The organism is Desulfonatronovibrio magnus (assembly GCF_000934755.1).
Taxonomy (GTDB): domain Bacteria; phylum Desulfobacterota; class Desulfovibrionia; order Desulfovibrionales; family Desulfonatronovibrionaceae; genus Desulfonatronovibrio; species Desulfonatronovibrio magnus.
Window position 1 is genome coordinate 1 of sequence record NZ_KN882176.1, and the last position, 57671, is coordinate 57671.

Below are 57671 nucleotides of genomic sequence, written 5' to 3' on the forward strand. Positions count from 1 at the left end.
TGCAGCGCATCATCAATTCCGGTGGCCGGATAGACCGGGAAATGGCCACAGGTCGTGGTCGCATTGATGTGTGCATCCATTATGAAAATCAGCGTTACCCCTTAGAAATCAAAATCCGAAAAGACGCCAAGACCCTGAAAGAAGGCCAAAAACAACTAACCCGCTACATGGAAACCCTGGGCTGCCACGAGGGCTGGCTAGTTATCTTTGACCGGCGCGTAAAGCCCTCCTGGAAAAGCAGACTGTTCTGGAAAACCATCAAGGCTGATCAGCACACGATTCACGCCGTGGGGTGCTGAAGTTTTGTAACTGCTCAGCTTACCGGAGCATGCCTGTGGCTGAGATTTCGATAATAATTAAATAATTAATCAGCCACCCGCTGCGCTCGACGTATAGGCATTTAAGGCAGATTGAATATTTTCCTCCTGGCGGCTTGTCAGGAGGAAAGAATGCTAATGTCTGAGGGCGAGATAGAGTGCTGATCTGCAGGTGCAGGCATCTTTTCTATGGGCCGGTCGCTTGCGGAAAATAATCGAGTGTCTGTCTTTTAAGTAACTTCTTCTTCTAAGTAACTAAAACCAAATTAGTAATAAATTCAAAGCATTATGCTTTTACCATAAAGATTGCTTCGGTCGCTTAGGTTCCCTCGTGGGTGACAGGTTTTCAGCAACTACATCCCTGACAGCTCAGGTGTCATTGCGAGCGAGTCTTCGAGCGCAGCAATCTCAAACGTGTTGAGGCTAATTTTTTAGTTACTCACAAGTTCGGTCCCGGTCCCCCCGGGTGAGGAGCTTACAAGTTAGAGGCACTTGCAGGAGTCTGGCCTGAACATGGAACGTGGCATTATGATCTGCCTTCCGATGACTGGCAGTGGTTGACTGCAGCAGCAGATCAGATAGCCATTGGTGATATTGATGGCAACAGCCAGGGTGATTTGATTGGTGTCTGGGAAAGCGGTACATGGATTAAATCATCAGCAATCGGCCAGTGGTCGCTCCTGACCCGTTACTCTCCAGCGAGCAGTTTGGCTGCAGGTGATCTGCATGGCAACAGCCGCGATGATATTCTGGGCAGTTGGTCCAGCGGTGTGTGGTCCTGGAGCAGTTTTGTAGAAGACTGGAACCTGGTGACTTCTTATCCAGCACAATTGCTGACAACGAGCAGGTATAATCATGGTACAGGTGATGCGCTGGCAGGAGTCTGGGATTCAGGCCTGTGGCTGTGGGAGGGAGATGAATGGAACCTTCTGACGGAAATCCGGCCCTCTGCAATAGCCCTTGGAGATCTGACAGGTGATGGTCGGGCTGAAGTGATTGGCAGCTGGTCCAGTGGCGTGTGGTACTGGAACAGTTCAGATGAACAATGGACTCGGATAACTCATCATCCATCCAGCCTTTTAACTGCGGGTGATCTGACAGGCAATGGCCGCGATGAGGTGGCAGGGGTATGGGACAGCGGAATCTGGTTTTATCGTCTTCCCGAGGTTTTGTGGGAGCATGTCACAGAAGCTGTTCCTACGGCTGTAACTTCCGGACGAATAAGTTCTGATTTAGCTGACCAGGGCCAGGCCTACGAGGCTCTTTTTATCTCTGATGAAATAATTAGTGCACCATAAAATAACTGAAAAGACTGTAGATTAGTTTTACAGAAATCAGCGTAACAAAATAACAGCCGGGCCGGAATTAAATTTCCGGCCCGGCTTTTTTGTGACTTTCAACAGTGTGTAATGCATAAGCTCGCAGACTCAATCAATGCAAAGCTTGCAAACTCACAGGATTCAGTCCCCGGGTGCCCGGGTGAGGAGCTAAGAGGACCCATGTTTCCGATGTCCAATGTCCAATGTCCAATGTCCAGTGTCCAGGATTTTCAGCCTTGAACCTTGTACCTTCAGCCTTCAGCCTTCAGCCTTCAACCTTCAGCCTTGAGATTTTGTGGGAGGTTTAAGCAAAAGGGACAGTCCTGCTGCAAAAATGCAGGCTATTCCAGCTATAGTAAAGGATGTTGACCAGGTAGATATATCCCCGGCTCCTGCAGCGTCTCTGAAGTATCCGGCAATCTGCGGTCCGGCCACCCCGGCCAGTCCAAAAGACAAAAATATCCATCCATAATTGGTGCCCAGATTTTTGCTGCCGAAATAGTCTGCTGTGGCAGCAGGAAACAGGGCAAAATTGCCTCCAAAATTGAAACCAATAATCGCCGCAGCCAGAATAAAGCTGCTTACAGCAGTGCCCATTTCAAAAAATACCAGCATGATGAATGCTTGAAAGCAGCACATCATAAGTAAAGACCATTTCCTGCCGAGACGATCAGAAATTCCACCCCAGATAACTCTACCGAGACCATTGAATATGGCGTACCAGGCCATGGCTGTACCTGCTATGGCTGCAGCCTGGGCCGGACCATCAACAGCTTGTGCCGCCTGCAGCGCGTCAATACCGAAAAGACTTATGCTGTAAATAACCATCAGACCTGCCAGGGCAGTGCTGAAAAACATTATCCACAACATATAAAACTGTGGCTTGCCCAGCATTTCTCTTGTAGTGAACTCTAAATTGCTTGACTCAGCAAAGGGTTGCTCTTTGGACTGGGTTGGATGGGAAATACTCTGGGGAGCATAGCCCTCAGGGGGATTTAACATTACCATGCTGCCCAATGCCACGAAAATCAAAAATATCAGGCCATAGATTAAAAAGACAGACTGAACGCCCGGCAATGAAAACAGGCTGGTAGTATAAAGCAAACCTCCAAACCAGCTTCCGGCAAGCTTCACCCATAATGTGGCCCCAAAACCAAAGCCTGCCACAGCAATGCCTGAAATAAGACCTTTTTTATCAGGGAACCATTTAATGCCAACAGCAATGGGAACAACATAAGCCATGCCAATGCCTGCGCCGCCAATCACTCCAATGAAAAAGAGTTGCCCCAGGAAAGTGCTGCCCAGGAGGCCTCCGAGAATATAACCAGTTCCAAGAACCGTTCCTCCGGCCAGAGCAATAATTCTTGGGCCAAATTTGACCTGAAGCCTTCCAGCAATGATCATACTCACAGCAAAGCACAGCAAACCAACAGAAAAGATCCAGGCAGCCTGCTGGGCAGTGAAACCGTATTCTCCTCCCTGGGATACCGACAGGGTTAATAACCCGGTAAAAGCGCTCCAGGCATAAATTGTTCCAAGACAGAACTGTATGATGATGGCTCCGGCAACAACGAACCACCGTCTGTTGCCTTGAGCAAGAAAGTCTGATAATCTGTGCATAATGTCCTTATTAATAATTGTTGTTGCAGAGTTGATGCTCGTGCTGGCGAATCAGTTGAGCTATCAGTTTTGAGGTCACATATCAAGTTGTGGTTCTCAGTGTTTGGAATAAACTTTTAAGCCCTTTAGAGGCGATCCACCCGGGGGCAGGGAGCGAAGCTGTGAGTAACTGTCTGTAAAGTGGAGCCTGCATCCTGCAGGCTATTTAATTCCAGGCGGCTGGAAGCCGCCTCCACCTTGAAGAACAGTCCCATATACCACTCGTTCCCAGGCTCCAGCCTGGGGGCGTTTAGTTCTTGCGGCTCCAGCCGCTTCTTCAAAATTGGCTGGAGCCTGGGAACAAGAAAATCAGCCTTAGCACGAGATTGCTTCGCTTCGCTCGCAACAAGGATTGCCGCGCTCGCCCCAGTTGAATGGCTGCGCCTACACTGGGTGTATTCAACGAGGTAAAAAGACTCGCTCGCAATGACACCTGAGCTGTCAGGGATGTGGTTGCTCAAAATCTGTCACCAACGAGGGAGCCCAAGCGACCGAAGCAATGTGTATGGTAAAACTGTAATGCTTTGATTTTATTATAAAAATGGTTTTAGTTTCGTGTAAATGATAAACAAACAGAAAACTCTAACTGTCTGAATTTGTTTCAAAATTTAGATTATTTTATGACATGAAAAAAAGAGGTAGTATATGATACCAAAAAATACCATTAGTGTGGTAGATTTTATTGATTACTCAAAAAGTTTAGAGGTATGTCTTGATCAAATAGAAACAGGCAGTGTATTCAGGCGGCGCAAACTCATTATTATCAAGCCAAACTTAGTGAACGCGTCTCCCTTCCCCATAACAACTCCAACCGCTATTGTTGCATCTTTAATTGATTATATAAGAAAGAATTCCAAAGCACGGGTAGTAATTGCAGAAGGCTGTGGAGATGCCTGTCTGGATACTGGGGAGATATTTTCACGGCTGGGTTACACTCGCTTGTCCAAGGAAATGAATGTCGAGCTCATTGACTTGAACAAATCAAGCCTTGTCCGGCTTCATAATCCTGAGTGCAGTGTTCTGCCTGAAATATATCTTCCCAGGCAGACCATGAAAGGTTTTTTGATATCAGTGCCTGTGCTCAAGCGCCATTCACTGGCCCAGGTTACTTTATCCATGAAAAATATGCTGGGTCTTGCTCCGCCAAGTCATTATCAGCAGGGTGGAAGCTGGAAAAAATCATTTTTTCATGGTCAGATGCATCGTTCAATTTTTGACCTTAACCTTTACCGCAAACCTGATCTGTCCATTATTGACGCAACAGTCGGTATGGCTGAGTATCATTTGGGGGGCAGAACATGTGAACCTCCGATAAATAAACTTGTTGCAGGCTTTGATCCAGTTGCTGTAGATTCCACGGGTGCACATCTGTTGGGCCTTCACTGGAAAGAAATCCCGCATATCTGCATGGCGCATGGTGTACTTGGTCATGCACTGGAACCAGGCAGTACTGATGTGCTGATTTAAAAGATGCTGAAATGAGTAAGTTTTTTGTAGCAGTTTAGCCATTTGCATGTGGCACGGCTTCCTGCCCGGAGGCATACAGCCCGGAGGGGGACTGGCTCTCCCAGCCCTTGTTTTATTAAGTCTGTGTTTTACATCAACAAAAAACAAGGGCTGGTCTTGCCTGTCCCCTGCTTTCCTTAGAAGCTCCTCACTCGGGCGGCCCGGGACCGAAACTGTGAGTAACTAAAAAATCAGCCTTAGCACGTTTGAGATTGCCGCGCTCGAAGACTCGCTCGCAATGACACCTGAGCTGACAGGGATGTGGTAGCTGAAAACCTGTCATTGCGAGGGAGCCTAAGCGACCGAAGCAATCTGTATCGTAAAACCGTAATGCTCTGAATTTATTGCATATACGTTTGTAGTTACTTAGAAGGGCTAAACTATTACAGTTTTTTGCTGCTGTTAGATCCTTGTTTAAATTTGGTTGTGGGCACAGTCTGCATTAGCTTGATGCTGGTGTGTAAATTTTCAATTTATTGCTTTAGATGCCAGCACATAAGTTTCGCTGCAGTGCTATTGTAACAGGAGGAAGATGTATGATAAATAAGTTTTTAGTCTTAATGTTTATGACTGTTGTATTTTCAGGTATTTCAGGGTGTTGTCCCTGGAAAGACAGCTCAGTTGTGCTGCCAAAGATTGATGATGAAGGTACAGTAATGCCTTCAAAACTTGCGGGGCCTTTTCGCTGGGAGCTTTATTTTATTAAAAGCGAGCAGGTGGATAAACAGCCTGACGGGCAAAGAGTGCCATATATCAGGTTTGATGAGGAAAAAAACCGGGCCTTTGGGTTTTCAGGGTGTAACCGATTTACCGGAGGATTTACAGCAGGTAAGGATAGCAGCCTGACCTTTTCACACATAGCATCCACCAAAATGGCCTGTAAAGATATGCATATTGAGCAGAAATTTCTTCAGGTTCTAAGTAACACCCGAAGCTATAAATTTATTATTCAGGGTCGACTTCAGCTTATCGGACATGATTCCGATGTACTGGCTGAGTTTGCAGCAATTATTTCTGAACAGTGATCCTGAATATCTGTTGACATCTCAGCAGATCGTCTGGTGAGAAGCCAACAACAAGGAACCAAGAACCAAGAAACAAGAACTATCAACACTCAAGTTGTCCTGTTTATGTTCTGAAAAAGAGTATACATTTTTTTCCATTAGAAAGAAATCAGTTTTTTGATAGGGATCATGTAGATATACAGATATGCCCTGAGCCAATATCATGGAGCCGACACAGCAGGCCCTGATGCAGAAAAGGGGTGAGAACATGTCCGGGGTATTGTGTGATGGCTTAGCAGGGTGTTGAATAAGTTATTATCAGGCAGGTGATTTAATTGTGCAGGGCAAGATACAGATTTATTTAAAAAGTTCCGCTCAGGTCCAGGTATAGAACCTCAATTTTACCCTTGTAATACACTTTAAAGAAATATACTTAACAGTTAGCAGCTTAGCCCTTTGTGTGTGTGGAGGGGGACTGGCTCTTTCTTAAACAACTGGGAGCATTTTAAACAGGAAATCTTACATAAATTGGCACCTTGTCAAAACCGGGGTGTGGACTGCCCCGGGGAATGGTTTTTACTGAAAGAGGAGATGGGTCTTTGAAGGGAGATCTGCATCAGGAAATTCTTCTGGAAATGGCTCTGTCCATCAGCGGCGAGTTTGAACTGGAAGTGCTGCTCAAAAATTCTCTTCCAATTTTTCTGCGCAAACTTAATTGCAGCCTGGCCGGAGTGGTTCAGCAAGATGTTCATGTCCTGCATACAAGCCTGGTATTACCAAGGGTCATGCATGACCAGCCTTTATGGGAAGATTTGGTCAATGCTCTTATTCAAAAGGCGGCCAGCCAGGATCAAGATAATTTTGTGGAGGTACTGAAGCGAGAACAGGGGCTTTATTATGGCTTCAGTCTTTCCGGCTTTGGAATGCTCATCCTGGGTCGTAAAACTGTATTTGACCCTGCATTTCTCAATGAATTGAAACATATTATAAAAATGCTGTCCAGAGCATGCAGAGCCTGTATGGAGGCTTTGCAGCGCAGACAGGCAGAGCAGACTTTACAGATGGTTCAAGCTCAGCAGAAAGCTTTGCTGGATAATCTGCCTTTTTCAGCCTGGCTCAAAGACACTCAGGGAAATTATCTCGCGGTTAACGAGTTCTTTTGCCGCGAAAGTGGTCTGTCCCGGAAGGATATCCTGGGTAAAAATGCCCTGCAGGTCTGGCCGGAATCCACTGGACGGCGCTATGTGCAGCAGGACACCAGAATAATGCAGAGCGGTGATAAAATGAACTGGGAAGATTTGATCCAGGAACAAGGCAGCAAAAAATGGGTGGAATTCTACAAGACTCCGATATTTGATTCAGATGGCAATATAGTTGGGCTTTGCGGATTCAAGCGGGACATTACCGAAAGAAAGCGCATGGAAGAGTCTCTGCGCAAGAGCCAGGAGCTTTACAGAGGAATAGTGGAATCCCAGACGGACATGGTGGTTCGAGTTGATGAAAAGGGACGTTTTACCTATGTCAATGATGCCTATTGTCAGGCCTTTGGAAAGACCAGGGAAGAACTTATCGGCAGTACCTTTATGCCTTTGATACACAAAGATGACCTGGAACCGACCATGGAAGCAATGAAGCTGCTTGAGGTTCCTCCATACCGTGCATACATGGAACAGCGTGCTAAAACTGTGCATGGCTGGCGCTGGCTGGCCTGGGAGGATTATGCCATCAGGGATAAAGAAGGCAGGATATCCGAAATCCAGGGGGTTGGAAGGGATATTACGGCTCAAAAGGAAGCTGAAAAAGATCTTAAAACCAAGGCTGACTTAGAAGCGGTCATAGCCAGGATATCCTCAAGATTTGTAAACCTTGGTGCTGAAAACATCGATGAAGCGATACTTTCCAGTCTTCGTGAAATGGGCGAGTTTCTAAGCATGGACAGAGTTTATGTGTTTGAGTTTGAAACCAGCCGCACCATGTTGAATAGTACTTACGAGTGGTGCTCTCCAGGTATTGCTTCCCAGTCGCAATATCTCCAGAATGTGCCGGCAGGCGTGGTTTCTTCCTGGATGGAAAAAATGTTTTTTTTTGATGATGCCCTTATTGAAGATGTCTCTAAGGTGACCATGCTGGATACTGCAAATGATTTAAGTCTGCCGGAGGAGGAATGTGCACCCTCCATTGTTGTGCCTCTGATCTGGGAAAGTTCCCTTGAGGGATTTATCTGTTTTGATTCAAAGGACCAAAAACAGGATTGGAACGATAAGGGAGCCGTGCCTTTTTATATGCTGGCAGGCATTCTTGTGAACTCCCTGAAGCGCAAAGAGACTGAAGAGCAGCTTCGCCAGAGCCGCAATGAACTGCGCCATCTGAACGCCACTCTGGAACAGAAAGTGGAAGAGCGCAGCCGTCAGCTGGGAGAAGTCCAGCAGAGGCTGATTCTTGGAGAAAGGATGGCGGCTATTGGTCAGCTCGCTGCGGGAATAGCCCATGAGCTCAACAATCCTGTTGGATTTGTTTCCATGAATTTTGAGACTCTGCAGGAAGAGATTCAGATTATCGTTGAGGTTGTACAAAGCTACAAAAAGGCATTGGGGGCAGTACCCGGCTCCCGGGAACAGGAAAGACTTCTGTCCCAGGCATTTGAGCTTGAAAAAAAATATTCTCTGGATTTTGTTTTGAGCGATCTGGATAAGCTTTTTGAGCAGTCCAGGGATGGATTCCAACGCATTTCAAAGATTGTTAACAGCATGCGCAATTTTTCCAGGAGTGACTCTGGAGAAGAATTTATATTGTTTGATCTTAACAGAGGACTTAGAGATACTCTGGTCCTGGCTCATAACAATTATAAGAATCATGCCGAAATTCAGACCGAACTTAATGCTATACCCGAGATAGAATGCGTACCCGGGGAAATTAACCAGGTATTTTTAAATATTGTAGTTAACGCGGCCCAGGCCTTAGAAGATGCCCATATGCCCCGGCCAGGGACTATTAAAGTTCGCACATGGGCTGATGATAACCATGTATACTGTGATATTTTTAACGATGGCCCTACAATTGAAGAGGAAGTCCGCAAGCGTATATTTGACGCTTTTTTTACCACCAAACCTACCGGCAGGGGGACAGGACTGGGGCTGAGCATTTCTTATGATATTATTGTCCGCAAGCATAATGGAATTTTAAGTGTGGACAGCAATGAACAGGATGGCACTACGTTTCACATTGTTCTGCCGGTCAGGCAAAAGAGAGGTTAGTCGTTATCTATAGCAGTCTTCGTCCGCAAACTGGTCATGGGATTCTGATCTACTTCAGTAACTTCAAAAAAAACTGGACCCCGGATCAAGTCCGGGGTGACGGTTATTGCAGGTTTTTAATCTTTAGAGTCATTCCGGCGAAAGCCGAAATCCAGGTTTTGATGGGTATAAGTTACTCCCAGGTTCGGTCCCAGATCACCCGGGTGAGGAGCTTACAAATTATTTACACAGGGTTATATTAAAAACACAGAGTCAGAATATGCGAGAATCTATAGAAGCACGGAAAATTGATGGTCTTGAAAGCATCAACCTCTTATTTGTGGATGATGAGATAGCAATACTGGATTCATTGAAGCGCCTTCTCATGAGAGAGCCCTATGGGAAATTTTTTGCAAATTCTGCAGCCGAGGGTCTGGATATAATCGAAGCTGAAGATGTGCATGTAGTAGTTTCTGATGTAAAAATGCCTGTAATGGATGGCATGACCTTTTTGAAGGAGGTACGCAGGCGCAAGCCGCAGATAGTGCGCATGGTTTTAAGCGGTGCAGCTGACCTGGATCAGATCGTGGACTCCATAAACAATGGAGAGGTGTATCGTTACATCCTCAAGCCAATTCAGATAGTGAAGGAATTCAGGGCTACCCTTCTGCAGGCAGTGGAGCTTTACAATATCAAGCAGCAACGCTTTCAGCTTTTTGAAGAATTGCAGGCCAGCAATACAAAATTGCGGGAATGGCAGCAGAAAATGCAAAAAGAGCTTGGACTGGCCGGTGCTTTGCAGCGCAAGGTTTTATCAGTTGCCCCTTACATCGACTCACAGATGGAGATTTTCAGTGCCTATGAGCCCCATATTTCGGTTGGTGGGGACCTTTTTGATGTGTTCAGCCTGTCCGGAGGCAAAGTCTGTGTTATCATAGGGGACGTGGCCGGTCATGGCGTGGCCCCGGCCATGCTGTCCATGCTGTTGCGGGTTCTGGCCGGTGAAACAGCCCAGGCCATGCATGATAAGGGACCAGCAGCTGTGTGCAATGTCATACACCAGCGTTTTCTGCAATATGTTCAGGATCCGGAGTTTTATGCAACCCTGTTCATGGGCTTTTTTGAGCCGGACATATCTGCCTGGCGCTGCATAAGCTGCGGTCACCCCCAGGCTTTTGTTTATCCTCAAAACCCGGATATTGACTTGAACAAGGGAGTGTATCCTGTCGGCCTGGCCATAGGACCATCAGAAATAGCTGACAGTTCTGATGAAATCATTCTTCCAGTTCATGCGGGAATGAATATCGTACTTTATACAGACGGTCTTGTGGAGTCTCACAAGACATCACCCAATGAAAGTTGCCCAGCAATCGATCTGTCCAAGGTCATCAGCACAACTCTGGAATCAAGAGCTCTTAATCCCGCCAGACGGATTATGGAAAAGGTGCAGGACCATGGATGCGAGCTCAACAATGATGACTGCAGCGTTTTGACTATAAATCATGTGGACATGAAAGATATATTGTGGTCCGGACGAGTGGAGTTGAGCCTGGTATATGCGGAAAAGATCGCCAGGGATATTCATGACCTTTTTTTGGAGCAGGGATGGGCGGATAGTTTTGCCTGGTCTGTTCGAATGGTTGTCCACGAATTTGCTGTGAACATAATTGATCATTCAGGATTGTCTCAAGGACAGGATTTTTACCTGAGTGTGCGTCTGAAGGAAGGCCTGTGCCGGATAGTTTTTCTTGATAAAGGCAAGGAATGGGACTATCTTTCAACCAAATCCTTAATGCACAAAAACCCCCTGTATTCAGAACGCGGCAGGGGGCTTGAAATTCTCAGCCAACTTTGCCGGGATGTTTTGATTTTTCGTCGCTCCGGGGTCAATCATTCACTATTTACGGTCATCAATGATGATGCAGCCTCTATTGTAAAATCATAAAAAAATTTCGGAGACAGCCTCTATGCTACATATTTTTTGGGTCCATTATCAGGGGTAACAAATGAACGAAGAGATATTCAGGGCTCGCAAAGCCCTTTTCAAGGAATTGCAATTGCCTGTTTCCAGGGCAGACATGCACCTTCTTAAGTCCAGGCACCGCATGAAGGTTCTCATGTGGGAACTGAGCCTGGGTGGTCTTTTTTTTGTCAAGCGTATCATGGACGTGATAGGCGTGCTCTTAGGACTGATCATTCTTTCTCCATTTCTCATAATCGTCGCCCTGGCCATTGTCATTGAAGACGGGAGACCTTTTTTGTTTTCCCAGAAAAGAGTAGGATTGAATGGTCGAATTTTTTCATTTTACAAGTTTCGCTCCATGTACAAAGATGCTGAAAAAAGGAAGCAGGATCTCATGGACAGTAATGAATCCCGTGATGGAGTGATTTTCAAGGTTAAACATGATCCCCGTGTGACAAAAGTAGGGCGAATTATCCGGCGTCTGAGCATCGATGAATTGCCTCAACTTTTCAACGTTCTCAAGGGGGACCTGGCACTGGTTGGACCAAGACCACCACTGCCTGACGAGGTTGCTCAGTACAGCCTTGAAGAACGTAAAAGACTGCATGTAAAGCCCGGTCTGACCTGTTTCTGGCAGATCCAGGGACGTTCAGAAATTCCTTTCAAAGATCAGGTGCGCCTTGACCTGCAGTACATTCACAGCCAGAGCATCGCCATGGACCTGTGGATTATCATCAAAACCATTCCGGCTGTTCTTTCGGGCAAGGGGGCGTATTGATAATTGCAAGCCACTTACTTGTAACTTGTCCGCAATCCCATTTAATAAAAAGCATTGGCCCCCGGTCTGCAGCATGATTAACTCTGGGCAGCTTTTTATTTTTGGCCAGGCAGCCATTATGGATATTAAACATGAGACGGATGCTCATCCGTAAAGTCCTATTTTTCCAATCATGAAAACCAGGCAGGCATAGTAGTTATATATAATTTAAGCAGGAGGATACTGATGCAGACATCCAATCCCATTGAAGGCGTAGTCATTGCAAGTGTTCCGTCAAGCACCCTGACAGCTTCCAACGTTGATCCCTTCAGGGAAGATTTCAAAAGGGTCATGGAGGAAAATCAGGGTTTGAAGATTTTGATTTTGGATCTTTCAGAATTAACTTTCATGGACAGCTCGGGACTTGGAACCCTGATTGCTCTTCTTAAAAAGAGTTCCGAGTATGGACAGGAAATAAAACTGGTGGGGCTGAACAAGGAAGTGCGGGTGGTTTTTGAGATTACCCGTGCTTACAAGCTGTTCGATATCTTTGAGACCACGGAAGAAGCTCTTCGGGTGGTTGAGTGAAAGCCGTGATCCATACCGGGGTACCTGCACCCTGGGCTTCGCCGGTAAGCCAGGTTCCCTGGGCTTTGCTGCCATTGGGAAATCGCCCCCTGCTGGAGTACTGGCTTGAGTGGTGCTCGGATTTGAATATCCGGGATATCCGGCTGGTTCTGGATGATGGTGCAGAATTAATCGAAAAGTATGTGGGCTCTGGAGAACCCTGGGGGCTGCAGATCACATACAGTTTTTACCGCAACCAGAATGATCCGGTATCATTTCTTAAACGTTTTTCCATGGAGTCTCTGACAGAAGGACTGCTTCATGTAACTGGTCCGGCATTTCCGCGCAAAACCGGTAAAGAACCTCTGAGTCCCCTGCCCGGGAAAACCTATATTCATGTAAAAGAAGACGCGGCTGCATGTATTTTAAGCCATGATCCCCACCTGCTGCAGGACTGGTACAATCAGGCCAAAAACGGCAAGCTTGTAAACTGGGATGAATTTGAGTCCCTGGGCCGGGAAATTGTACCTCTGGAAAGTCTGAAAGACTTCTACAATATCAATATGAGCTTAGTGCAGGGCGAAGTTGAAAAGTATCTTCGGGCAGGATATTTCTTTCAAGACAACGTAAGTATAGGCTATAATGTAATCACTCCCCCAACAGCCACCTTGTCTCCGCCTCTAATTGTCGGCAATGACTGCCGTATAAGCCCCATGACCGTCATAGGACCCAATGCAGTGGTGGGAAGTCATGTTATGATTGACCGCAATAGTGAAATTTCCGATTCGGTTATACTAAACGGTACTTTTATAGGCCGCGGCATGGAGATACGCTCCAAAATAATTGCAGGCAATACAGTCATAGATCCTTACAGCGGGGCCGTAGTGAACATACCGGATCCCTGGATGGTCAGCAATGTGCAGTCCCTGCCCCGGTTCAGGGATATGCTGCACTCCCTTTTCAGCCGCATGGCAGCCGGAGTTATCGTTATGACTCAATTGCTGCCCTTTGCCCTGCTGTTTGGATGGAAGCTGGCCCAGGGCAGCCGTTTTACCCATCAAAAGGTACAGGGCAGAAAAGGTAAAACGCTTAAACTGCCCCGCTATATCCCGTCAAAATCTTCCGGAGGGATTTCAGAAAGGATATTTATGGCCCTTGGCCTGGACCTCTACCCTCATTTTCTGCTTGTCTTTTACGGACGTTTGTGGCTTTGCGGCCATCGGCCCAAGTCTTTGGAGCATGGTATATCGCCGGAAATGAAACCGGCAGACCGGGGAATTTTTCCTGCGGCCATTACCTATGCTGATCTCAGGGATCCTGATAATGATGCTGACTTAGAGCGAGTGGAAGATCTGTATTACCGCCACCACCGCTCCCTGTGGGAAGACATGCGTATTCTGGGACGTTTTATTATCAGACGCTGGGTGAAGTTTTTCAAAGGCAGGGAAAAATAAAGAGGATTTATATTATGATCTCTGTAGTCATTGTCAGCTATAATACCCGTGATATTTTGCGCCGGTGTCTTGAGGCTCTTTTTGAGAATACGGCCGGAGTGGAAATTCAAGTGCTGGTCGTGGACAACGATTCCAGGGACGGATCTGCACAGATGGTCAGGGAAGAATTTCCCGGGGTCAACCTGACTGCCAACCAGCAAAATACTGGTTTTGCTGCAGCCAACAATCAGGCTTTTGCCCTGGCCCGGGGGGAATATATTTTATTGTTGAATCCGGATGCTTTTGTAAAACCCGGAGCTATTTCCAGAGCAGCTGAATTCATGAGACAAAACCCGGGGTGTGGAGTATGCGGGGGGCGCATTGTTGATCCTGACGGCAGTCTGAATCCCTCTGCCAGACGATTCCCCACATGGTTCTCCAATTTTTGTACGCTTAGCGGGCTAAGCAGTCGCTTTGCAGGATCTTCCTTTTTCAACAGGCACGACTTTGGGGGATTTGCCCACGACAGGGTCAAGGAGGTGGACTGGGTGCCCGGAACTTTTATGTTTCTGCGCAAAAGCATGCTGGATGATATTGGTTTTTTCGACGAGCGTTTTTATATTTACTACGAGGAGACTGATTTGTGTATGCGGGCCAGGAAGGCCGGATGGAAAGTGTACTTCATTCCAGAGGCAGAGGTTGAGCATATCGGAGGGGCCAGCAGTAAAACCCGCAAAGACAAGGCTTACAACAGGGCTTCGGCCCAGGTCATGAATTTCAGGATACGTAGTGAATACCTTTATCTGTACAAATATGGGGGAATGTTTTCGGTTTTGTCTCACGCAGGTCTTGAGATGGGCTGGCATGCCCTGCGCATGGGTGTGAATATGCTGCGAGGCAAAGATGGCAGAGAAAAGCTTGTGGAGTCCGGCACAGTCATCCAGCTCATCCGGCAGGCCCTGCAGGATACCAGTTACGGCCGGCATTCTCCTCCGATTCCATGGTAGTATGACCTGAAAAGGACTGACAATGTTTTTAAGCAATGTACGTCAAGATCTCAAGACCTATAAAGGCGACTGGACCGCCCAGGGATTCTGGGCCATGCTGGTATATCGTCTGGGGCGCTGGCGCTATGGGATACGTTTCAGAATAATCCGGCTGCCTTTTTCCCTTCTTTACAAGGTACTTTTCAAGATGGTGCAGATTTTCTGCGGCATACAGATGCCCTGCGAAGCTCCTGTTGGGCGCAATTTCAGGATTGATCATTTTGGCAATATCATTATCAGCGGCTATGCTTCTTTTGGAGACAATTGTGTCGTGCGCAACGGTGTTACTGTTGGCATCAAAAATGTGGAAGAAAAGAAAGCCCCCAGTATAGGCAACAATGTTGATATAGGTGCCGGAGCTAAAATTCTGGGAAATATAACCATAGGCAACAATGTTTTTATCGGGGCTAATGCAGTGGTTATTACCGATGTTCCAGACGACTGTCTGGCTGTAGGAGTTCCGGCAAAAATCAAATACAGGCGAAATTGATGCACAGGGGAACTTGATGTCCATGACACCTGCAATCCAGTCCCTATGTTGTCAACAATTACCCATGTTACAGAAATCAGTTAACAAATAGCTGCCACTATGACTTTGGAACGTAATTCACAATCATTAGAAAAGCCGCACATCCTGATCGCTGCCAGGGATGCTTCGACGCAATCTCTGCTGTCATCGGCACTGCCGGAAAAGTATCATGTGACTGTGGTGGATTCGGCCGGGGAAGGAGAGCGCATCCTGGCCGCGGAGGGTGTGGGTGCGGTGCTGTGCTCTACTGTTCTTTCAGATATGGCTGGACTGGAATGGCTTGCACAGCTCAAGCGCCGCAATGCCTCGGCAATGCGTATTTTTGTCCCGGAACGTTCCACTGAAGCTCTTGCTGTGGCAGCCGTCAACAAGGCCAACGTGTTTAGATACGTACCCGACCCTACTGATCAGGACCGTCTGCTTGCAGCAGTGGATGAAGCCATTAAGGCTGCCGGACACAGGGCGGGTCCATCATGTATGCGTGAAGCTGTGGGCAAGGTCATCAAGGCTCATACTCTTTGCCGAGGCTCTGAAAAGGGTTGTCTGGTGCAGGCGGAGCAGGATCGGGCGGATGAGCAGCCCACACTCATCAGAAGTTTCAGCACTTATGCAGGCTGGACCAGCATGGGCATTTTGTCCATGGTCTTTTTTCTGCTTGCAGCTCTTTTTATGGGGGTGGGAGTGCTTACCATCCTGTATGTGGTCAAGTCGTTGCTGGGTATAGATCTCATAGATGGCTGGCATTTTACAGATTGGCTGCAACGATAAGGGGAATATGTTTGACAACAGAAAGCATAACATCAGAACAGCATCCGTCTCCAGGTCTGGTGGTTATAGGTCGCAATGAGGGGCATAGGCTGGAACAGTGTCTGAAGTCACTGACAGATCAGGGCAGTCCATTAGTTTACGTGGACTCGGGTTCTACTGATTCCAGCATTGAAATCGCGCGCAGCCTGGGAGCGGACGTGGTGGAACTCGACATGCAGAAGCCTTTTTCCATGGCCCGTGCGCGCAACGCTGGATTTGCAAGAGTTCTAAAGTTGCAGCCAGACACGGCCCTGGTGCACTTCTTTGACGGGGACTGTACAGTAGTCCAGGGATGGGTGCAAAAGGCCATGGACTTCATGCTCAGAGAGCCTGATGCTGCAGCTGTAAGCGGCAGGCGCAGGGAGATGGAGCCGGAAGGATCCATCTACAATGCCATGGCAGACATGGAATGGGACGCCCCTTCTGGTCCTGCAAAGGCCGTGGGTGGGGATGCTCTTTACAGAGTACAGGCCTTTTCTCAAGTCGGTGGATTCAACGAAGCACTTATTGCCGGAGAAGAACCAGAACTTTGCTTTCGTCTGCTGGCAGAAGGCTGGAAGATTTACAGAGTAGAAGGCGACATGACCATGCATGACGCCCAGATTCACAGTTTCAGACAATGGTGGAAAAGAATGATTCGAGGCGGATATGGGTCTTTGGATGTATACCGTCGTTGCAGGCCTGTTGCCGAAAGTCCGGATGATGTTCCTTTCAGTTCCATGGTGCTCAGCGCTCGCATCTGGAGTCTGGGCTGGCTTCTGGGGGCACTGTTTATTGTAATGCTTATGTCATGGGGCTGGGGAGGTACCGGAACAGCACTTGCTCTGTTCATGTCCATGGGGATATGGCTGGCTCAGGCCGGGCGTATTGCCATGAAAACTTATTCTGCTCACTTAGAAAAGCGGAACAGATTTATTTTTGCAATCCTGACCATGCTGGGCAAATGGGCTCAGGCAGCAGGGCATTTGCGTTATTATCTGGATCGTTTCAGGGGCAAAAGTGCGGTCCTTATAGAATACAAGGGATCCCAAAGGCAGTCATCGCCGTGGAAAGCGGACCGGGCCCGTTATCCCAAACGGGCCTTTTTGCGGGAACAATCTCTCTGGGCCATTGCAGTCTACCGATTTGGGAGATGGAATGACGCACGCAGTCCTGGAGTCAGCCGCTGGCTGCTGGACAGAGTTTACTGGTTAATGTTTCGCATAGTGGAGACTCTGACCAGCGTAAGCTTTACCAAGGATACAGTCATCGGTCCGGGGCTGCGGATTTACCATTTTGGAAACATATTTGTACACAACCGGGTTCAAATAGGTGCCGGCTGCACCCTGCGCCAGGGGGTGACCATTGGTAACCGTACCGATGGCGGACCTGTTCCGGTAATTGAAGACCATGTAGAATTCGGTGCCTATGCTCAGGTGCTGGGTGGTATCCGTATTGGAGAGGGGGCCAGGATTGGGGCCATGAGCGTGGTGCTTCAGGATGTTCCCCCCCGGTGCACAGCAGTAGGCATTCCAGCCAGGATTATTTACCCCGCGGAGTTGCCTGCGGGTTCCAGCCGGTCCGCTTCTGACATTGAAGACAAATTCTGAGCGTCATGAGAAAAGATATGCGAATAATTATGATGGCCCCCTGGCTGCCCAAGCTGTCCGAGACTTTTGTATACCGGGAGGTCTTTGGTTTGCGTAAGGCTGGAATAGATGTCCTGACCGCCTCTGTACATCATCCCGGCTCTTCCTGGAGGGATGTGCATCTCAAGGACCTGGCTGAACGAAGCATTCAGGTCTATGGTATGGGAACACTGGCCATGCTGCTGGATGCAGTAATGGAAGCTGCCAGGTATCCAGTTGTCTCTGCCGCGACCCTGAAGACTGTATTGCAGGACGCTATAAAGACTGATGACGTGTCCATGCTCAAGGGACGTCTCAAAATCCTCTGGCAGGGACTTGGCGGCCTGGCCCTGGCCAGGAGAAGCCGCAAGCACAGGCCGGAACATATACATGCGCATATGGCTCACGTGCCCACAACCATTGCCATGTATGCAGCCATGCAACTGGGCACAAGCTTCAGCTTTACCGGACATGCAGCAGATATCTTCCGGGACCGCTCTTTGCTGAAGCAAAAGCTGGAACGGGCAGGTTTTGTGCGCTGCATCAGCTACTGGCACCGGGAGTTTTATAAAGACATCGCAGACAGGCCTGATGAAGAATACCCGGTGGTGCGCTGTGGTGTTGATGTATCCGGGATTGAAAAAAGTAGTGATGTGCCCTCTGGTGATCCGGCATTAATCATGGGAGTGGGGAGGCTGGTGCCCAAAAAAGGATTTGACCTGTTAGTAAAGGCTGTACATGTTCTAAAATCAACCGGAAAGTCTTGCATCTGCCGAATCATAGGCGATGGTCCTGAGCGTGAAAGCTTAGAGTCTTTAACCCGCAGTCTGGGGCTTCAGGATATGGTCATATTTCAGGGATCCATGGACAACAAAGATATACTGGAGATGTTGCCGCAAGCAGATATATTTGTTCTGCCGTGCCGAACCGACGCATCCGGAGACAAAGACGGTATTCCGGTGGTGCTTATGGAGGCCATGGCTGCCGGAGTCTGTTGTGTGAGCGGAGATTTGCCGACCATCAGGGAACTGATATCTTCCGAAAAAAACGGTTGTCTTGTACCCCCTGAAGACTCAGCTGCTCTGGCTGAAACGCTGGAACATCTTCTGCAGGATCCCCGGCACAGGAAAAGCATTGCGGCGGAAGGACACAGACGAATACTGGAAGAATTTTCCCTGGAAATGAATGTCCAGAGATTGAAAACAGCTCTGTTGTCGCAGAAGTAACCAATAATTGATAACAATGTCTTGTTATTTATGACAGGGTTTCAAAAGTAGGTTACGAATAAAAATATATGATTAAAAAAATGTAACTGTTCACCATATTTTCACTTTTGCGTAAAGCCTGCATCCTGATTGGTTTTCGCCATTGCTGCTTGTTTGACCAGCCCTGAGCCCGTTAGTCAAAATCAAGGATATGAAGACGGACTCTCGGCTACGTGAATTAATTGCTGGTTTTGACTTACGGGCTCATGCTGGGAGTTTGCAGCAACAGAAAACCAATCAGGATGCAGGCTGTCCTCACAGCAATGTGAATAGATACAAAAAATTCTGACTATACAGGTGTTAAAATTAATTAAAAAAACGGAGACAAACCCATGCCTGGTTCAAATTATGTATTGATAACCCCCTGCAGGGACGAAGCCGACTATGCCCGTCAATGCCTGGATAGTGTTCTGCAGCAGACAGTGCACCCGGCCCTTTGGGTGATTGTTGACGACGGCTCAAGGGATGAGACTCCTCAGATTCTGCAGGAGTATGCAGACAGGGTGGACTGGATTAAAATTGTGCAGCGTAAGGACCGGGGTAAAAGGGCAGTGGGTCCTGGTGTCATTGATGCCTTTTATGCAGGTCTGGAAACCATTGATCTAAGCCAGTTCGATTACCTGTGTAAATTTGACCTGGACCTGGATATACCTGCGGGGTACTTTGAGACCCTCATTTCCTGGATGCAGCAGGATCCCTGTCTTGGGACCTGCAGCGGCAAGCCGTATTTTAAAAGCAACGGTGACGGACACCTGGTAAGCGAAAAAATCGGTGATGAAATGTCCGTGGGCATGACCAAGTTCTATCGCCGTGAATGCTTCCAGGAAATCGGCGGGTTTGTGCGTCAGGGCATGTGGGACGGCATTGATTGCCACCGTTGCCGCATGCTGGGCTGGATAGCCTGCAGCCGGGATACTGAGGAAACCCGGTTTATCCATCTGCGTCCTATGGGTTCCAGCCAGCAGAATGTATGGACGGGACGGATGCGCCACGGTTTCGGGCAATATTTTATGGGAACTGGGCTGGCCTACATGACCGCCAGTGCCTTGTACCGCATGACCCGTCCTCCGGTACTGGTGGGTGGCCTGGGCATGTGGTGGGGCTATGTGCGCAGCATGCTGGCCCGGGAAGACCGCTACCAGGACCCTGAGTTCCGACGTTTTTTGCGCAGTTATCAATGGTCATCCCTGTTTATGGGCAAGGCCAGGGCCACCAGGAGACTGGATGACAGGTCCAGGGCCATGAAAGGGAGATGCTGAATATGGCAGAAGCGCTTACAAGTCGTTCAAGGCTGCAATTTGTCCACAAAAAAAGATTAAATGAAGGGTTGGAGTGGTATTCATTCAGCTTCTGGTACAGAACAACAGCAAGAATATTGTTGTTTGTACTTGTTTTGTTTGTGTGCGCGGCCTGCTCCGGGCAAAGACCTGTGCCTGGAGTATACGGTCCTGACATAACTGCAGCAGATATGGACCCTGCTGAAGAAGTCGAATATGTGCGGCTTGACCAGGAAATTCCGCCAGATATGTTTGCACCCAAAGGACATGCTTCAATTTCAGAATTTGCTTCAGAAGATGATGTAGAGTCTTTTTCAGATCAAGTTTCTCCGGAGTACCGTCTTGGTCCAGGGGATCAGTTCTCCTTTATTGTCCGGGGCCGTGAAGATATAAGCGTTGAAAACGTTATTGTGTCTCCGGATGGCAGGGTTGCACTGCCTCGCATCGGGGTGATTAAAATCCAGGACATGACTCTGGACGAGGCTACCTTTAACTTGGAGAAAGCTCTGGAAAGATATTATGAATTTCCTGATGTCACTCTGGCCATGGAGAAGTACAACAATAACAAGGTTTATGTTCTGGGCCGCGTATCTAATCCCGGTGCAGTGCATTTCCATGGACAGGGCACAGTTCTGGAGGCCCTGGCTCTGGCCGGGGGATTGCCGGTGGATACCCAGAAGTCTTTCTTAAGCAGGTGTATGATCATTCGCGGCAATGAGATGGTCATGTGGATTGATCTCAGGGGGCTGCTGCAGGAAGGTAATATGGCCCTGAATGCCAGGTTACAGAATAATGATGTGCTTTTCATCCCCCAAAGCGAGGATTCAGTGGCTTATGTCATGGGCGAAGTCCTTAATCCCGGTGTTCTGATGCTGCGTTCTGAAATGACGGTCATGGATGCTTTGATGAATGCGGGAGGCATAACTAAGGATGCCAATCCCCGGGAGGTCTACCTGGTACGCTGGCAAAGGGACAGCAGCCTGGTGCAGGAGATTGATCTGACGGCTTTCGTGCAGCAAGGGGATTTGCGCAGGAATTATGTCCTGCGGGAGGGCGATATTCTTTACGTCAGTCAGCGGGGTATGTCCAGGTTTAATTACTTCATGACCCAGCTGCTGCCTTCTTTTCAGGTAATTGACTTCGGCCTGGAACAGGCTGAGCGCCTTGGGGCAATGCAGGAACTGCGCAGAAAGATATGGGGTCAGGAAGGGTTTGTGGGCAACTGATCCAGTTTCATCCGGGTTTTACTGAATTTTGCTAAGCTGAAAAAAGGAAATAGTTTAGGCCTTTTTCAGGAAATCATGTTGCAGGTACAGCTCGCAACAATCGTTAAATTGAGGCGATAACTAAACTTTTCAGGCTGAAGGCTGAAGAGTTGGAATTTGGAAGTTATTGCTCTTGTCATGATTAAAAAAAATCTGGTTTTTTTGCTACAGGATTGAGGAGGTAAGTTACTAAAAATGCTTGCCCCATTAAACTTTTGAGCTAAGTATATGCAGGACAGCGACATTCAAGCCCGCGACAGTTCTAACAACCCTGAACATGGTAAGAAGAACAAACCATTTCAGCTGATTGCCTTTTCTTTCAGACGGGCACCCCTGGTTTTGTTTGCAGGGGGGATAATCTGCTTTCTGCTTTTCCTTTTGCTCCTGCCCAGGGTCAGCCCCATATACGAAACCCAGTCCATGCTTCTTGTGGATCCAGCCAAGGAAACAACTCTGGCAGGACGGGAACGTGATCCCATTCCAGGTGATATTGGCAAATATACCCGCAACCTCATTGAGAGGATCCCCAGGTATGATGTGCTGGCCACTGCCATTTCCCGCTTAGATGAGGCAGACTATCCAGTTTTTCTCAATCCCGGCCGCCCGGAGGAGGCTAATGTGTACAGTCTCATGAGTCGAATCCGGGTGCGTGAAGTTCACCTGACCTATCTGATTTCCCTGACTATCTCAGCAGAAGAACCTCAAGGTCTTGCACCTGTGTTGAATGAGGTTATGAAGGCCTTTCTGGAAAAAATGGAGCATGAGCAGGAGGGGCAATATGTACGAAGGATAAATTATCTTTCAGTTGAAAAGGAAAGAATTTCAGCCCGTCTGGAAGATGCCCGCACAGACCTTCAGAGACTGGTGGACAGCATGGATTCCAAGAGTTTTCTGCAGGATAATTATACTTCACATATCTATAAGAAAGATATGCTTCAGAGGATGTACCTTGAGGCTGAAGAAGAGCTTTCCAGGAGAGAGTCGTTGCTTGACCAGGCTATTGCCAACAGGGAAGCAATACCTGTACTGGACCTGCAAGCGTTTGCAGACGAAAGGGTTGCGGATAATTTCGGCATTAACCGTATTGAGCAGTGGACCTATGAGCAGCTGCAGGCATTGAGAGCATCAATTGATGGTCTGACACCCGAAAATCCGGATCGGATTTACGTTGAGCAGCGTATGGAGGCCATGGAGGCCTTTCTGGAACAGTATAAACAAAGGGTCAATAAGGAAACCATACGTAATATAAGGGAGAGACAAAAATACGAGCTGAACCTGGACGTGATCCAGGCCCGCACCAGTTACGATGCCTCTGTTAAAAATACCCGGCGCCTGAAAGAGCTTCTGGAACAGGCCACGAGAGAGGCCTCGCAGGTTTCAGAGGCCATTTATCAGGCATCTGCCATCCAGTTTCGCATCGAGCAGCTGCGCGAAAGGCTGACAGCCTTAAACAATCGTATGGATGATGCTGAAATGGTGGCCAAGTCCCCCATACCTGTGGATATAGATAAACTGGCTGTGACCCCTGGGGTGCCGGCGAGAACTAATATTAAGGTTATTTCCATGATGATTCTGGCCCTGGGTTTTGGAAGTGTATTCAGCTTTGTGCTTGTTTTTGACTTTATGGACAACAGGCTCAGGGATCCAGGAGAGGTGGAACAGGCCCTGGGAGGGTCCGGTCCAGCACCCATCCCCTATATGAGCGGCCGTGATCTTCCGCCGGGAAGTTTTTTTGATGCTTCATTAGAGTTGCCGGAACACTCTTCAGTTCTGGCTATACGTTCCCTGGCTGTCCGGATGGAACTGGAGAAGGAAAAGAACGATGCCAGAGTGTTTGCCATTGCCGGACTCAACCCTGAATGCGGAGTGACCTCCCTGGCCCTTAACCTTGCTCATATCCTCCGGGCCGGCAGTGATAAAATTCTTGTGCTGGAGTGTAACCTTCTGAGACCTGGTGCGGCCAGAGTGGAGTCAGGACTTAGTAAAGGCCCCGGGCTGTGGGAAATACTGCAGTCCAGTCAACTGTCCGGATGGCAGGAAGTTGTGCAGGTAGAACCCAGAAGAGCAGTGCATGTTATGACGGCCGGGGATCCCGGGCCGGGTATACCCAACCGCTCGGCCATGCTGAACCTTCTTGATAATGTGCGCCGGGAATATGACCTGGTTATTTTAGATTTGTCTACCATAATTGACGATGAGTTTGCTTATTTTGCAGCAGTGCACTCAGATGCTGTGCTTCTGGTGGGACGTGAGGATGTGAGTCAGTACCGGGATCTGCGCCGCAGTATTGAAATGCTGGTAGATGCCCGGGTGCCGGCTGTCAGTGCAATACTTAACTTTTCCAGACCGAGAAGAGTGGAAAACGTTCGTAATGTACTGCAAAAGCAGATGCAGTTTGTCTCAAGAGTACACCGTTCCATGCATCGTATGGTTCGCAGGAGTTTACGACTTAACAGGTAACCTTTAACTCTAGTGTTATTACCTGGACAATCAGAAGTTTTATTATAATTCTTTGTTTTTGTTAGCTTTTTTGTAATAGTTTAGCCATTAGCATGTGGCACGGGGACTGGCTCTTCTGGGACCCACTTGTCTCAAAAGTGAGACGTTTAAATCATCGGTTGATCCTCAAGTGGGGCCCAGAGTGCCTGTCCCCTGCTTTCCTTAAAAAAGGGCTAAACTATTACGCTTTTTTTAACAATTGAACATATCTTTCGAGCTAAGCCAGGTATCTATCCAAATTTATTGATTTTATTTCTTTCAACCAGGAACGAAGAACCAGGAACTTTGAACTTTCAAGTTATTTAGATTACCAGTTTAGACGGTCCCTGCGCAGGTCTAACCAGGCAGCACAAGTGACGGGGATATTGAACAGTGTCCTGATCAGGGCTGCCGCAAAACCGGTGAAGGAACGCCCGGCCTGCATGGAACGCCACTGATGCAGGGGAAGCAGCACGATGCTGTAAATGTCCTTGAACCTGCTGCTTAATTGTATATTGCCGGCAATGAGGGTGCGCAGCCAGTCCTTATCCTGCTCATTGTTCTGTCTGATGATTTGGGCAGGAAGTAATCCCTGGGACACACATTTGCGTAGATATTCAAACAGGATGATATTGCACAAAGTGCCAGCAATTATTCGTCTTTCATGCCTGAACAGCTTTTTCATGCTCGATTCAGCTTCGTAAAGATGATAGGCTCCTGGGGCCCTCACCAGGGCGTTATTTCGTTCCGGCCGACTGAATCCATCAGTGGTCAGCATGGCCTTTATGAAGCCGTCTTCCACCAAAAGGGGCAGAGGCAGAAAGATATTTCGCAGAGCCTCTGATCTGGCGGCATAAAGTTGTCCGCACAGTTTGGGCGGACCTGCAGCAGATACCCTGGATGCAGCCACCGACAAATGCCCGCGCAGGTCATGGCCTTTGTCCATAGCTATGCTTTTCACCGGTTCATCAACTGATGCCAGGGCTCCGGGATTTTTTTCCAGACTCTTTACCAGCCGGGACAGGGTATCGATTTGGGGCAGACGAATGTCAGCGTCCACCAGGATCAATATTTCAGCATCAGGCCGGGAGTATTCGTGAACAAAAAGGTTCCATGCGTTGTCTTTACCGGCCCTGGCCAGTTCCACAACCCTGAAGTCCCATTTCATGACCGGCTTAATTTTTTCAGCGGTCTTCCTGGCATTTTCAGCGGTCTGATCACTGGAGCCGTTGACCACCACCACTACCTCCAATTGATCTGCCATCCCGGGTATTTTATCCTGGGCGGCAAGGTCCTTCAGGACGGCGGGGATGGTTTGCTCCTCGTTATGAGCCAGTATGCCGATGCTGATCTTGTTCATGTCTGTTATGTCCTTTTGGGAGGGGGGTACACAATACCCTGCTTAAATTTATAATGATGTTTGTATCTGTTCATGCAACTTGTAACCATTCATTGGGTGGTTCACAAGAGAAGAAATACTGGTCAGGAACAATGGTTACGAATTTTTATTTTGCAGGGATGATGTATCACATTCGGACAACTGGAACAGGACTATGACCCCTCTGGTTCCCTTAGTCATGTTCGGCTGGCTGCCGTTTGTCATCTGGCTTTTCAGAGTGCTCAGGGCCAGGCATGCAGTTATTGCAGGGTTTCTCCTGGGCTGGATGTTTCTGCCTCAGCATACCTTTGTCATTCCAGGCGTACCCAACTATTCCAAGATCATGGCCATGAGCCTGGGTATTCTGCTGGGGACTCTTCTGTTCAACAGTCAGGTATTATCCCGATTCCGCCTGCATATCCTTGATTTGCCGGTTCTTATATGGGGTTTCGTTCCTTTTTTTACTGCCCTGAGCAACAACCTCGGCGTTTATGACGGGTTGTCTGCAACCCTGGATCAGTTGACTACCTGGGGACTGCCGTACTTCATCGGCCGTCTGTATTTTTATGACAGACAGGCCTTGAAGGAACTGGCTTTTGGGATTTTTCTCGGTGGCCTGATATACATCCCCTTCTGTTTATGGGAGGTTGTCATGAGCCCCAGGCTGCACAGAATAATATATGGGTTTCACCCCCATGATTTTGGCCAGACCAAGCGTATGGGTGGGTGGAGACCCGTGGTCTTCATGGAGCACGGGCTCATGACTGCCATGTGGATGATAACTGCTTTTTTGAGCGGGTACCAGCTTTTTCGTTCAGGCTGGCTGCAACGTAAATTTCCAGACTGGAAGTGGTTCTGGCTGCCGGCACTGATTGTTTTGCTCATTACCATCATTTTAAACAAGTCCACGGGCGCCATGGGGCTTCTGGCCCTGGGACTGCTGGTGCTTCATGTGCTGTACTGGACCCGCTGGTCCCTGCCTTTGCTGGTGATTCTTCTGGTGCCGGTTATATATGTAGTGGCCAGAGGTACAGGTGCCTGGGACGGTCAGCACCTTATAGATGGCGCGGCGCGTGTGGCCAGCCCTGAAAGGACCGGTTCACTGGCTTTTCGCCTGGATAATGAAACCATACTGGTGGACAAGGCCACGGAGCGTTTTTTTCTGGGGTGGGGCGGTTGGGGCAGGTCCTTTGTGCGGGACGCTGAAGGCAGGCCTGTTTCAGTGCCTGACGGTCTGTGGATCCTGGCCTTTGGTCAGCATGGTGTAATTGGCCTGGCTTCCTTGTTGACCGTACTCATTATGCCACCCCTGCTGTTCCTGAGAATGTATCCCGTGGTCAGCTGGAGAGGACCGCCAGTGGCTCCCCTGGCATCCCTGCCTATTCTCATGGGTATTTTTACTGTGGACAGCCTGCTGAATGCCATGTTTAATCCTTTGATCCTGATCCTGGCTGGAGGGATCATCGGCTTGTGGATAAACCGGCATCAACAGAAAGCAGAAGTGTATGACAACAGGATGCAACTGGCTGCCAGGCCTGTGACACGTCTATTTTAAAAGGTCTTATCAACTTGAGAATTCAAAGTTCCTAAGGACAAATATAATCATGCCCACAGAAGCCAATACACATTCGGGGGGTCATAATTCCAGTCGCAGCCTTGCAATACGGGGCTCCATGTGGACCATGTTTGGTTATGGAGGTTCCCAGGTTTTGCGCCTGGGCAGCAATCTTATCCTTGCCAGACTGCTGTTTCCTGAAGCTTTCGGACTTATGGCCCTGGTAAACGTTTTTATGCACGGTCTGCAGATGTTTTCCGACGTAGGCCTTGGACCAAGCATAATCCAGAACAAGCGAGGCAGGGAGACTTCCTTTCTGCGCACTGCCTGGACTATTCAGGTTGTGCGTGGGGTGATCCTCTGGCTGGCTTCATGTGCCCTGGCCCTGCCTGCAGCCGCCTTTTTTTCAGTTAGTGATCCCATGGCTGAGAGTCTGGCAATGATGCTGCCCGTAGCCGGTATGACCGCTCTGATTGCCGGTTTTACCTCTACAGGAGTGTTTCTTTTAAACCGGTCTATGTCTCTGGGACGTCTTACCGGTTTGGAAATGGTTTCCCAGGCGGTTTCCATAGGGGTTATGATCGGATGGGCTTTAGTGTATCCCAGCGTGTGGGCCCTGGTGGCGGGCGGACTGGCTTTCAGCTTTACGCGCATGGTTCTCAGTCATTTCCTGAATCCGGGCCCCGGGGACTGGTTTGCCTGGGACCGCTCCTGCGCCGGTGAATTGTTTAAGTTTGGAAAATGGATTTTTCTGAGTACTCTGGTGACCTTTCTGGCTACCAATCTGGACCGGCTGATGCTGGGCAGACTTTTGAGCATGGCTGAACTGGGAGTGTACAGTATAGGTATGACCTTTGCAAGGGTTGCCATTCACACCTCCAGCAAGCTTAGTACTCTGGTGATTTTCCCACTGCTGTCCAGGCTGCAGGATGAACCGGATCGTCTCGTTAATGCCTGTCTCAAAGCCCGCAGACCAGTATTATGGGTCAGCGGAGCGGTTTGCGCTGGTTTTGCCATGGGTGCTCCTTTATTTTTTGAGACTCTCTATGATCAGAGATACCATGAAGCAGGCAGGATTTCTCAGTGGCTGGCCCTGTATACCTGGACTCATGTCCTGGTTTCCAGCATGGACCGCATTCCTCTGTCTCTCGGCAAGCCCAGGGTACTTTTTACTGCCAACCTGATTACCACCTGCTGCATGGCTCTGGCTCTGCCCGGATATATGCTTATGGGGCTGCAGGGATTCATTTTGGGCATGGCTCTGTCAAATATTGCGGCCCATATTTATCTCTTGAGCACTTTGCCTTTTGGAAGACGCGCAATGGTTCTTCAGAGCACAGGCTTTACTGTTGGTCTGTTTGTTTATTCCCTGCCTCTGATAATACTGCTGCGAAGCATAGACATCCAGCAGTCTCCTCTAATGCATGCTCTGACTGTTGGTATGGCCGCCAGTCCCCTGGTCCTGGCAGGAGCCTGGTTTGCCTGGAAAGCTGTCAAGTCTAAAGATAAACAGGAGAAATCAAGATCATGAAAAACAGCATACAGCAATGGCAGGAACTGGCCAGGCAGGTCAGCCTGGGTCAGGCTGCTGATATGAATATCTTGCGTGAGCGGGGCAGTGATGTGCGTATAGCCCGGGTAAGTACGGCCCATGACGGCAGTGTGGTGGTTAAGCTCTGGAACAGGCCAGGCTTGCGCGGGCTTGTCAGATACTTAAGCTGCAGCAGCGCTGCCCGCCGGGAGTGGACAGCCCTGAAGCGTCTGTCTGAATCCGGAGTGCCCGTACCCGAACCTCTGGCTTATATACCCAGGCTTTCGGGACCAGCAGCCCACACCCAGGCTCTTATTACCCGGGATCTGGGAGAATGCGGCGATGTCTTAGAGTACCTGAAAGAACTTATCCAGCAGGGCGATCAGCAAAAAGAGCAAGACTTTTGTGATGAGATTATCAGGGTCACTGCTGTCATGGTCCGCCTGGGACTTTTAGATACAGATCACCGTCTGCCCAACTTTGTGGTAGAGCCGGGAGGCAGCCCTGTTCGCCTGGATTTTGAGCTCAATGTTCGGCGGCCATTTCCCCGGTTATGGATCAGAAAATACGGTCTTATGCTGGGAACTCTTCTGGGCAGTTTTGTTTTTGCGGTCCAGCCGGATACACATAAGGTGCAGAGCTTTGCCGTCAGATTGCGCAAGACTCTGGAACCTCCAAAACCTGTTTTGCGAGTGGCAGAAAAAAGAATGCAGGAAATGCTTGAGCGCCAGGAACTGGAAACCGGTTTGCATATTAAGATTGATAATCCATGGGAGATGAACTGATGCCTTCACAAAAAAATATAGTTCAGCAGAACAGGATTCCACTGGTAGTCATGGGGATCCCCTTTCATGATATGACTTTTGAAGAGACTGTCGCATGGGCCATGGACAGAATCCGTTCAGGCAGGCCCGGTTATATTGTTACAGCCAATCTGGACTTTGTTATGCAGTCGCGCCGAGATCCTGAGCTGCAGCGTATCATGCTGGAAGCGGACCTTGTGGTGGCAGACGGCGCTCCTCTGGTATGGATTTCCCGAGTGTTCGGCCCAAAGCTCAGACAGAGGGTCACAGGCAGTGACCTGACTCCCATGCTGGCCATGGCATGCACAGATGAAAACCGAAGCATATTTGCTCTGGGAGCTGCTCCCGGAGTGTCTCAGAAGGCCATGCAGGTCTTATCAGAAAGGTATCCAGGCTTGCAGGTTGCTGGAACATATTCACCGCCAAAGGCAGATATCCTGGAGATGGATCATGAAGATATCCTCAAACGCATTCAGGATACTCAACCGGACCTGCTGCTTGTGGCCTTTGGAGCACCCAAGCAGGAAAAGTGGATTAATATGCATTTCCGGAAATGGAAAATTCCTCTTGCCATAGGAATAGGAGGCACTCTGGATTTTCTGGCAGGTGTTCAGCGCAGGGCGCCGCGGCTGGTACAAAAAATCGGCATGGAGTGGTTCTGGCGCATGCTTACAAATCCCCGGCGTCTTTTGGGGCGCTACGCCTCCAACCTGGCGTTTCTGACTACAGAGAGCATCAGGCTGAGCAGGCTGTCCCGGGGCAGCGGGCCAGAAAGAGAACAGCTGCCTCTGCCACAGGCTTCCATCCTGGAGAGTCTCCAGGCAGTCTCCATACCTCTGAAGCCCATGACATCCATCTTTGCCGTAGAGGCCTTTCTTGAACAGCTGCTTCCTGTAATTCAGACTCACAGTCCAGTGCTGGATCTCTCAGAGATCAAGGCTTTGAGCAGCCTGGAACTCGGGGGACTGGTAGTCTTAGACAAAACCTGCCGCAAATATAAGCGCAGGGTATTTTTATGGAATACCAGACAAAGCATTCAGCGCTATCTGCAGGCCTGCGGACTGACTGACTATCTAAGGATAGTGGATAATCTGGAGGAACTGCAGTCCCAGCTTGGGATGCTGCAGCAGATTGTCCGGGAAGGATCACTGGTGGACATGGGGCAGGGCTTTTTGAAGATCCGCATGCCACTGGAACTTACTGTGACCAATCTGGAAAATTTCCGGCAGAAGGTGGAGGGCATATGGGACAGAATGTCCGGCCATGGCGGATTAAACGAGATCACCTTTGATGCCCGAGAGCTGGAATATATTGACAGCGCAGCCCTGGGTTATCTGGTGGGGCTTAAGAAAAAGGCTCAGACACATGACATTGTTATGAAATTTGACGGATTCAGCGGCGCTGCCGGAAAGACCCTCAAGCTGGCCCGGCTGGAAAAGCTGCTGGGTGCATGATTGTTTATCGGGTTTTTGTAGATTTTGCATTTCATAATCCAAAACCATGACAGCAGGCGAGTTTTGTTCTTACAGGCGGACTATCCGGCAGCAAAATACCAAGTCTCTTATAGCTTAAATAGAATGTCGCTGTAGTATTACCAATTGATAAATATGATTTTCAACCTTCAAGAATATGCAGATTAATTTCAGGGGGGCAGTTCAACCGGGCAGGCAGGCCGGATGCGCCGCATCCCCTTGAAGTATAGCCCTGCATCCTGTCCAAGGCCCAGGCTCCTGCAGAATACTTTCTGGACACTGACGAGTTGGTGATAACAGGAATACCCCCTGGCAGACACATTTGACCACCATGGGTGTGTCCGCAGAGATATACGTCCACCCCGGCAAAAGAAGCCTGTCTGCATGCTTCCGGGGAATGGCAGAGCAGAATGCTGAAGGACTTTTGCGGAATCTGCTGCATAGCCCGGGGGATATCGTGAACGTGATAAAAGTGAGGATCGTCCACTCCGGCAATCCAGATTCTCTGCCCCTGGTTTTCTAAAGCGACAGATTCATTGAGAAGCATGCGTACTCCCATACTTTCAAGTCCGTGAACCATCTCCAGGAAATCATGATTTCCAAGGATCCCATAGATCCCGTAAGGGCATGAGATAGACTCAGTGAGAAACTGCATTTTTTCCAAGCAGGTCTGGTACTCCCGGTTGGTCTGAAAACGGTAGTCACCGGTAAGCACGCACAGATCGTATCGGCCGCGAAATTTTTCAAGGGCATCTTTTAATTTGTGGCATCCATCCGGTATGGCATCTGCGTGAATGTCTGACAGCTGCAAGATGCGCAAACCGTGAAAAGCCCCGGGCAGATTTTTGAAATTAAAGACATGCTCACGGATGCGATAGTTCAGACAATTGTTGCTGCAGCGCTTTGTCATGCCAGTAAGAAAAAGACCGTATTTGATGAGCAGGGGAAGGGTCTCGCTGTTTTCAGGGTGGAAGCGCAGACTGCCCCGGCCACCGTAAACTTTGGAAGAATGGTGTGCCTGGAGCATCAGGCGGTTCCCAACATAGCTTTGACCGAGTCTGTTAATCAGCTCGTTCAATTGGCCCGATCCCATGGTTGAGTAATCCGTTAGTTTTATTGATTGTGTCATCTTTTTTATCCTGCAAATGCTTCAATGATAGGCTTATTGAGAGTTAGAATGCTGTGTATCAGGTTTTCAGGGGTAAATATCAAGAATCCAGCCGGCAACACTCATCACTGGTTTGTTCTGGACAGCAGGGCAGGGAAATGGTTACCAGAGTACCCTTGTCTTCCGGGCTGGAGATATCAATCACACCCTTATTCACTATCAGAATGCGTTTGGCTATACTGAGTCCCATGCCTGCTCCCACAGCCTTGGTGGTGAAAAATGGGTCAAATATGTAGGGCATACTTTCCGAGGTAATGCCCCGGCCCTGGTCAGAGATACAGAGTACCACCTGGCTGTCTTTGTGATGGGCTGAGATGATTATTCGATTCCTGATTATGCCTTCAGAGTCTCCTGCTTCTATGGCATTTTCCAGAACAGCTTCCAAGACCTTTTTAATCTGCTGCATGTCTGCCCAGACCATCAGGTTCGTTTTCTCAGGTACATTTAACAATAACTCTGCGTGTTCCTTTTCAGCTCTGAGACTCATCTCGCTACAGAGAGGTTTAACCAGGGATTCTACAGACCAATGCTGAGGTTCTGGCAAACTTACAGAGGCGTATTCCATGACATAATGAGCCATGGACTCCAGCCTTCCGGCCGATTCCAGGATATACCCGACATAGTCCCGGGTTTTTTCAGATGATCCTGGTTGCTTCAAAACCAGATTGGCAAAGCCTCCGATGGCCATTATGGGATTACGGATCTGGTGCGCAATGGATAAGGTCAGTTTGTTGAGGCTTTCAGCCAGCAGTTTTTCAAGATTATTTTTTTCCTGCAGGGCATCCTTTTCACGATCATGCATATTTTTTAAGCTGGTCAGGTCCTGGATAAGGATTACCAGCCTCCATTCATCCTGGTCGTTTCTGAAAAATGAAGAAATGATATCTACGTATCTCTGTTTTCCGTCAGGCCTGGAATACCAGACCTGGCTGCGATAATTGACCTGCTCCTGCTGGATGACTTTTAAGAGGACGTCGTTGAAATCATTGTTTTCAGGGTTGTCCAGGAAAAGTATCTCGCTGCCTTTTTCAAGGAGCACCTCTCTGGAAATTCCTAATATTCTGCACAGGGCTGAGTTGGCAATCTCCACTTGTCCTTTTTTTTCGATAATCATCACCCCCGAAGGCATAGCCTCCAGGATATTGTCACTGATGATACTCTGCAGATTGTTCATATGCCCTTTTTGAAAAAGAAAATGTTTTTATAATACTGATATGAGCAACAATGGCCAGGGGATGAGGCAAACAGGGCTAAAAAGGGTTCCAAGGCATTCAAGTGCCTATACAGTAAATCATCTGAGCTATTCCCTTTTGTAAGCTCCTCACCCGGGCGGCCCGGGACCGAACGTGTGAGTAACTAAAAAATCAGCCTTAACACGAGATTGCTTCGCTTCGCTCGCAACAAGGATTGCCGCGCTCGAAGACTCGCTCGCAATGACAGCTGAGCTGTCAGGGATGTAGTTGCTGAAAACCTGTCACCCACGAGGGAGCCTAAGCGACCGAAGTAATCTGTATGGCAAAATCATAATGCTTTGAATTTATTGCTTATTTGGTTTTAGTTGCTTAGAAGCTCCTCACCCGGGCGGCCCGGGACCGAACGTGTGAGTAACTTAATGAGTCTGTCACTTTTCTGAAAATTGGGACAGTCCCCGCAAGGTACTATAAAACAGATTGATACTCCATTGGTTCCTGGAAGAAATTTGCTTCAATGAAAAAATTTACACAGCGAGGGACAGTCCCTGTGCCAGGCGCAAAGCTCCCATCTTTGAAGGAACTTTTCTGGCAAATGTGCATCAATCATAAGCAAAAATCGTGAAAATGTGAAAAATATAACCGTCTGATTTTATTAGCAAAACGATTCCAGTTACTTGTAAGGTAATATTATTTGAAGTCTATAAAAAAGTAAATCAAAATGCTTATCTTTAAGAGCTTACCTGTACTCATGAGTAAGGTAGTTGTTCCAATAGAATGCAAACAGGTTTACAAAGCACAATTAATGGGATAGTTGACACTACAATCTACCCCGGGCCGCCCGGGAGATGCATTTTAAATCTTAAAATTAAACAGGAACTCTCAATATTACATGTGGAAACTTTTTTTAAAGGGCTTTGGAATTGGTGCTGCCAGCATTGTACCGGGGCTAAGTGGTGGAACAATTGCCCTCATCATGGGGATATATGCCCGGCTGATTGGTATTGCCGGCAATATAGATCACCGTACGCTTGCAGGTTTTGTGCGCCTGGCGGGCAGGGGACATTTTGGCCGGGCCTTTGAATATGCCGTTCAGACCTGGCAACTGCATTTTCTTATCCCCATAGGAGCAGGAGCGCTGGTGGCGATTTTCAGCACGGCTTCATTGATAAACTTTGCAATTTCAAACTACCGTGGTTTTGTTTATTCATTTTTTTTCGGCCTGGTACTGGTTTCAATTTACTACCCCCTGAAGAGAGCAGGCAACATCAGGTTCAAGGAAGTCCTTGTTTTTTGTCTGGCATGCGCATTGATACTGCTGGCGCAGCTTTCTCCCTTATGGAGCGATTTGCAGGGCTTCAGCAATATTGGGGCGCTTCGTTTTTTTCTGGGAGGGGCCGTGGCCATGGCCACCATGCTGTTGCCGGGCTTCAGCGGTTCATTCATGCTGGTGGTCATGGGGGTTTATTTTGAGATTCTAACTGCTGTTGCAAGCATGGACCTGAAAGTTATTTCTCTGGTAGCCTTGGGCTGCGTGTTTGGATTGATCAGCCTGGCCAAAGTTATCCGTTTTTTGCTGACAAACTTTTATTCCACCACCATGTGTTTTCTGGCAGGCCTTATGTTTGGTTCTTTATCTGCCCTGTGGCCTTTTCAGAAAGAAGTGCAAATAAATGAAGATAAGCTCATCACTGCGGGTTATATTCTGCCTGAAAGCCTGGCCCAGGGCTGGCCATATTTCTTATGCTTTGTAACCGGAGCAGGTCTGGTTTTTTTATTTATTCTGATGGATATTAAGACAGGCCGACATAAAAAAGATGTAACATAATTGAGACTAATGCGGGCTGTGCCCACAAACCAATTTAAAAAAGGATCGTTAAGTTGGGGAGATAACCATCACTTTCAGGCTGAAGGCTGAAGGTTGAAGGCTGAAGGTTGAAGGCTGAAGGTTGAAGGCTTAAGGTTGAAGGTTGAAGGCTGAAGGCTGAAGAATAAGGATCTTGGGTATTGTTGCTCTTGTCAGGCTTTAAATTTTTTTTTTCTACAGGGTTGAGTCAGTAACTTACTAAATTCACAGGGGAGCACACCATGTTTTTACCAGTTATACTGGCCGGGGGGTCCGGCACTCGATTGTGGCCATTATCACGTAAGCTTTATCCCAAACAGTTTCTGGCTTTCGGTGGGGAGCTGAGCATGCTGCAGCAATCTGTAATGCGCCTTCAAGGATTGCAATGTTCAAGCCCTTTGCTGGTCTGCAACGAAGATCATCGTTTTTTGACTGCTGAACAAATGCGTCAAATGGGGCATGAGGACATAACCATTCTGCTGGAACCAGAGGGGCGTAACACTGCTCCAGCTATTGCCCTGGCAGCCCTGCACGCCACAAGCAATGGAAATGATCCTATTTTGTTGATCATGGCGGCAGATCACCATATTCAGGATCAGCAGGCTTTTCATGAAAGCGTGTCTAAAGCGGCAGACCAGGCTGGTAAAGACTGGCTTGTGACTTTTGGTATTGTTCCTGGATCTCCTGAGACTGGTTATGGATATATCCAGCGCGGACAGGAAATCCAGGGGCAGGCTTATAGAGTAGAGCGCTTTGTGGAAAAACCTGATTCAGATACTGCAGCTGCATATCTAAAGGCAGGGGATTACTACTGGAATAGCGGCATGTTTATGTTCAGGGCCGGTCGTTACCTGGAAGAACTTAAGAAGTTTGAGCCGGATATCCTGGCAAGTTGCAGCGCGGCCTTACAAAATGCCCGTCAGGATATGCATTTTGTAAGGGTGGATAAAGATGCCTTCAGTGCCTGTCCCAGTGATTCCATTGATTATGCTGTTATGGAGAAAACACAGGACGCTGCCATAGTGCCTATGGAGGCCGGCTGGTCGGACGTTGGATCCTGGTCATCTTTGTGGGATCTTTTACCTCGCGATGCTGAGGGCAATTCATGTAAAGGCGACGTCATAACACTGGAAACCAGTAATAGCCTGCTTTTGTCTGATAACCGACTGGTAGCTACGCTGGGAGTGCAGGATCTGGTGGTGGTGGAAACCAAGGATGCTGTTCTGGTGGCCCATAAGAACAGAGCACAAGAGATCAAGGCTCTGGTGAACCATATTAAAAGCAGCGGCCGCAGCGAGCACATCACCCACAGGGAGGTTTTCAGACCCTGGGGGTCCTATGACAGCATAGATGCCGGGGGCAGGTACCAGGTCAAACGAATCACGGTTAAACCAGGGGCCAAACTTTCCCTGCAAAAGCATCATCACCGGGCAGAGCACTGGGTGGTAGTTTCTGGGACGGCCATGGTCACTAATGGAGAAGAGTCCTTTCTGGTTACTGAAAATCAGTCCACTTATATTCCACTGGGCAGGACCCATTCCTTAGAAAATCCCGGTAAAATTCCACTGGAACTCATCGAAGTTCAGTCAGGTGCTTATCTCGGAGAAGATGATATAGTCAGGTTTGAAGACATTTATGGAAGATTAGAGAAGGATTAGGTGTATCTGCCTCGTTATTTTACAAGTAACTGAAATCGAATATCCAATAAATTCAGAGTATTATGGTTTTACCATACAGATTGCTTCTGTCGCTTAGGCTCCCTCGTGGGTGACAGGTTTTCAGCAACCACAACCCTGACACCTCAGGTGTCATTGCGAGCTAGTCTTCGAGCGCGGCAATCTCAAACGTGCTAAGGCTGATTTTTTAGTTACTCACACGTTCGGTCCTGGTCCGCCCAGGTGAGGAGTTTCTAAGTAACTAAAACCAAATTGTCAACAAAATCAGAGGGTTATAATTTTCACAATTTTAAGATTTTTACATATGATTGATTCTCAATTACCAGAAAAGTTCCGTCAAAGATGAGAGCTTTACGCCTGGCACAGCTTCCTGCCCGGAGGCTTACAGCCCGGAGGGGGACTGTCCCACGCTGTGTAAATTTTTTCATTTAAGCAAATTTTTCCAGGAACTAATGCAGCATTAATCTTGTTTGTAACACCTGCTGATATCAGAGAGAAAGCGCCTGGCCTTAAAGAAAGGAGCCATAAGAGTTCTGGACGCTGATCTCGCCCCAGTGAAATGAGAAGAGATTTCACGGGATAAACAGATCTCCGCAGATGGACAAATTAAAGAGGCCAGAATAAACTAATGAGCAGCACCCCACCAATGCTTAGAATTATGGTCAAGGGCAGTCCAAGCTTCCAGTAATCGCTGAATTTATACCCACCAGGTCCAAAGACAAGGGTGTTGGACTGATGTCCAATGGGTGTCAAAAAAGGCATTGAAGCTCCCACAGCCACTGCCATTAGAAAGGGATCCAGAGAAGTGTTCAATATCTCTGATATATTTATGGCAATGGGAGCCATAAGGACTGCTGCTGCAGCATTATTGATGAGGTTTGATAGGATCATGGTGGCTGCCAGCAGCAGGCTCAGAGTGAAAATGGCAGGCATTCCTCCAGAAAGTATTAAAATTTTGTCTGCTACCAATTGAGCTCCACCAGTGGCTTCCATGGCAGTGCCAACAGGAATCATGGCACCAAGAAGGATAATTATTGGCCAGTCAACACTCTTATAAGCTTCATTTAAAGTAACTATTCCCCACAGCAGCATGAAAAGTGCTGCTCCAAGAAGGGCTATATGAATCGGTAGGTAGCTAAGCGTAGCCATAAGAATTGCAAAAATAAATACAGCGATTACCAGAAAGGTGTTTTTGTAAGGCGCAAGGCTCAGCTCTCTTTCAGCTAAGGGGAAACATCCCATCTCATTAACGGCATCTTTTATGGAATCCGGTGCTCCCTGGAGCAGCAATACATCCCCTGCTTTAAATCTGATGCTTTTGAGCCTTTGCTTGAGCCTTGTTCCCTGTCTGGCAACGCCGAGAAGATTGATGCCGTATTTCCAGCGCAGATTAAGATTTATTACATTTTTTCTGATTATTGGTGACTCAAGTTGAACTACTGCTTCAGTGAGTTGCATTTTATCTGCCCGGATATACTCCTTGCATTCATCAGAATCATCATTTCTTTTTTTTGCCTTTTTCTCGTCTGAATCAATAAATTCTAAGCAAAGTTCCTTGCTGCCTACCAGTTCAAGTCCTGCTTCTTTAATTAGGACATCAAGATCTTCTGAGTCTGCCTCAACAATAAGGATGTCCCCTTCTGCAAGAATTTCAAAACTTGAAGGAGCAGCAATTTTCTTACCTGAACGGACAATACCGATAACTACTATTTCAGTATCAGGGAGGTATTCAAGGTCTCTTATGGTTTTGCCAATGACTTTTGATTTTTCTGGAATTACAACTTCAGTAAGATATGATTCAATCTGGAAAAGTTCATCCACGCTTCCCTGTTTCTTCCTGTCTGGAAGCATGAATCTGCTTAGCAGTACAATGAATACTATACCTGCTGCAGCAAGTCCGACCCCTACGGGTGAAAAGTCAAACATGGAAAAGGGAGGAAGGTCTCCCTGGGTTCTGTAAGAAGCAATGATAATATTGGGAGGTGTGCCAATCATGGTGGTCAGGCCTCCCAGGAGTGAACAAAAGGCAAGGGGCATAAGCAGCAGGGAGGGAGAGATATCGTTTTTTCTTCCCATCTGGATGGCAACAGGCATAAGCAGGGCCAATGCACCTACATTATTCATGAATGCAGACAAAACAGTGACCACGATACATAATGCTCCAAGAAGCAGAACAGGACTATGAGCCAGAGGAGAGAGTCTTTTGGCGATGATGTCAACAATTCCAGCGTTGCTTAAGGCCCTGCTTATTATAAGGACTACAGCTACTGTTACCACAGCAGGGTGGGAAAAACCAGTGAATGCCTCATCAGGTGAAATTATTCCACTGATTACCACTACAAAGAGAGCTGAAAGAGCTATGAGGTCATAGCGGATTTTTCCCTGAATGAATAAGAACAGACAAGCGCCAAGGACACAAAAGACTATTAATTGTTCAGTTGTCATTTTGTTAAGCTGCCTTTTTATGTGTTAAGGGGTGATGTTTACAGAGTGACGGAAAAGGAGTTATGATAATTACTTGTATTAACTGAGTGTTGTAAAGTCCTTATCCAGCATTCTGTTCAAAAAAATATAAACTTCAGAACTAGCCCGGGAAGTACTGGACCAGACCGACAAGTAACTTACACCCCTTGTTCCCAGGCTCCAGCATGGGAATGTTTCGTTCTTGGGGGGTAACTGCTTCTTCAAAGTGTGTTTAGAAACATAGAATAGCGATGAAACCAGGCTGGGGCCTGGTAACAAGAGCAGCAATATTAAATCTCTGGAAATAGTTCTGGGTCAGACCCCATTGCTTATTCAATGGCTTTATCTTTACAGTGACATCAATTACTTATATAAATTTCCACATACCTTCATTGATAGTTGTGGAGTATCGTCAGTAATATTAAGTGGTTACAGGGGAATGTTGGGGTCAGACCCCCATGCCCCAGTTACAATATACGCATCCATGGACAAAAATAATTACTTTCAGCTTTTAACTTGGTGCATATATACAAAGGAGTCTGTATGAACACTCATACTAGTACCCCCTTTCAACGGGCCATTGAGGCTGTGGAAGCCTTGCCCTTGAATGAAAGGGAAGACCTTTTGGCAACATTGAGACTGCGCACTATTGAAGAAAGAAGGGAGCAGATAGCAGCCAACGCACGCGAAGCCCTCCAAGCGGTCCGGCAAAAACGAGCTAGCTTTGGAAGTCTGGAGGATCTGAAAAAGGATCTTTTGTCCAATGAATTATAAGCTTGCCTGGACTCAAGGTTTCAAAAGAGGCTTCAAAAAGGCAACCAGAAACAACGAGCCCTTACAGGAAAAGATTTTTTCCGTATTGGATAATCTATGCAATAATCCTTTTGATGCAAAACTGAAGACGCATAAACTGCATGGAAAATTGATGGGGCTTTGGGCCTGTCATGTAGAGTATGACTGCCGGATTGTTTTTGCGTTTGAAAAAGATCCTGATTTAGGAAATGACCTGATCGTATTGATTGACATCGGAAAGCATGATGAGGTTTATTAGGTTTAACAGACTGTTAAGGGGCCGGCGTTAAGGACCAAGGTTCCTCAGCGGCCCAGATCACGCCCTGAATGAAGATTATTCAGCATAATGATATTAGATAGTTACAGAGGAATGTTGGGGTCAGACCCCAAAGTCAAATCTAAGAGTTCTGGACGCAGATCTCGCCCCAGTGAAATGAGAAGAGATTTCACGGGGTAAACAGATCTTCGCAGATAGGAAGAGATAAAACCTCTTATCAGCGTGAATCAGCGCAATCAGCGTCAAAAAAGTCTTTGCCGACAACAAAAATTTCGACCGGTTCAAGTTAGAACAGGATATATATGGATAAACATATCAAATATTGGATCGATTCAGCAGATCATGATCTGGATGTAGCCGCATCTCTTTTTGCTAATGCCAAGTATGACTGGTGTTTATTCATTGCCCATCTGGTATTGGAAAAGACCATGAAAGCTCTTTACGTAAAGTACAAAAATGATTTTCCTCCGCGCACCCATGATTTATTAAGATTAGGCGAAATGATCGGCCTTGGTTTGGATGATGAGACCATGGGATTTCTCGATTCAGTGAATACTTTTAATATATCAACCAGATATCCTGATGAGAAGTTAAGATTTTACAATCTTTGCACCAGAGAATTTGCGGCTGAAAACTTTATCCGGATCAAGGAGATAAGGAAATGGCTTCTGCAAAAGATATATCAGTGAAAAAGGCCCGCTTGTTTCTTGACTCACTGCGCGAGGCAGGAATTGACGTTTCTGAAGCATATCTATTCGGCTCGGTTGTCGCCGGGGTATCCCATAAGGATAGCGACATCGACCTGGCTGTGGTATCAAGTAAGTTTCAGGGGATTAGGTATCATGACATGAAAAAGATAAGCAGACACCGAAGAAAAATTGATCTGCGCCTCGAGATCCATCCTTTTTCCAGCCAGGAGGTCGAACAGGACCCACCTCAGTTTTATTTAAAAATTAAACAGGAAGGCCTGAGAATTCTTCCATGATTTTCAAATAAATCAGGGTGAACAGAATACCTTCAATGAAAAATGCGGCTTATCGATAATGATATCAAGTGATTACAGAAATAGTTAGGAAACAGTTTGGTTAACAGTTTGGGGTCAGACCCCCATGGCTTATCCATCGGCGGCATCAGATGGCTTAAATCCCCACAGAAAGGAGAATATTATGAAGTTTCGAGTTTTACTCCAGCCAGACACTGAAGATGGTGGCTTCAATATCAGTTGCCCTGCATTGCCAGGATGTCATTCTCAGGGAGAAACAGTGGAGGAGGCTCTTGCCAATATTCGTGAGGCCATTGAACTCAGTCTTGACGTACTCAATAGCCGCGCCAAAGCTCAGAATCCCAGGGAGCAGATTATGGAAGTAGCTCTCTAAAATGACACGGTTAGGCGGTTACTCCGGTACAGGAGTTGTCCGGGCTTTCCAAAGCGCTGGCTGGAAGGTGGTTCGGAAAAAAGGAAGTCATGTCTGCATGGAAAAGCCAGGACACGAGTCTATCCTTACAATTCCTGTGCATAAAGGAAAGGACGTCAAGAAAGGGACACTGCGCAACCTTATCAAAGATGCTGAAATGACAGTAGATGAATTTCTCAAATGTATTTGAAAAAGTTTGGATTCAAACTCCCATGCGTATACAGGGGGGCCATTGACACCGAGAGATGTTGCAAGTTAATACTCATTTATTGACACTGGCTGGTCTCAGAGGCCTAGCCAACTATCAGAGACCTGGCCCAGCAGACCCCAAAGTCAAAATGACAAAAGGAGTGCATAATGGAAGCAAGAGCCGTTAAAATTGGAAGCAATCTGGGAAATAGTTCGGAGAAATAGTTCGGGGTCAGACCCCCATGGCGACACAGGCCACAGTCAGAAAGACTCAGCTTCAGGCATCATCTTTACATCACCATGCAAGTGGAGGAATTATGCAAGAAACTATGGATATTGATCAGGAATTATTGAAAAAGGCTGCACAGATCCTGGGTGAAAAGGAAAAGTCGCGCTTGATCCAGATGGCGTTAGAGGCATTGATTGAAAGAGAAAATGCCCGAAACTTGGCACGGCTTGGTGGTAGCCAACCTGAATTGCGGCATGTACCGCGTCGCAGACTTTAAAAGGCAGCGTAGGGATGTATCTTGTTGACACATCTGTTTGGATTGATCATTTTAACAAAAGTGAACCGCTTTTGGTATCCTTTCTGAATGATAATGTAGTTTGTACCCATCCGTTTATTATCGGAGAAATTGCACTTGGCAATTTACGTCAACGTGAAATTGTAATTGGATATTTTCAGGGACTTCCTCAAGCATGTGTGGGTTCTGATTTTGAAGTTATGCATTTCATCAGCAAAAAAATGTTGCATGGAAAAGGCATTGGTTATGTAGATGCACATCTTGTGACAAGCGCCTTACTGATGAACAACATATATATTTGGACTCGTGACAAAAAACTGCTGAAAGCAGCTAAACAATTAAACATGGCATATATAGAGGACGATTCAAACTGAACAGCTTTTTCTCACCAAACATCTTTCCGTGTAGCGCAGATAACCGGTGAATATGTTATGTGCAAAAAGTCATTTCGTACCTGACAAGGGACAATATGTTTCCTTGAATTTTGGAAGACAATTTTTACTAAAAAGATAATAATATTAAAGTGTAATCAAGATTTTAACCAGAATCGATTGATTCTATCGCCAAAAATCGAGCCTTTTTGAGGTTTATAGCCAATCAGTCTAGCTTGTAAGAGGGTTCAGACCCCGGCCCCTATAAAAGGCGAGAGATCTTATCATTTTGGCCGAAAACCCGAATATAGAATTATCTACTTCATTGAGGATGCTGTGATTACGGTGACCATCATTGGTACTTGAGAAAACATTTACAATCGTGCCAACCGAAGAAAAAAATAGTATTCCATCGCCCATATTGAATGGGAAATTGAACTGGAAAATATCAATGATATCAGCTATCTATAGAAATTTTTGCATACCCTCAATGAAAAATTCGATGTATCGGCAATGATATCAAATGGTTACAGAAACAGTTTGGGGTCAGACCCCCATGCCGAGAAACTCCACAAACAGCTTGGGGTCAGACCTCGATGGTCCAAAAAGAAGAGAGTTGTCCACGAATCTGCACGAATGAGCACGAATAAGAATGAAGAAGGGATAAATATCTGCCTGGCTGATCGCCAGGACAGATAGCATTCGTCGCCTTTGGCGAAAGATTAGCGTAGATTAGTGAAAATTCGTGGATAAAACTCTTAGGTTACCCATGACCACCCCGCAGTACACTATCACGAACCAAGTCAAAGGCTATCCTTTCGAGGTTCAAATAGTCGACAATCCATCTATTACGGGAGTTGCCCTGGCCGATCAGGTCAAAAATCTGGATTGGCGCGCTCGGGGCATAAAGTTTGTGACCACAGTAGAAGAGGCCGTGCTCGAAGAGGTTTTTGCCAAGTTTGCTGCCCTATTGAGTGCAAGTTAGTTCCCATCCGGAAACTCCTATTGATACTTGCTGGTCTCAGAGACCTGGCCCCAACAAAAAACAGTTATTGGGTTATGTTTCAAAGGTAAAAAATACGTCGATTTGCCAAGGAGAAGAAAACATGAGCGTAATTTAAAATCCACAATATGTGGTCGATAACGAGCAAATCACCAAGGCTGTACTTTTAAGCACCGAGGAATGGGAGCAAGTATTATAAGAGCTTGAGGAGCTTGAAGATATCCGAGCTTATGATGCAGCCAAGGCCGAATCCCAGGAAACGGTGCTGTTTGAAGAGGCAGTGCGGCAGATCCAGGGGGATGGCAAAGAATGACCTATACGATTGAGATTCTGCGCTCTGCCCAGAAAAAACTCTCATAAATTGAGCCCAAGGAGCAATCGCGTATCATTGAAGCAATCCGAAAATTAGCAGGGAACCCCCGGCCTCCTGGTTGTAAAAAACTTTCCGGCAGGCCAGCTTGGCGAATTCGAGTTGGATCTTGTCGGGTTATTGATTTTTTTGAGGCCACGTTCGCTTAAATTGGAAAAAAACATTTTTTTTAAATTTTTTTGTTGACAAGACCAAATTTTTTCAATTAAGTCGATTTCCATGTTAAACAATTCTCTCAATCACAGTTTCACCAATTTTTATTTTTGGTATTTTTATTTTATCAGGACCTGTGGTCTGGAGGGAAAGGTTTACTCTTAAAACAACTGGTTTAAACTCAACAATCCAAAGGGCCGCAGGCAAAAGCCGGCGGCCCTTTTTTTGTACCATTTAAACGGGCTGCCACTCGAGCCTGGGCCTCCAAAACAACGGAGGGAACAAAAATGCATTTAGGAAAAAAACTCAGACTGGAAAGAATTTTCAATCGTAACACTGGAAGGACAATTATAGTGCCTTTAGATCATGGTGTTACTGTAGGTCCAATTTCAGGGCTTGTGGATCTGAGGGACACAGTGGGTAAAATAGCAGAAGGCGGAGCCAATGCCGTGGTCATGCATAAAGGTCTGGCCAGGTGCGGTCATCGAGGGGAAGGCAGTGATGTAGGGCTAATTCTTCATTTGTCTGCCAGCACATCCATATCTCCATATCCCAATGCCAAAACCCTGGTAGGTTCTGTGGAAGATGCCATCAAACTTGGAGCCGACGCAGTATCAGTTCATGTGAATCTCGGTGATGAGTCCGAACGGGATATGCTCAGAGATATGGGTATGATTGCTTCCAGGGCAAGCGATTGGGGCATGCCTCTGCTGGCCATGGTTTATGCAAGAGGCCCCAAGGTCAAGGATGAATATGACGTGGACGTGGTTGCTCATTGCGCCAGGGTTGGCGAAGAGCTGGGCGCCGATGTAGTCAAGGTGCCTTACACAGGTGATATGGACACATTCACCAAAGTAGTGGAGGCCTGCTGCATTCCTGTGGTAATTGCAGGTGGTCCCAAACTGGAAAATGGCCGGGACCTGGTCCAGATGGTGTATGATGCTGTTGCTTCAGGTGGAGCAGGCTTGTCCATAGGCAGAAACATTTTTCAGCACGACAATCCTTCCTTGCTTATAAAAACCCTGAATCAGGTTGTGCATAATGACCTGGAAATTGAAGATGCCATGGAAATGCTGGAAAAGGGTTAGTTTCTTTTGACGGCATTTTTTTTGTCCAAGAGAACTAACTTGTCGGGCAGCAGGTTGATCTGATTAAATTTGAACGCTGAATCTTGTACGTTGAACTTTCTTCAATCAGGATACAATTAAATGAAAAAGAAAATATATTTTAAAGCTGTACCTTTTGACAAAAAGATGGTCACTCTGGCCCTTGAGTCCGGAGTGGATGCCATTATTGCAGAAAATAAAGATCTGGAGGGCATTGCTGCTCTGGGCAGAACAGAAGTGCTGGACATTGAAGGATTCAACTTCATGGCTATCAATGAGAAACAGGATGAAGAAAAAGTTGTTGAACTTCTAAACACAGGCAGCAAAGTTGTATTGCTTAGAGATGTGGAAATAATTCCAGTGGAAAATATTCTGGCTCAGGCTGTCAATGTGGGCATGGAAGTGGACAGCCTGACAGGCTTGGAAACAGCTTTCGGCATTCTGGAAAAAGGAGTTGATTATGTGGTGGTTGGTGCTGACAGTGCTCAGGAGCTCAAAAATATGGTCAAAAGAGTAAAGCAGGACCAGGGCAAGGTGGATATTGTTTCAGCCAAGGTGCTGGAGATTTCTCCCATAGGTCTGGGGCATCGGGTATGCGTGGACACCATTTCCCTGTTGAAAACCGGACAGGGCATGCTGGTAGGCAACTCCAGCGCATTTACCTTTCTGGTCAATGCCGAGACCGAATCCAACCCTTATGTTGCAGCCAGACCTTTTAGAATAAATGCAGGCGCGGTTCATTCCTACGCATGCCTCCCCCAGGACAAAACTACCTACCTTGAAGAGCTATGCCCCGGCACAGAAGTGCTTATAGCCGGCCATGACGGGACCAGCTTTTCCGCAGTAGTGGGCAGAATCAAGACAGAAATTCGTCCCATGCTTCTCATTACAGCTGAATACGAAGGTAAAAAAGGCAGTGTTGTCCTGCAAAACGCTGAAACCATCAGGCTTGTAGGAGCCAATGGAGTTCCGGTTAGCGTGGTTAAACTTCAGGTGGGTGATGAAGTGTTGTGCAAGCTGGATCAGGCTGGAAGGCATTTTGGAATGCGCATCCAGGAAGAGATCAGGGAAGAGTAGTCATGAACCAGGAACAAAGTCTGAAACAAATCCGCCATGAGATAAGTACCATAGATGCGGGCATACTTGAATTGCTCAATAAAAGAGCTGTCCTCAGTCTTAAAGTCGGGGACATCAAATCCCAGTCAAAGGACAGTGTGTTTAAACCTTTCAGAGAGAAGGAAGTATTAAACGGCCTGGCTGTCAAAAATTCCGGTCCCCTGCCTGAAGAACATTTGCGGGCCATTTACAGGGAGATATTTTCATCATCCAGAAGTCTGCAGCAGAAACAAAGGGTTGCCTACCTCGGGCCTGAGGGAACTTTTTCCTATTTTGCCGGAGTGGAGTATCTGGGGCAAAGTGCTGATTTTTTTCCCAAACCAGGACTTGAAGATGTGTTCAGGGCAGTGGATATCCGAGAAGCTGAGCTGGGCATTATTCCTCTGGAAAACTCTCTCGAAGGCAGTGTGGGCCAGAGCCTTGATCTTTTTATGAAGTTTGAGGTTTTTATACACGCTGAGGTCTTCTGCCGCATCAGTCACGCTCTTTTGACCCAGGAAAAAGAAGCAGATCAGATTAAAAAGGTATACTCTCATCCCCAGGCCCTGCAACAATGTTCCACCTGGCTGAAAACCAATTTGCCCGGAATAGCGGTAATTCCTGATGAGAGCACGGCGTCAGCTGCGAGAAGGGCTGCTGGAGAAAAGGGCGCTGCTGCCCTTGGCCACAAAAATCTGGCCAGGATTTTTCACCTGAATATTGTTGAGCAGGGTCTTGAAGATGTACCGGATAACTGGACCAGGTTTCTAATCATAGGTGCTAATCCCCCTGAAACTGGCAGTCGGGAGAAAACTTCTCTTCTTTTTACAGTTACAGATAAGCCCGGTTCTCTCGTGACAGCATTGAATGTGTTGTCAAGAAAGGGAATCAATATGAAAAAGTTAGAATCACGGCCCATGCGTGTGGAAAAGTGGAGATATGTTTTTTTTACAGACGTTGAATGCGATTTGACTGCTGAAGAATACAAGGATGTTTTGAGCGAATTAGCTGAGAGCTGTCATTTCTTAAGAATTCTGGGGAGCTATCCCCAGGGACCTCAGATAACAGCTTAGCTCTTAGACAATAATAAAACCGGTTAAATTAAAATATTATGAACAGTATAAGTCACATAATACTGAATGCTCCTTCCTCCAAGTCCATGTCTCACAGGGCCATGCTCATGGCTGGTCTGGCTCAGGGAGAATCAATCTTGAGTAACGTCTTAGACAGCGATGATCTTACCCATACCCGCATGTGCCTTGAAGCCATGGGTGCGCAGTTTGACAGTTCGGGTTCCAGGCTTGTGGTCAAAGGTCTGGGCGGAAAAGTATCTGCAGCTCCAGGTCAGGTCGTTGGTCTTGATGTAGGTGAATCCGGCACGACCTGCAGGCTGATAGCAGGCATTGCAGCTGCTGGAAAAGGCAGTTTTAAAATATCAGGCCGCGGCAGAATGCATCAGCGACCCATTAAAAGTTTAGCCGATGCTTTAATGCCTTTTAATATTATTTTTTCTTACCAGGAGGCTCACGGTTGTCCGCCGGTAATCATCGAAACCCAGGGCCTTCCCGGTGGAGAGCTGTCCATATCTTTGGAAGAAAGCAGCCAGTATCTGTCAGGAATTCTTTTGGGATCCATCATGGCTGAAGATGAGATGGTTATAAACCTGACCGGAAGCAAAGTGGTATCATGGCCTTACGTTAATCTGACCCTGCAGGTTATGGATGAGTTTGGTTGTGGACCGGAAATACAGGTTGAAGAAAGTGGAAAATGGGTGAGTGTTTCAGCTTCTCAAGTAAAGGAAGCAAAGCCGGGCAAAATAAGATTTATTGTCCGCCCTTTAACTGTAGCTGGCAGAGACTATCAGGTTGAAGGCGATTTCAGTAATGCGTCATATCTTCTCGCAGCTGGGGCTCTTGGCCCAAGGCCCACAATGGTCACAGGGCTGAACCCTCAATCCAGGCAGGGGGACAGGGTTATCTTAGATATTCTGCAAAAGATGGGAGCCAGAGTTGAGATAAGCAATAAGGGTGTACTTGTGGAAGGTGCCCGGCTTAAAGGCGTGGACTTAGATATGGGAGCAAGCCCGGATCTGGTTCCTACGGTAGCTGTGCTGGCATCCCAGGCCAGGGGGATTACTAAAATAACCAATGTAGCCCATTTGAGAATCAAGGAAAGTGACCGCCTTGAGGGTGTATTCAACGAGGTGAGCAGGACAGGCTGCAAATGCAGCATGTTAGATGATGGTCTGATCATTGACCCTGAAGGGTTTGAGTCAGACAGAGAAATAAAATTTTCCACATATGATGATCACCGCATGGCCATGAGCCTTTCATTGTATCAGCTTACAGGAATCAATGTTGTTCTGGATAATCCTGACTGCGTGAAAAAATCCTTTCCAGGATTCTGGGATGAATGGAGCAAAGTGGTATCTGGGATGGGGAAGGCTGAAGGAGGGAAGGCTGAAGGCTGAAGGCTGAAGTGTGAAGCCTGGACCTTGGACCTTGGACCTTGGACCTCAGACCTTGGACCTCGGACCATTTTTGATCAGTAACTAGCTAAGGCATAAATAATATGAATGATTCTCAAATAGCCATTATTGGCGGGCACGGTCAGATGGGGCGGATGTTAGACAAAAGATTTTCTGATGTCGGCTTGAAAGTTCTTTGTCTGGATCAGCCCCTGCCTGAAGATGAGCTCGAAGCTCTTCTGTCTCCTTGCAGGCTGGTTATTCTGGCCGTGCCCATTTCTGTCTTTGCCCAGGTTACTGAATTGATTGCACCCAGAATGGCCCAGGGAACGATTTTAACTGATATTTGCTCAGTCAAGGTAACCCCGCTCATGCATATGGAAAGGCTTTATACAGGCCCTGTGGTGGGGACTCATCCCTTGTTTGGTCCTGACCCAAAACCCGATCATGAGCTTAAGGTTGCCCTGTGCCCTGGTACTGGCACAGATCAAAATAGCGTGGAATTGGTTGAAAAAATATTCAACAAGGCCGGGATGCGAACGTTTATCTGTTCGGCCAGGGAGCATGATCAGGCCATGGCCTGCATCCAGAGTCTTAATTTTGTTACAACAATATCATATTTTGCCAGCTTGCCCCAGGATCTTGATCTGGAAAAGTTTTCCACACCGTCATTTATGCGCAGGCTTAACTCAGCCCGGAAGATGCTCAATGAAGACGCTTATCTTTTTTCATCTCTTGCTGAAGACAATCCTTATACTGGACAAATGATTCGCAGGTTCAAATCTTTTCTTAACTTAAGTGCAGCAGGTGAGCTGGAACTTCTGCAGGACAAGGCCCTCTGGTGGTGGCGTAATGAAAATGAAAAAGGGGGGCCATAATGTCTTTTATACATGCGTTTAGTGTAACTAAAAAAGCCGCGTTCAGCCCCCCCAGGGCAGGACGCGGCTTTTTTTGTTTTTACCGATTCAGGTTGAATGATAAATAAAGGAGTGAAACATGATCAAACTTAAGCAAAAGGCAACCTGCCTGCCGGCAGATACCCAGACTCCGGTATCTTTGTATCTTGGCTTTGTGGGCAGGGAAAAGGGAATTCTACTGGAAAGCTCGGAAGTAGACGGCAGGCTGGGACGATACAGCCTGCTTGCCTGGGATTTCAGGCTGCAGCTTGGGAGCAGGGAAGGCAAGCTCACTGTAAAGTGTCTCGATAATCGCTTGGATTCCATCAAAGATTTTGAAGGGCTGGATTTTACCGAGGGTGTGCGCAAAGTGCTGGAAGAAATTGAAATCGAGGCTGACAGTGAGTTTGACCTGCCGCCCATGACCAGGGCTGTTTATGGTTATTTTGGATATGGAATGAGCGGACTTTTGGAACCAAAGCTGGCTCAGGCCCTGCCTGCCGAGCAGACTGAAGCCCAGCTTGTACTTCCCGGAAGGATGCTTCTTTTCGACCATCTGCACTATCATTGTTATTACTTATGTCTTGATAATGATCTATCCCTGCCCAAACCCAAGCCATCAAGAGCCAAGTCCCAATTTAAAGTGGGCAAAATCACCACTTATCCTGACCAGGAAAAATATCACGACTGGGTAATCAAAACCAAAGAGCTTATCAGGCAGGGAGAAGCCATTCAGGTGGTGTTGTCCACCAGGTTTGAAGCACCGTTTAAAGGAGATCCGTTTCTTGTATACCGTCATTTGCGCAGAATAAATCCCTCCCCATATACCTTTTTTCTCAATTTGGACGGGGTTTCTTTGATGGGGTCTTCTCCTGAGCTTATGGTTAAATGCGGGAAAAATGTTCTGCAGTTGAGACCCATTGCAGGCACCAGGCCCAGGGGTGAGACAGAGAAAGAGGACCAGGCCCTGGCTGATGAACTATTGCAGGATGAAAAGGAACGGGCCGAGCATGTCATGCTTGTGGATCTGGGGCGTAACGACCTGGGCCGTATTGCTCAAGCCGGCAGTGTTGAAGTAGATAAGTTCATGCAGGTGGAGCGCTTTTCCCATGTCATGCACCTGACCTCGTATCTTTCTGCTCTTTTGAAAAAAGATATGGATGTGGTGGACATATTAAAGGCATCCTTTCCAGCTGGTACAGTTTCAGGCGCGCCCAAAATAAGGGCTATGGAGATCATTTCTGAAATGGAGGAGCTGCCTCGCGGCCCTTACGCCGGAGCCATTGGCTGGATTGGACTGGATCAGGGCAAGGTGAATATGGATACAGGTATAACTATCAGAAGTCTTTGGATCAGGGACGGCAAGATTCACTGGCAGGCCGGAGCTGGTGTTGTTTACGATTCAGTCCCTGAAAAAGAATGGCAGGAATGCGCCAACAAGGCCAAAGCCATTCTCAAAGCCCTAAGCTACACAGGAGGAACAGATGATTTTGCTCATAGACAACTTTGATTCCTTTACTTTCAACCTGGTTCAGGTGCTTCAAAAAATCGGGGTGGACCCTGTTGTTGTTAGAAACAATGACGATTTTGTGTTTGAAGCTCTTGAGGGTAAACTTGAAGGAGTGATTATTTCGCCTGGCCCCAGCAGACCTGAGAATGCAGGACTTTGCTTAGATTTTTTAGAAAAGCTGGACCAGAGTATACCCGTTCTCGGTGTATGCCTTGGCCACCAGATACTGGGCCATTTTTCAGGGGCTGAAGTAAAGGTGGCTGACAGGATCATGCACGGCAAGACAAGCAGGGTCTACCATGAACAAAAAGGAATTTTTCAGGGCATTCCCAGTCCTTTTGAAGTGTGTCGTTACCATTCCCTGCTGGTTATTCCGGGTTCTGAGCCAAAGTTTGAGGTTACAGCGAGAACCAGAAGCGGTGAAGTGATGGGACTGCAATATTTAGATCGACCATGGATGGGAGTCCAGTTTCACCCGGAATCTATACTTACGCCTATGGGACCTCAGATTGTGGAGAATTTTGTCAGGGTTGTAGGGAGTTTTAGGTTTTAAGTTTTAGGTGTTTTGATTGCCTGCAAGAATCATTTTTTGCAGGGAAATTTGAATAGTAAATGGAGAAACACAATGAACATTCAAAAATCTTTGAATAAAATATGTGAAAGGCAGAATCTTGATTACGAAGAAAGTCTTGATATATTCAGGGCTCTTTTTCAGGGTGACATCACCCCTGCCCAGAGCGGAGCCTTGCTTCTCGGGCTCAGACTCAAAGGCGAAACCGGCGATGAACTGGCTGCTGCAGTAAAAGTGGCTTTAGAAAAGGCCCGACTGGTCAATAATATGCAAGGCGTGCGTATAGATACCTGCGGTACAGGCGGAGACGGACGCAACAGCTTTAACTGCTCTACTGCGGTTGCTTTTTTTCTGGCAGATATGGGGGTAAGCGTAGTCAAACATGGCAACAGGGCTGTATCAAGCTCCTGTGGAAGTGCTGATGTGGTTGAAGCACTGGGACTGCCTCTATTAGATGATCCGGCAAAGGTCGGCCCTGAGCTTGATAAAATAAATTTTGCCTTCTTATTTGCCCCGCACTTTCATCCCGGTTTTGCCGGCATTGCCCCCTTACGCCAGGAACTGGGCATAAGAAGTATATTCAACCTGATGGGCCCATTGCTAAATCCTGCCCGGCCCACGCATCAGATTCTTGGTGTACCATCAGAAATATTTATGCCTCTAATGGCTGCGGTGCTGCAAAAGAATGAGGTGAAGTCAGCAGCAGTGGTGCATGGAGCCCAGGGTTTTGATGAACTCACGCCATGCGGAGTTAATAAAGTAATCTTTGTCAGTGAACAGGGGCTCAAAGGCCAACCCATTGATCCGACTGAATTTGGTTTTAATCTATGCTCTCCTGAAGATCTGGCCTGCCAGGATAAGGATGAGGCATTGAAACGTCAAAGAGAAATACTTAGTGGCTGCGGTCCTCAGGCCATGCAGGACATGGTGGCCCTTAATCTTGGGCTTGGCATTGCACTTCTTAACCCAGAATTAGATATAAAAGAGTGTATGGTTCAGGCCAGAAAAAAAGTTGGTTCCGGACTTAAAAACCTGCAGGTATTTTGAAATGAAAAATCAGATGCTCAAAAAATTCATGGATGCCAAGCAGGAAGAGATTAAGGCATTGCAAATGCTGGCTGCTTCTGGAAAGTCAGCGTCTGTTTATGATGGTCCAAGGCCTGGGTTTCTCGATGCCCTGAAAAGATCTGGCCCGTCCATAATTGCTGAATACAAAAGGTCCTCCCCGTCCAAAGGGGAAATTAACAAAGATCTTTCACCTGAACAGGCTGCCCAAATGTTTGTCAACGGAGGGGCAAGCTGTTGTTCTGTACTGACTGAAAAAATGTATTTTCAGGGTGATTTAGATTATCTGCAAATATTTGCGGATCAGAACCTGCCTGTATTGCGCAAGGATTTTCTGTTTCATCCCTTGCAAATCATAGAAACAGCCGCCACCAAGTCATCAGCCTTACTGCTCATTGTCAGAGTGATTGAGGATCAAATGCTTTTAACTGAACTGGTGCGAAGCAGCCTTGACTATAGTATTGAGCCAGTGGTGGAAATATTCAGTGAAAAGGAGCTTGATCTTGCAACCGCTGCCGGGGCAAGACTGATACTGGTAAACAATAGAGACCTGGATCTGCTTAAAGTGGACCTGAAAGTTTCAAGAAAGCTCATAAAAAACAAGCCCGCACACCAGACCTGGATTTGTGCCAGCGGTATTGAAGAAAAAGATCAGATTGATGAGTTTCACGCTCTGGGATTTGAGGCCTTTTTGATCGGAACCAGCATTATGTCTGCACCCAATCCGCAACAAAAACTCAAGGAGCTTGGAGCATGAAAAAAAGGCTTGTCAAAGTATGTGGTCTCACCAGCTGCCAAGACCTTGCGTTTTGCCAGGATATTGGTGTTGACCTGACCGGCTTTATTTTTCATCCGCCCAGCCCGCGATATATTGATCCTGTTGTTGTTGGTCGATGGGAGAAAAAAACAGAGCTTCGGGTGGGAGTGTTTGTCCACTCGGATATTGAAAAGATTATTGATACCATTGAAACAGCAAGGCTTGATCTTGTTCAGTTGCATGGGGGACAGGATGAAAAGGTGTGTCTGAGCATTGGTCCGGAGCGGGTAATGCGCGTCTTCTGGCCTGAAAGGCATGTCATGAAGGATGATTTTGAGCAGGAACTGGATTCTTTTAAAGAAGTCTGCAGTTTTTACCTGTTAGACGCTGGTACAAGTTCGGGTGGTCATGGCAGGAGTATTGCCAGCCCCTGGCTTTGGGATTTGATTACCGCAAAGCCCTGGTTTCTCGCTGGAGGTCTTAGCCCGGATAATATTAAGGGTGTTTTGGATCTTGGCATGACAGGGCTGGATTTAAATTCCGGTGTTGAGCTGAGTCCGGGAATCAAAGATCATGATAAGATTAGAAGAATAATGAAAATAATTTTTGATATGTGAATTTCAATCTACAGGAGATAGTCATGAAAAAAGGATATTTTGGGGATTTTGGAGGGCAGTTTGTGCCGGAACTGCTGGTGCCGCCCCTGACTGAACTGGAAAAGGCCATGCAGGAGATCATGGATGGACCGGAATTCAATACAGAGTTGGAGCAGGTGTTTTCCGATTTTGTGGGCAGACCCACCCCCATTTGCAAATGTTTTAATCTGTCAAAGGAGCTGGGTTTTGAGCTCTGGCTCAAGCGTGAAGATCTGGCTCATACAGGAGCCCATAAAATTAACAATACCATTGGCCAGGCCCTGTTGACCAAACATATGGGTAAAAAATGTCTTCTTGCTGAAACTGGAGCTGGACAGCACGGAGTAGCCACGGCAACGGCAGCAGCAGTGCTTGGGCTTGAGTGTATTGTATTTATGGGTGCCTTGGATGTAGAGAGGCAAAGCCATAACGTACGCAGGATGGAGCTGCTCGGTGCAAAGGTGGAACCGGTGCAAAGCGGAACCAAAACCCTCAAGGATGCCATTAATGCTGCGCTGCGTCACTGGATAGCTCATCAGCAGGATACTCATTATTGTCTGGGATCAGTGGTGGGGCCTCATCCCTTTCCTTTACTGGTCAGGAAACTGCAGTCAGTTATTGGACAGGAGGCCAGGAAACAGTTCATGGATCGTCTGAGCAGGTTGCCGGATATTGTTGTGGCCTGTGTGGGTGGCGGGTCCAATGCCATGGGCATATTTCATCCTTTTGCAGAAGATAAAGATGTAGATCTGGTGGGCGTTGAAGCTGGAGGCGAGGGATCACCTGACTGTTTTCATTCTGCCACATTGTCCAAAGGAACTTCAGGGGTGCTGCATGGAACTCGCACCTATCTTTTACAGACAGAGGACGGACAGATTATGCCCTCCCATTCAGTGGCACCCGGGCTTGACTATCCAGGAGTCGGGCCGGAGCATTCTTTTTTAAAAGACAGTGGTCGGGCCAGATATGATGTAATATATGATCACCAGGCATTGCAGGGTTTTTACACTCTGTGTCGCAAGGAAGGAATTATCCCGGCCTTGGAAAGTTCTCATGCCCTGGCCTGGGTTCTGGAAAACAGGGAAAGCATTGCCAAAGGCTCTGTGGTATTGGTCAATCTGTCCGGACGTGGTGACAAGGATCTTGATATTGTCCGGGAGATTGAAGCTGGTTAGTAAGGTTTCAACTGTAAAAAAATGTAACTGTTCACCATCCAGCTGCCATTTTCAAAAGCGAAATGCAAAATACTGGACCCCGGATCATTTTCGGGGTGTCGGTTAAAGCAGATTCTTACTCTTTACCGTCATTCCGGCCAAAGCCGGAATCCAGAAAACAACAGGTTAGCACAGAAGTCAGCCTGTAGAACTGCATAAAAGCATGCTGAACAGAAATAAATAAACACAACAACCGTTAACAATTAACTGATAACATTTAACTCTCAAGCTGCAGAACTTTTTTAGTTCAATGATAAGGAATAAAATATGAGTAATATCCTGACAGACAGAATAAAGACTGCCCTTTCAGACGGGCGAAAGGCTTTGATCCCTTTTGTGCCTGCAGGTTTTCCAGATAAGGCTCAGTTCTGGGACATCATTATGGAACTTGATGACTCAGGCGCGGATATTATTGAAATTGGTGTCCCTTTTTCCGATCCAGTGGCTGATGGCCCTGTGGTGGAAAAGGCATCCATCAGATGCCTCGATCAGGGGGTCAATCTGCATTGGATTATGCAGGGGCTTGCAAAGTACAGAAAAAACATAAGTGCTGGAATTGTACTCATGGGCTACTTTAATCCGTTTTTACAGTATGGGCTTGACAGCCTGGCCAGCAAGGCAGCAGAGGTGGGAGTTAATGGAATTATTATTCCTGATCTCATCTTAGAGGAAGCATTGCCTCACTTGGATCAGCTTCAACCCTCAGGATTGTCCTTTATACCTCTCGTGGGACTCAACACTCCACAAGAGCGAATGAATAAGTATTCACAAACAAAACCGGCTTTTGTGTATCTGGTTTCTGTTCTGGGTATAACCGGAACAAAAGCAAGCGCAACTCAGTTGCTGCGCGATAAACTAAAACAGGTAAAAGAAAGCTTTGCATGTCCTGCTGCGCTGGGATTTGGCCTAAGCTCCAAAGAACAGTTAGAACCCATTGCGGATCTGGTGGAAGCGGTAGTGTTTGGCAGCGCTCTGATCAAGCATCTTGACCAGGGCAAAACAGCGAGAGATTTTATGCGGGCCTGGGCTTAAGCTCATAACATCTTTACACTTCGCGTCAAACGCGAAGTGTAAAGATGTTCAGATCGTTTTAAAATTAGGCTGCGGTTGATCTTCTTTGCATGCGCTGATTATCGCTTGGGGTCAGGCTGCAGGTTTCATCGCTGTCGGACAGCAGTTTTTCAATGCCCACGCACTGTTCCACCCCGTCATCCTCCTTAAGCTGGAGATTGCATGCCTTGCAGTCACGGTCGCAGAATTTTGCTTCATAGCTTTCAGGTTCGGAGTAGGTGGTGATCACTCCTTCAAAGTTGCGCAGAATTACCTTGTTGGCCCCCCAGGAAACAATATAGTTGGGCATGATGGGTATTTTTCCTCCTCCGCCGGGAGAGTCAATGACATAAGTTGGCACTGAAAAGCCGCTGGTGTGTCCCCTGAGACTTTCTATGATTTCAATGCCTTTGCCCACTGGCGTGCGAAAGTGAGTCAGGCCTTCGGACAGATCGCACTGATAAATATAATATGGGCGAACCCGGTTTTTAATGAGTTTCTGATTAAGGGTTTTGATCAGGCGCTGGCAATCATTGATGCCTGCCAGAAGTACTGTCTGGTTACCGAGAGGAATGCCTGCATCCGCAAGCATGGTCAAGGCGGCCTTGGATGTGCTGGTTACTTCTCTTGGATGATTGAAGTGCGTGTTGAGCCAGAGAGGGTGATGTTTTTTCAGGATTTGCACCAGATCGCTGGTAATCCGGTAAGGAAGGACTACCGGCATTCTGGATCCGATTCTTACAACATCCACATGATCAATCATGTTGATTTCTCCAAGAATCCAGTCCAGACGTTCATCGGAAAGCATTAAGGGATCACCCCCGGATAAGAGCACGTCTTTTATCTGAGGTGTATTTTTAATGTATTCAATGCCTTTTAAAAGGTCTTTTTTTCCAGGCATGGTTTCCGCGTCGCCCACCTTTCGTTTTCTTGTACAGTGGCGGCAGTACATGGAGCATATATTGCTGATATGAAAGAGCACCCGGTCAGGATAGCGGTGAGTTATGCCTGGAGTGGGGCTGTCCTCTTCCTCATGCAATGGATCGCTCATATCGGATCTTTCTATGATCAATTCCTTAGACGAAGGAAAGGACTGA

Annotated in this window: 52 protein-coding genes (1 of these 52 running past the window's edge); 44 read left to right on the forward strand and 8 right to left on the reverse strand. The window is 47.3% G+C overall.

Annotation, left to right across the window (positions count from 1 at the left end; all coding sequences use genetic code 11):
- Together LZ23_RS24755 and LZ23_RS15390 are read left to right on the forward strand one after the other, a co-directional pair.
- A partial coding sequence (locus LZ23_RS24755) for a DUF8371 domain-containing protein (protein ID WP_045215608.1) occupies positions 1-299 on the forward strand: 299 nt, incomplete at its 5' end.
- Positions 300-874: 575 nt separating this feature from the next.
- Positions 875-1615, forward strand: coding sequence for a VCBS repeat-containing protein (locus tag LZ23_RS15390; protein WP_045215610.1), 741 nt, complete (start codon positions 875-877; stop codon positions 1613-1615).
- Between the two features lie 300 nt (positions 1616-1915).
- Here LZ23_RS15390 and LZ23_RS15395 read toward each other — a convergent pair whose 3' ends face one another.
- Complete coding sequence (locus tag LZ23_RS15395; protein WP_045215612.1) at positions 1916-3256, reverse strand: L-lactate MFS transporter; 1341 nt, start codon at positions 3254-3256, stop codon at positions 1916-1918.
- Between the two features lie 125 nt (positions 3257-3381).
- The gene (locus LZ23_RS15400) at positions 3382-3756 is read right to left on the reverse strand and encodes a hypothetical protein (protein WP_045215614.1); all 375 of its coding nucleotides are present in this window, start codon (positions 3754-3756) and stop codon (positions 3382-3384) included.
- Positions 3757-3940: 184 nt separating this feature from the next.
- Between LZ23_RS15400 and LZ23_RS15405 the strand changes: the two genes are divergently transcribed.
- The 15 genes from LZ23_RS15405 (at position 3941) to LZ23_RS15475 (ending at position 24014) form a co-directional block, all read left to right on the forward strand.
- Positions 3941-4762, forward strand: a complete 822-nt coding sequence (locus LZ23_RS15405) for a DUF362 domain-containing protein (protein ID WP_045215615.1) — start codon at positions 3941-3943, stop codon at positions 4760-4762.
- Positions 4763-5337: 575 nt separating this feature from the next.
- Complete coding sequence (locus LZ23_RS15410; RefSeq protein WP_045215617.1) at positions 5338-5826, forward strand: META domain-containing protein; 489 nt, start codon at positions 5338-5340, stop codon at positions 5824-5826.
- Positions 5827-6404: 578 nt separating this feature from the next.
- Entirely contained in the window at positions 6405-9059 is a 2655-nt protein-coding gene (locus LZ23_RS22830; protein WP_198146019.1) for a PAS domain-containing sensor histidine kinase, read from the forward strand.
- Between the two features lie 259 nt (positions 9060-9318).
- A complete protein-coding gene (locus LZ23_RS22835) occupies positions 9319-10983 on the forward strand; it encodes a SpoIIE family protein phosphatase (RefSeq protein ID WP_052507433.1) in 1665 nt (554 codons plus the stop codon).
- A 61-nt stretch (positions 10984-11044) separates the two neighbouring features.
- Positions 11045-11779 carry a sugar transferase gene (locus tag LZ23_RS15425; RefSeq protein WP_045215618.1) on the forward strand — a complete coding sequence of 245 codons (735 nt, stop codon included), beginning with the start codon at positions 11045-11047 and terminating at the stop codon, positions 11777-11779.
- Between the two features lie 225 nt (positions 11780-12004).
- The gene (locus tag LZ23_RS15430) at positions 12005-12346 is read left to right on the forward strand and encodes an STAS domain-containing protein (RefSeq protein WP_052507434.1); all 342 of its coding nucleotides are present in this window, start codon (positions 12005-12007) and stop codon (positions 12344-12346) included.
- Positions 12343-13779, forward strand: a complete 1437-nt coding sequence (locus LZ23_RS15435) for a nucleotidyltransferase family protein (RefSeq protein ID WP_045215620.1) — start codon at positions 12343-12345, stop codon at positions 13777-13779. The genes LZ23_RS15430 and LZ23_RS15435 overlap by 4 nt, the downstream gene beginning before the upstream one ends.
- Before the next feature lie 14 nt (positions 13780-13793).
- Complete coding sequence (locus tag LZ23_RS15440) at positions 13794-14765, forward strand: glycosyltransferase family 2 protein (protein ID WP_045215622.1); 972 nt, start codon at positions 13794-13796, stop codon at positions 14763-14765.
- A 22-nt stretch (positions 14766-14787) separates the two neighbouring features.
- Positions 14788-15294 carry a serine O-acetyltransferase gene (locus tag LZ23_RS15445; protein WP_045215623.1) on the forward strand — a complete coding sequence of 169 codons (507 nt, stop codon included), beginning with the start codon at positions 14788-14790 and terminating at the stop codon, positions 15292-15294.
- Positions 15295-15393: 99 nt separating this feature from the next.
- Positions 15394-16101 carry a response regulator gene (locus LZ23_RS25130; RefSeq protein WP_045215625.1) on the forward strand — a complete coding sequence of 236 codons (708 nt, stop codon included), beginning with the start codon at positions 15394-15396 and terminating at the stop codon, positions 16099-16101.
- An 11-nt stretch (positions 16102-16112) separates the two neighbouring features.
- Complete coding sequence (locus tag LZ23_RS25135; protein ID WP_052507435.1) at positions 16113-17729, forward strand: glycosyltransferase; 1617 nt, start codon at positions 16113-16115, stop codon at positions 17727-17729.
- Between the two features lie 17 nt (positions 17730-17746).
- Positions 17747-18973, forward strand: a complete 1227-nt coding sequence (locus LZ23_RS15460; protein WP_045215627.1) for a glycosyltransferase family 4 protein — start codon at positions 17747-17749, stop codon at positions 18971-18973.
- A 371-nt stretch (positions 18974-19344) separates the two neighbouring features.
- Entirely contained in the window at positions 19345-20271 is a 927-nt protein-coding gene (locus tag LZ23_RS15465) for a glycosyltransferase family 2 protein (RefSeq protein ID WP_045215628.1), read from the forward strand.
- 2 nt (positions 20272-20273) lie between these two features.
- Positions 20274-21515, forward strand: a complete 1242-nt coding sequence (locus LZ23_RS15470) for an SLBB domain-containing protein (protein ID WP_198146020.1) — start codon at positions 20274-20276, stop codon at positions 21513-21515.
- A gap of 267 nt (positions 21516-21782) precedes the next feature.
- A complete protein-coding gene (locus tag LZ23_RS15475) occupies positions 21783-24014 on the forward strand; it encodes a GumC family protein (RefSeq protein WP_045215630.1) in 2232 nt (743 codons plus the stop codon).
- Positions 24015-24360: 346 nt separating this feature from the next.
- On the opposite strand, the gene LZ23_RS15480 is transcribed toward LZ23_RS15475, so the two are convergent.
- Entirely contained in the window at positions 24361-25392 is a 1032-nt protein-coding gene (locus tag LZ23_RS15480; RefSeq protein WP_045215631.1) for a glycosyltransferase, read from the reverse strand.
- Between the two features lie 193 nt (positions 25393-25585).
- Between LZ23_RS15480 and LZ23_RS15485 the strand changes: the two genes are divergently transcribed.
- Genes LZ23_RS15485 through LZ23_RS22840 form a run of 4 tightly spaced genes read left to right on the forward strand, consistent with a single transcriptional unit; the run spans position 25586 to position 30753 of the window.
- Positions 25586-26965, forward strand: a complete 1380-nt coding sequence (locus tag LZ23_RS15485) for a hypothetical protein (RefSeq protein WP_045215633.1) — start codon at positions 25586-25588, stop codon at positions 26963-26965.
- A 49-nt stretch (positions 26966-27014) separates the two neighbouring features.
- Positions 27015-28496, forward strand: a complete 1482-nt coding sequence (locus tag LZ23_RS15490) for an oligosaccharide flippase family protein (protein ID WP_052507437.1) — start codon at positions 27015-27017, stop codon at positions 28494-28496.
- A complete protein-coding gene (locus LZ23_RS15495) occupies positions 28493-29281 on the forward strand; it encodes a lipopolysaccharide kinase InaA family protein (RefSeq protein ID WP_045215635.1) in 789 nt (262 codons plus the stop codon). Before LZ23_RS15490 ends, LZ23_RS15495 begins: the two co-directional genes overlap by 4 nt.
- Positions 29281-30753: a WecB/TagA/CpsF family glycosyltransferase gene (locus LZ23_RS22840; RefSeq protein WP_052507438.1), complete on the forward strand. Its 1473-nt coding sequence runs from the start codon at positions 29281-29283 to the stop codon at positions 30751-30753. The genes LZ23_RS15495 and LZ23_RS22840 overlap by 1 nt, the downstream gene beginning before the upstream one ends.
- Positions 30754-30913: 160 nt before the next feature.
- On the opposite strand, the gene LZ23_RS15505 is transcribed toward LZ23_RS22840, so the two are convergent.
- Both LZ23_RS15505 and LZ23_RS15510 read right to left on the reverse strand, forming a co-directional pair.
- Positions 30914-31900, reverse strand: a complete 987-nt coding sequence (locus LZ23_RS15505; RefSeq protein ID WP_052507439.1) for a metallophosphoesterase — start codon at positions 31898-31900, stop codon at positions 30914-30916.
- Positions 31901-31979: 79 nt separating this feature from the next.
- Complete coding sequence (locus LZ23_RS15510) at positions 31980-33113, reverse strand: two-component system sensor histidine kinase NtrB (protein ID WP_045215636.1); 1134 nt, start codon at positions 33111-33113, stop codon at positions 31980-31982.
- Positions 33114-34021: 908 nt separating this feature from the next.
- Here LZ23_RS15510 and LZ23_RS15515 point away from each other — a divergent pair.
- Positions 34022-34957, forward strand: coding sequence for a DUF368 domain-containing protein (locus tag LZ23_RS15515; RefSeq protein WP_045215638.1), 936 nt, complete (start codon positions 34022-34024; stop codon positions 34955-34957).
- 260 nt (positions 34958-35217) lie between these two features.
- On the forward strand, positions 35218-36633 hold the full coding sequence (locus tag LZ23_RS15520; RefSeq protein WP_045215640.1) for a mannose-1-phosphate guanylyltransferase/mannose-6-phosphate isomerase: 1416 nt from the start codon (positions 35218-35220) through the stop codon (positions 36631-36633).
- A gap of 624 nt (positions 36634-37257) precedes the next feature.
- On the opposite strand, the gene LZ23_RS15525 is transcribed toward LZ23_RS15520, so the two are convergent.
- Complete coding sequence (locus tag LZ23_RS15525; RefSeq protein ID WP_045215641.1) at positions 37258-39096, reverse strand: SLC13 family permease; 1839 nt, start codon at positions 39094-39096, stop codon at positions 37258-37260.
- Between the two features lie 561 nt (positions 39097-39657).
- Between LZ23_RS15525 and LZ23_RS15530 the strand changes: the two genes are divergently transcribed.
- The 8 genes from LZ23_RS15530 to LZ23_RS15565 all read left to right on the forward strand — a co-directional run bounded on the left by LZ23_RS15530 (position 39658) and on the right by LZ23_RS15565 (position 42685).
- On the forward strand, positions 39658-39888 hold the full coding sequence (locus tag LZ23_RS15530) for a hypothetical protein (protein ID WP_045215642.1): 231 nt from the start codon (positions 39658-39660) through the stop codon (positions 39886-39888).
- Positions 39878-40165 (forward strand): type II toxin-antitoxin system RelE/ParE family toxin, encoded by a 288-nt coding sequence (locus LZ23_RS15535; RefSeq protein WP_045215644.1) that lies wholly within the window; start codon positions 39878-39880, stop codon positions 40163-40165. The genes LZ23_RS15530 and LZ23_RS15535 overlap by 11 nt, the downstream gene beginning before the upstream one ends.
- A 320-nt stretch (positions 40166-40485) precedes the next feature.
- Entirely contained in the window at positions 40486-40872 is a 387-nt protein-coding gene (locus tag LZ23_RS15540) for a HEPN domain-containing protein (protein ID WP_045215647.1), read from the forward strand.
- On the forward strand, positions 40845-41168 hold the full coding sequence (locus tag LZ23_RS15545; RefSeq protein WP_045215649.1) for a nucleotidyltransferase domain-containing protein: 324 nt from the start codon (positions 40845-40847) through the stop codon (positions 41166-41168). Before LZ23_RS15540 ends, LZ23_RS15545 begins: the two co-directional genes overlap by 28 nt.
- A 181-nt stretch (positions 41169-41349) precedes the next feature.
- Positions 41350-41559, forward strand: coding sequence for a type II toxin-antitoxin system HicB family antitoxin (locus LZ23_RS15550; RefSeq protein WP_045215651.1), 210 nt, complete (start codon positions 41350-41352; stop codon positions 41557-41559).
- Between the two features lies 1 nt (position 41560).
- Entirely contained in the window at positions 41561-41788 is a 228-nt protein-coding gene (locus LZ23_RS15555) for a type II toxin-antitoxin system HicA family toxin (protein ID WP_045215653.1), read from the forward strand.
- A 316-nt stretch (positions 41789-42104) separates the two neighbouring features.
- Positions 42105-42293, forward strand: coding sequence for a type II toxin-antitoxin system VapB family antitoxin (locus tag LZ23_RS15560; protein WP_045215863.1), 189 nt, complete (start codon positions 42105-42107; stop codon positions 42291-42293).
- A 14-nt stretch (positions 42294-42307) separates the two neighbouring features.
- Positions 42308-42685, forward strand: coding sequence for a type II toxin-antitoxin system VapC family toxin (locus LZ23_RS15565; protein WP_045215655.1), 378 nt, complete (start codon positions 42308-42310; stop codon positions 42683-42685).
- A 543-nt stretch (positions 42686-43228) separates the two neighbouring features.
- On the opposite strand, the gene LZ23_RS24205 is transcribed toward LZ23_RS15565, so the two are convergent.
- Entirely contained in the window at positions 43229-43384 is a 156-nt protein-coding gene (locus tag LZ23_RS24205) for a hypothetical protein (RefSeq protein WP_157493270.1), read from the reverse strand.
- 67 nt (positions 43385-43451) lie between these two features.
- Here LZ23_RS24205 and LZ23_RS15570 point away from each other — a divergent pair, with 67 nt between their 5' ends.
- The 13 genes from LZ23_RS15570 to trpA all read left to right on the forward strand — a co-directional run bounded on the left by LZ23_RS15570 (position 43452) and on the right by trpA (position 56556).
- Positions 43452-43667, forward strand: coding sequence for a type II toxin-antitoxin system PemK/MazF family toxin (locus tag LZ23_RS15570; protein ID WP_157493271.1), 216 nt, complete (start codon positions 43452-43454; stop codon positions 43665-43667).
- Positions 43668-44495: 828 nt separating this feature from the next.
- Positions 44496-45296 (forward strand): 2-amino-3,7-dideoxy-D-threo-hept-6-ulosonate synthase, encoded by an 801-nt coding sequence (locus LZ23_RS15575; protein ID WP_045215656.1) that lies wholly within the window; start codon positions 44496-44498, stop codon positions 45294-45296.
- Between the two features lie 120 nt (positions 45297-45416).
- The gene (locus tag LZ23_RS15580) at positions 45417-46391 is read left to right on the forward strand and encodes a 3-dehydroquinate synthase II domain-containing protein (protein WP_045215658.1); all 975 of its coding nucleotides are present in this window, start codon (positions 45417-45419) and stop codon (positions 46389-46391) included.
- 2 nt (positions 46392-46393) lie between these two features.
- Entirely contained in the window at positions 46394-47482 is a 1089-nt protein-coding gene (gene pheA, locus LZ23_RS15585) for a prephenate dehydratase (RefSeq protein ID WP_045215660.1), read from the forward strand.
- Between the two features lie 38 nt (positions 47483-47520).
- The gene (gene aroA / locus LZ23_RS15590; RefSeq protein WP_045215661.1) at positions 47521-48879 is read left to right on the forward strand and encodes a 3-phosphoshikimate 1-carboxyvinyltransferase; all 1359 of its coding nucleotides are present in this window, start codon (positions 47521-47523) and stop codon (positions 48877-48879) included.
- Positions 48880-48980: 101 nt separating this feature from the next.
- A complete protein-coding gene (locus tag LZ23_RS15595) occupies positions 48981-49754 on the forward strand; it encodes a prephenate dehydrogenase (protein ID WP_045215663.1) in 774 nt (257 codons plus the stop codon).
- A gap of 118 nt (positions 49755-49872) precedes the next feature.
- Positions 49873-51282, forward strand: a complete 1410-nt coding sequence (locus tag LZ23_RS15600) for an anthranilate synthase component I family protein (protein WP_045215664.1) — start codon at positions 49873-49875, stop codon at positions 51280-51282.
- Entirely contained in the window at positions 51257-51835 is a 579-nt protein-coding gene (locus tag LZ23_RS15605; RefSeq protein ID WP_045215666.1) for an anthranilate synthase component II, read from the forward strand. Before LZ23_RS15600 ends, LZ23_RS15605 begins: the two co-directional genes overlap by 26 nt.
- A gap of 72 nt (positions 51836-51907) precedes the next feature.
- Positions 51908-52900 carry an anthranilate phosphoribosyltransferase gene (gene trpD / locus LZ23_RS15610; RefSeq protein ID WP_045215667.1) on the forward strand — a complete coding sequence of 331 codons (993 nt, stop codon included), beginning with the start codon at positions 51908-51910 and terminating at the stop codon, positions 52898-52900.
- A 1-nt stretch (position 52901) separates the two neighbouring features.
- Complete coding sequence (locus tag LZ23_RS15615; protein WP_232300514.1) at positions 52902-53675, forward strand: indole-3-glycerol phosphate synthase TrpC; 774 nt, start codon at positions 52902-52904, stop codon at positions 53673-53675.
- Positions 53672-54292, forward strand: coding sequence for a phosphoribosylanthranilate isomerase (locus LZ23_RS15620; RefSeq protein ID WP_045215669.1), 621 nt, complete (start codon positions 53672-53674; stop codon positions 54290-54292). The genes LZ23_RS15615 and LZ23_RS15620 overlap by 4 nt, the downstream gene beginning before the upstream one ends.
- Before the next feature lie 23 nt (positions 54293-54315).
- Positions 54316-55485: a tryptophan synthase subunit beta gene (gene trpB / locus LZ23_RS15625; RefSeq protein ID WP_045215670.1), complete on the forward strand. Its 1170-nt coding sequence runs from the start codon at positions 54316-54318 to the stop codon at positions 55483-55485.
- A 306-nt stretch (positions 55486-55791) separates the two neighbouring features.
- A complete protein-coding gene (gene trpA / locus LZ23_RS15630) occupies positions 55792-56556 on the forward strand; it encodes a tryptophan synthase subunit alpha (protein ID WP_045215672.1) in 765 nt (254 codons plus the stop codon).
- A 64-nt stretch (positions 56557-56620) separates the two neighbouring features.
- Here the strand turns inward: trpA and kamA are convergent, their stop codons facing one another.
- Positions 56621-57671, reverse strand: the 3' portion of a protein-coding gene (kamA, locus tag LZ23_RS15635; protein ID WP_232300515.1) for a lysine 2,3-aminomutase. The gene runs 359 nt beyond the window's last position; the window shows 1051 of its 1410 coding nt (coding positions 360-1410); its start codon lies off the right edge, out of view; it ends in the stop codon at positions 56621-56623.

Coding starts and splice junctions, on each gene's coding strand:
- LZ23_RS15395 (WP_045215612.1), bottom strand. CDS start 3,256: ATGCACAGATTATCAGACTTTCTTGCTCAAGGCAACAGACGGTGGTTC.
- LZ23_RS15405 (WP_045215615.1), top strand. CDS start 3,941: ATGATACCAAAAAATACCATTAGTGTGGTAGATTTTATTGATTACTCA.
- LZ23_RS15410 (WP_045215617.1), top strand. CDS start 5,338: ATGATAAATAAGTTTTTAGTCTTAATGTTTATGACTGTTGTATTTTCA.
- LZ23_RS22835 (WP_052507433.1), top strand. CDS start 9,319: ATGCGAGAATCTATAGAAGCACGGAAAATTGATGGTCTTGAAAGCATC.
- LZ23_RS15425 (WP_045215618.1), top strand. CDS start 11,045: ATGAACGAAGAGATATTCAGGGCTCGCAAAGCCCTTTTCAAGGAATTG.
- LZ23_RS15430 (WP_052507434.1), top strand. CDS start 12,005: ATGCAGACATCCAATCCCATTGAAGGCGTAGTCATTGCAAGTGTTCCG.
- LZ23_RS15440 (WP_045215622.1), top strand. CDS start 13,794: ATGATCTCTGTAGTCATTGTCAGCTATAATACCCGTGATATTTTGCGC.
- LZ23_RS15445 (WP_045215623.1), top strand. CDS start 14,788: ATGTTTTTAAGCAATGTACGTCAAGATCTCAAGACCTATAAAGGCGAC.
- LZ23_RS25130 (WP_045215625.1), top strand. CDS start 15,394: ATGACTTTGGAACGTAATTCACAATCATTAGAAAAGCCGCACATCCTG.
- LZ23_RS15460 (WP_045215627.1), top strand. CDS start 17,747: ATGCGAATAATTATGATGGCCCCCTGGCTGCCCAAGCTGTCCGAGACT.
- LZ23_RS15465 (WP_045215628.1), top strand. CDS start 19,345: ATGCCTGGTTCAAATTATGTATTGATAACCCCCTGCAGGGACGAAGCC.
- LZ23_RS15470 (WP_198146020.1), top strand. CDS start 20,274: ATGGCAGAAGCGCTTACAAGTCGTTCAAGGCTGCAATTTGTCCACAAA.
- LZ23_RS15475 (WP_045215630.1), top strand. CDS start 21,783: ATGCAGGACAGCGACATTCAAGCCCGCGACAGTTCTAACAACCCTGAA.
- LZ23_RS15480 (WP_045215631.1), bottom strand. CDS start 25,392: ATGAACAAGATCAGCATCGGCATACTGGCTCATAACGAGGAGCAAACC.
- LZ23_RS15485 (WP_045215633.1), top strand. CDS start 25,586: ATGACCCCTCTGGTTCCCTTAGTCATGTTCGGCTGGCTGCCGTTTGTC.
- LZ23_RS15490 (WP_052507437.1), top strand. CDS start 27,015: ATGCCCACAGAAGCCAATACACATTCGGGGGGTCATAATTCCAGTCGC.
- LZ23_RS15495 (WP_045215635.1), top strand. CDS start 28,493: ATGAAAAACAGCATACAGCAATGGCAGGAACTGGCCAGGCAGGTCAGC.
- LZ23_RS22840 (WP_052507438.1), top strand. CDS start 29,281: ATGCCTTCACAAAAAAATATAGTTCAGCAGAACAGGATTCCACTGGTA.
- LZ23_RS15505 (WP_052507439.1), bottom strand. CDS start 31,900: ATGACACAATCAATAAAACTAACGGATTACTCAACCATGGGATCGGGC.
- LZ23_RS15510 (WP_045215636.1), bottom strand. CDS start 33,113: ATGAACAATCTGCAGAGTATCATCAGTGACAATATCCTGGAGGCTATG.
- LZ23_RS15515 (WP_045215638.1), top strand. CDS start 34,022: ATGTGGAAACTTTTTTTAAAGGGCTTTGGAATTGGTGCTGCCAGCATT.
- LZ23_RS15520 (WP_045215640.1), top strand. CDS start 35,218: ATGTTTTTACCAGTTATACTGGCCGGGGGGTCCGGCACTCGATTGTGG.
- LZ23_RS15525 (WP_045215641.1), bottom strand. CDS start 39,096: ATGACAACTGAACAATTAATAGTCTTTTGTGTCCTTGGCGCTTGTCTG.
- LZ23_RS15530 (WP_045215642.1), top strand. CDS start 39,658: ATGAACACTCATACTAGTACCCCCTTTCAACGGGCCATTGAGGCTGTG.
- LZ23_RS15535 (WP_045215644.1), top strand. CDS start 39,878: ATGAATTATAAGCTTGCCTGGACTCAAGGTTTCAAAAGAGGCTTCAAA.
- LZ23_RS15540 (WP_045215647.1), top strand. CDS start 40,486: ATGGATAAACATATCAAATATTGGATCGATTCAGCAGATCATGATCTG.
- LZ23_RS15545 (WP_045215649.1), top strand. CDS start 40,845: ATGGCTTCTGCAAAAGATATATCAGTGAAAAAGGCCCGCTTGTTTCTT.
- LZ23_RS15550 (WP_045215651.1), top strand. CDS start 41,350: ATGAAGTTTCGAGTTTTACTCCAGCCAGACACTGAAGATGGTGGCTTC.
- LZ23_RS15555 (WP_045215653.1), top strand. CDS start 41,561: ATGACACGGTTAGGCGGTTACTCCGGTACAGGAGTTGTCCGGGCTTTC.
- LZ23_RS15560 (WP_045215863.1), top strand. CDS start 42,105: ATGCAAGAAACTATGGATATTGATCAGGAATTATTGAAAAAGGCTGCA.
- LZ23_RS15565 (WP_045215655.1), top strand. CDS start 42,308: ATGTATCTTGTTGACACATCTGTTTGGATTGATCATTTTAACAAAAGT.
- LZ23_RS24205 (WP_157493270.1), bottom strand. CDS start 43,384: ATGCTATCTGTCCTGGCGATCAGCCAGGCAGATATTTATCCCTTCTTC.
- LZ23_RS15570 (WP_157493271.1), top strand. CDS start 43,452: ATGACCACCCCGCAGTACACTATCACGAACCAAGTCAAAGGCTATCCT.
- LZ23_RS15575 (WP_045215656.1), top strand. CDS start 44,496: ATGCATTTAGGAAAAAAACTCAGACTGGAAAGAATTTTCAATCGTAAC.
- LZ23_RS15580 (WP_045215658.1), top strand. CDS start 45,417: ATGAAAAAGAAAATATATTTTAAAGCTGTACCTTTTGACAAAAAGATG.
- pheA (WP_045215660.1), top strand. CDS start 46,394: ATGAACCAGGAACAAAGTCTGAAACAAATCCGCCATGAGATAAGTACC.
- aroA (WP_045215661.1), top strand. CDS start 47,521: ATGAACAGTATAAGTCACATAATACTGAATGCTCCTTCCTCCAAGTCC.
- LZ23_RS15595 (WP_045215663.1), top strand. CDS start 48,981: ATGAATGATTCTCAAATAGCCATTATTGGCGGGCACGGTCAGATGGGG.
- LZ23_RS15600 (WP_045215664.1), top strand. CDS start 49,873: ATGATCAAACTTAAGCAAAAGGCAACCTGCCTGCCGGCAGATACCCAG.
- LZ23_RS15605 (WP_045215666.1), top strand. CDS start 51,257: ATGATTTTGCTCATAGACAACTTTGATTCCTTTACTTTCAACCTGGTT.
- trpD (WP_045215667.1), top strand. CDS start 51,908: ATGAACATTCAAAAATCTTTGAATAAAATATGTGAAAGGCAGAATCTT.
- LZ23_RS15615 (WP_232300514.1), top strand. CDS start 52,902: ATGAAAAATCAGATGCTCAAAAAATTCATGGATGCCAAGCAGGAAGAG.
- LZ23_RS15620 (WP_045215669.1), top strand. CDS start 53,672: ATGAAAAAAAGGCTTGTCAAAGTATGTGGTCTCACCAGCTGCCAAGAC.
- trpB (WP_045215670.1), top strand. CDS start 54,316: ATGAAAAAAGGATATTTTGGGGATTTTGGAGGGCAGTTTGTGCCGGAA.
- trpA (WP_045215672.1), top strand. CDS start 55,792: ATGAGTAATATCCTGACAGACAGAATAAAGACTGCCCTTTCAGACGGG.